This is a genomic window from Aeromonas molluscorum, assembly GCF_051376105.1.
In the GTDB taxonomy this organism is placed as follows: domain Bacteria; phylum Pseudomonadota; class Gammaproteobacteria; order Enterobacterales; family Aeromonadaceae; genus Aeromonas; species Aeromonas molluscorum.
This window is the reverse complement of record NZ_JBPQCY010000001.1, coordinates 966,033-1,023,703: the sequence shown is the minus strand read 5'-3', so window position 1 is coordinate 1,023,703 and position 57,671 is coordinate 966,033. Positions and strand designations below refer to the sequence as shown.

The window sequence follows — 57,671 nt, the reverse complement described above, 5'->3', positions numbered from 1 at the left end:
GCCGGGGGGAGAATCTCTCCATCGCCTTCATGCATGAGCTGCTGCGGGTACGCGGACTCGAGTTGGACGTGATCGTGCCTGAGCAGCTGCTGGTGACCGATGGTGGTCATCTGGAGGCTCACGTCGATATCGAAGCCTCGCGGGTGCGTTTTGCCGCCAAGGGGCTTCGTTCGGATTGCCTCTACCTGATGCCGGGTTTCACCGGTGGCAGCGACAAGGGTGAAACCGTGCTGCTGGGCCGCAACGGCTCCGATTACTCGGCAGCCGTGCTGGCCGCCTGCGTGGACGCCGAGTGCTGCGAGATCTGGACAGACGTGGAAGGCTGTTACAACTGCGACCCCCGTCTGGTGCCGGACGCCTATCTGCTGAAAACCCTCTCCTATAAAGAGGCGATGGAGCTCTCCTATTTCGGCGCCAAGGTGCTGCACCCGAAAACCATCGCCCCTGTGGCCCAGTTCCATATTCCCTGCCTCATCAAGAACAGCTTCAACCCCCAAGGGCCCGGCACCCTGATCGGTGCCGAGCAGGGGGATGATGACCTGAAAGTGAAGGCCATCTCCGACTTGTCCGGCATGTGCATGGTCAACGTCTCCGGCCCCGGCATGAAGGGCATGGTCGGCATGGCTGGCCGCATCTTCTCCGCCGTCTCCCGCGCCGGGGTCAGCATAGTGCTCATCACCCAGTCATCAAGCGAGTACAGCGTCAGCTTCTGTATCCACAGTTACGATCTGGACAAGACCCGCAAGGTGCTGGAGCGTGAATTCGAGCTGGAGTTCAAGAATCAGCTGCTTGAGCCGCTGGAGATAGTGCGCGATCTGGCCATCATCTCGCTGATCGGTGACGGCATGCGCACCAGCAAGGGCATGGCGGCCCGCTTCTTCACCTCCCTGGCGCAGGCTTCCATCAATATCGTCGCCATCGCGCAGGGATCGAGCGAGCGCTCCATCTCGGCGGTGGTGCGGGATCGCAAGGTGGCGGAAGCCATCAAGGCGTGTCATCAGAACTTCTTCGGCAGCCAGCAGTTCATCGACTTGTTCGTGGTCGGCATCGGCGGCGTCGGCGCGGCCCTGGTGGATCAGATTGCCCGCCAGCAACCTGTGCTCGCCGAGCAGGGCACTGGCCTGCGGGTGGTGGGCATCGCCAACAGCCGCCAGATGGCGGTCAACAAGGATGGCCTGGCGCTGGCCAACTGGCGTGAACAGCTGGTGGAAGCCCGTGACAGTTTCAGCCTGGAGGCGGTGAAAAAACTGGTAGAAGAGAGCCACCTCATCAACCCCGTGATCGTCGATTGCACCTCAAGCGAGGCCATCGCCGTCCAGTATGCCGACTTCCTGGCCGCCGGTTTCCACGTGGTCACCCCGAACAAGAAGGCCAATACAGGGTCGCTCGATTACTACAAGGCGCTGCGCCGCACCGCCCGCCAGACTCGTCGCAAGTTCCTGTACGAGACCAACGTGGGCGCCGGTCTGCCGGTCATCGAGAACCTGCAAAACCTCATCAAGGCCGGTGACAAGCTGCGCGCCTTCGACGGCGTTCTGTCCGGGTCGCTCTCCTTTATCTTCGGCAAGCTGGATGAGGGCATGAGTTTTAGCGAGGCCACCAAGATAGCGCGCGGCAACGGCTTCACCGAGCCGGATCCCCGCGATGACCTCAATGGCATGGACGTGGCTCGCAAGTTGCTCATTCTGGCCCGTGAGGCCGGCATGGCACTGGAGCTGTCCGATGTCGATGTCGAGCAGGCCCTGCCGCCCGGCTTTGATGTCAGCGGCGATGTGGAGTCCTTCATGGCCCGCCTGCCCGATGCCGATGCCTGGTTCCGCGATCAGTTCGAGAGTGCACAGCAGCAGGGTAAAGTGCTGCGCTACGTCGGCTCCATCGAAGAGGGCCAGTGCAAGGTCGCCATCAAGGCGGTCGGCGCCGATGAGCCGCTGTTCAAGGTGAAAGACGGGGAAAACGCCCTTGCCTTCTTCTCCACCTATTACCAGCCCATCCCGCTGGTGCTGCGCGGCTATGGCGCCGGTACCGAAGTGACTGCCGCCGGTGTCTTCGCCGATGTGTTGCGCACCCAGAACTGGAAGCAGGAGCTATAAGCATGAGTTCAGATATGAACCCCTATTTGGAAAATAAAGAAAGTGTGGTGGCCTATGCGCCAGCCTCCAGTGCCAACCTGAGTGTGGGATTCGATGTCCTGGGGGCGGCGCTCGCCCCCGTGGATGGCTCCCTGCTTGGGGATCGCGTCCAGGTCAAATCGGCAGAGGTGCCTTTTGCCCTCTCCAGTGTGGGCCGTTATGCCCACAAGCTGCCCGACGATCCGAAAAAGAACATCCTTTATGACTGCTGGCTCGCCTATGGCGAAGCGTTGGCCAAGATAGGCCGCGAGATGCAGCCGCTGGAGATGGTGCTGGAGAAGAACCTGCCGGTCGGCTCGGGTCTGGGTTCCAGCGCCTGCAGCGTTGTGGCGGCGCTCGAGGGGCTCAACGCCTTCCACGGCGCACCGCTCGATGAACACGCCATGCTGCTGTTGATGGGGGAGATGGAAGGGCGCATCTCCGGCTCCGTTCACTATGACAACGTGGCGCCCTGCTACCTTGGTGGCCTGCAACTTGTGCTGGAGGAAGGGGGCGTTATCAGCCAGGGTATTCCGGTGTTCGAGCAGTGGTACTGGGTAGTCTGCTACCCGGGCACAGTAGTATCCACCGCCGCCGCCCGCGCCATACTGCCTGCCCAGTATCGCCGTCAGGATTGCCTCACCTATGGCCGCCGGCTGGCGGCCTTCGTCCATGCCAGTTACACCCAGCAGGAGGGATTGGCGGCGAGCGTGCTCAAAGACGTGATCGCCGAACCTTACCGCGCGGCGCTTATCGAAGGTTTCAACGAGGTGCGGGCTCAGGCGGCCCAGAACGGGGCCCTGGCCACCGGCATCTCCGGCTCAGGCCCCAGCGTCTTCGTGGTGATGAAGGATCTGGCCCAGGCCGAGCGGATGAAGGATTGGATGGACGCACATTTCGTGCAGAACGAAGATGGATTTGCCCGGGTCTGCAAACTGGACATGGCCGGGGCACGGGTAACAGGAAGCGAGCTATGAATCTTTACAATATCAAGGACAAGAGTGAACAGGTCAGCTTCGCCCAGGCCGTGCGCCAGGGTCTGGGCCGCGAGCAGGGGCTCTTCTTCCCCGAAACCATCGCCCCCCTGGCTGACGTGGATGGTCTGCTGGACTTGCCGCTCGCCGAGCGCTCGGCTCGCATAATCAGCCACCTGCTGGGGGACGAAGTGCCCTTGCCTAAGGTCAGCGAGCTTATCGACGCGGCTTTCACCTTCCCGGCGCCCCTGGTCAAATTGAAAGACGGCACCTATGCCCTGGAGTTGTTCCATGGCCCGACCCTGGCGTTTAAGGACTTCGGCGGCCGCTTTATGGCCCAGTGCCTGGCGACTTTCAGGACCAACGACAAGATCACCATACTCACAGCTACCTCCGGTGACACCGGCGCCGCCGTGGCCCACGCCTTCTATGGCCTGGAGGGGATTGAGGTGGTCATTCTCTATCCCAAGGGCAAGATCAGCCCCCTGCAGGAGGCGCTGTTCTGCACCCTCGGCGGCAACATCCGCACCATCGCCATCGACGGCGACTTCGACGCCTGCCAGGCGCTGGTGAAAGATGCGTTCGACGACGAGGCGCTGAAAAAAGCGATTGGCCTGAACTCCGCCAATTCCATCAATATCAGCCGCTTGTTGGCCCAGGTCTGTTACTACTTCGAGGCCCTGGCCCAGCTGCCCAAGGCCGACCGTGCCAAGGCGGTCATCAGCGTGCCGTCCGGCAACTTTGGCAACCTGACCGCAGGCCTGATTGCCAAGGCGCTGGGGCTGCCGGTGAAGCGCTTTATCGCCGCCACCAACGCCAACGACACAGTGCCGCGCTACCTGAAAACCGGCAGCTGGGAGCCGCACCAGACGGTCGCGACCCTCTCCAACGCCATGGACGTGAGCCGCCCCAACAACTGGCCTAGGGTAGAGGAGCTGTGCCGCCGGGAAGGCTGGGCGCTGGAGACCTTGGGTTCTGGCATGCGCAGCGATGCCCAGACTCGCGATGCGTTGCAGCGTCTGCACCAGCTCGATTACCTGTGCGAGCCTCACGGCGCCATTGCCTGGGATCTGCTGAACGAGCAGCTCGCCGAGGACGAGGTAGGGGTCTTCCTCTGCACCGCCCATCCCGCCAAGTTCAAGGAGTCGGTGGACGAGATCCTGGGGCTGGATGTGCCGCTGCCGGGCCCGCTCGCCAAGCACGCCGCCCTGCCGCTGCTCTCCCACAACCTGATCGCAGACTTTGGCCGCCTCAAGGCCTTTCTGCTCGGTTAAGTCGCCATGAGACACTGAAGATCCCCCGCTTTTATCACGAGAGCGGGGGATTTTTTATTTTCGGCATAGGGCGGGGAATCCAGCCCTGGATGATTCACCCTGAAACAAGGAGCACGACATGAGCCAGCATCCCCTTCGCACATTGATCGAGACCTGCGATGCCGCTATCTCCCGGCGCGACTTCGACGCCCTGATGGCTTTCTACGCCGAGGACGCCGCCCTGGTGGTCAAACCCGGCATGGTGGCGCGCGGTATCCCCGCCATCCGCCGCGCCTTCACCGCCATCTCCGATTACTTTGACGGCCGCCTTGAGGTGACCCAGGGGACCATGGAGGTGATAGAGGGGGCCGACAACGCCCTGGTGATCATGGAGACCCGACTGCGCTACCCGGACGGGCAAGGCGGCCTGGTGGACGAGACTCGCCGCGCCACCTATGTGTTTCGCAAAGAGAGCGATGGCCAGTGGCGCTGCACCATAGATAACTCCTATGGGACTGCGTTGCTGGAGATGGGGGTATAAAAACTCATATTCCATTCTATCAAGATCAAAGAGTCGGTGGACGAGGTCTGGGGGACTGGATATGCCTCTAGTGGAGCTGCTGACCAAGTACGTCAATGTAGTGGTCTAATCATCCCGGACACCATTTTAGGTGGTACAGTCGCCACCATGACTTGAGGTGTTCAATGACAAGATTACGTCGCTCATTTACTGCTGAATTCAAACTGGAAGCCGCATCCCTAGTTCTCGACCAGGGATACTCTGTCCCCGAAGCCAGCCGTTCACTGGATGTCGGTGAAACCATACTTCGCCGCTGGGTTCAGCAGCTTCAATCCGAACGAACCGGCACCACCCCAATCGGCAAAGCGCTGACCCCGGAGCAGCAGAAAATCCAGGAACTGGAAGCCCGCATCAACCGACTTGAACGTGAAAAGGCCATTTTAAAAAAGGCTACGGCTCTCTTGATGGCGGACGAACTCGAACGTTCGCACTGATAGACCGATTAAGGGAGCAAGCCCCTATCACCTTGGTCTGTTGCGCTTTCGGTATCCCAACCTCCTGTTTCTACGACTATCTGGCTCGTACCCGCACCATTGACCGTGAACAGGTGCAGCAAAACAGCGTGCTGCGGCGCCTGTTCAACGAGAGTCGGGGTTCAGCTGGCAGCCGGGCCTTGATGTCGATGATGCGAGAGCGAGGGCATCAGGTTGGCCGATTCAAGGTGCGTCGCCTGATGAAGGACGTGGGGCTGGTGTCCAAGCAACCAGGCGCTCATGCCTACAAGGTCGCCCGGGCTGAACGACCGGATATCCCGAATCTGTTGGCACGTGAATTTGCTGCCTCGCAGCCCAATCAGGTGTGGTGTGGCGATATCACTTACGTGTGGGCCGGTGGCCGTTGGCATTATTTGGCTGCGGTGCTGGACTTCCATACCCGGCGGGTCGTGGGCTGGTCAATGTCTGACAGGCCTGATGCTGATTTGGCAGTGAAAGCACTCGAGATGGCGTATCAGCAGCGAGGTAGTCCGTCTGGTGTGCTGTTTCACTCCGACCAGGGGAGCCAATACGGCAGTCGAGTATTTCGACAACGGCTGTGGCGCTATCGCATGACCCAGAGCATGAGTCGGCGTGGCAACTGCTGGGATAACGCGCCGATGGAGCGGCTGTTCAGGAGCCTCAAGACGGAATGGCTTCCGACCACGGGGTACATGAGCCTGCGGGAAGCAAAGCGGGATATCAGTTACTACCTGATGGATTACTACAACTGGCGGCGCCCACATCAACACAATGACGGGATAGCGCCAGCAGAAGCCGAAAAGCGGCTTAACTATGTGTCCGGATTTAGTTGACCACTACATAAATTACTGCGGCACGCCAACGGGGACTTCTAGAATAAGAGGGTTCTGGTTCATATACAGGATCTTTAGCGGCAACCAATTGAAATAGATATGAAAAAGGCTTCGTTTGTGATCTGATTTTATCGCCAAACAAAACCGCCACGCCCGAAGCCATGACTATTATCCACGCCAATCACTATCTCAATCAACTCCTCGCTCCCGCCGAGCTCGAGCGCATTGCACGCCTCTGCAAGTTTTGCCTGCGTCTGCGCACCATTACCCCCTGGATGCTGGTCACCTCCCTGCTACGCGCCTTCGGTGGGGACACAGTCGCGGCCATTGCCAGTTTGCATCTGCATTTCAATGGCTTGCAGCTCATTGGCGCCCATCAAGTCTCCTACAAACCCTTTCATAACCAGTTGCGCAAACCCGCATTTGCCCAGTTTATGAAGGCCCTGGTTGAGCGAGCCATCGCCCTGCGCATTGGTCAGCAGGTGACTGAGGTTGCCCAGGGCGCTTTCAAGCAGGTGTTGCTTCAGGATGGCACCTCTTTTGCGGTTCATAAACGCTTGGCCACTGTCTTTCCCGGACATTCAAGACCATCAGCCCAGCCGCCATCGAATGCCACATGCTCATGTCACTGCTGGAGCAAAAACCGGTCTGTATGCAGCTCTCTGCCGACACCGCGTCTGAGCGCCAGTTTCTTCCTGATGCCAAAGTGCTGACCGGCAGCCTGCTGCTGGCGGATGCGGGTTACATCAGTCACGCCTATTTTGCCGAGGTGAACAAGGCTGGCGGCTTTTACCTGGTGCGGGGGAGCAAGAACTTGAACCCAGAGATCCTCAATGCGTGGCGCGATGATGGGCGAACAGTCCCCAAGCTGACCGGCATGTCACTCAAGGAGGCAGGACGGCGGCACTGCCGGGCAGAAGTGCTGGATATGAATGTGAGAGCGGGTCAATACGAATATCGATTGCTCCGGCGCTGGTTCGCCGAGGAGAAGCGATTCTGCATCTGGATGACCAACTTGCCACGTGATGCATGGCCAGCAGAGCGCGTAATGCGTCTGTATCGCTGCCGCTGGCAGGTCGAGTTGCTGTTCAAGGAGTGGAAATCGCACAACAACCTCAAGGGTTTTGTGACGGGACAGCAAGCGATCGCCGAGGGTCTGGTGTGGGCCAGCCTGCTGTCGCTGGTGCTGAAACGACGAGTGGCACAGACACTGATGAAAGAGGGTCTATCGACGCTCAAGGCAGCGAAGAGTGGTGTGACATGGTGGCTGCCGATATTGGAAGCGATAGCGCACCGAGCCATCAGCGAAATAAGGGAGCGACTGGAATGGGCCGTTGATTTTCTGTCAAAAAACGCTCGCCGGACAAAGCAACGAAAATCGATACAAAACAGGACCTTGGAAGGTGTTTTAATTGACGTTTTTTCTTAAGGTCCTGTACATGGGTTCTGGTTAGGTTGTAGGTTAGGATAGAGTGTTTTTTTACCTCCCCCAAGGCGGAGGAGGTATTATAACAACAACTATGTTAGGCGAACTAAACCATTCATTATAAAAAGTTTATTTTTATCGTAAAGTTATAAGTAACAATATTCACTCTTGTTTTATAAATACATCCTTGGTTCTTTTTGATACTTGATCTGCAATAAAATCAGATAGCTTTTCGACAGAGTTTAGTCGAGTGGCACCTAGACTAAAATTTTTGACAATAAATTTAAGTTCATCTTTGGTGTATGTCAGGAGTTCATTTTCTATTTCACTTTTCTTTTTATCTTTGAATTCATCAAAAATATTCAAGGTTTTAATTTGATCTCGGACATGCTCTTTTTCTTTCTCAAATTTATTGAGTGAAGTATTCGTGTTTAATAAATCCATGAGGATTGATGGATTTCTTTCAATTGCGATACCGATACCAGCTAGAACTCGCCCAAATGTTTCAATATCATTTTTTGTAAAGTTGGTCATTAAATCTCTCCAGTCCTGAGTAAAAATTCCTTTGTAAGGGATGATATAATTCCTTTGGTCTCATGATAGTCAGGCTTGCGTCGTGCAGTAGGCGAAGTGATGAAAGGCTTGGAATCAACCGGAGCTTCTGCGACTGATATACGTTGTGGGAACTCACATTCAAAGACATCGTCTACATAGTCACCAGAACGCAATTCTCTCATAGTGGATTTATGAAGGTTAGTCCTATAGTCAACTTTAGTGAATATAATTCCTGCCAGCTCTATCTTACAGCTATGCTTTCTTCTTTTAAAGGACCTTATCCTATTAAGAATAAGGCTAATGCCTATTTTAGATAAAATGTCGGGGACGGTTGGGACAATGTAATAATCACTTATGCTAATACCATTGAGCGTAATTGCACCTAAGTTGGGTGGACAATCTATAAGAATAAAATCATATCTTTCTTTTATGCTTTCAATTATGTTGCCAAGTACATCAACGTGACTTACATAAGCTTTGTTGTCCATATCAGGAATATCATCCTGAATTTCAACCAAATGTATGCTGGATGGCAGCAAATCTAATCCTTCCACGTTACCAACGTCTGTTAAAATAGCCTCATTTATATCAAAGTCATCATTCCCTTTAAGCATATCATTGAACAGGTGGTATAGTGTTTGTCCATCATCATGACATTTCTGCCATTCTTCTTGATCTATAAGTGACACGGTTGCATTTGTTTGAGGGTCTAAATCAATAACAAGAACGTTATATCCATCATCAGCAAGAGTTGCTGCAATGTTAACCGTGGTTGTGGTTTTGCCAACACCACCTTTCAAGTTTATAAAGCTTATTATTTTAGTCATTAAGATTACCTTTTTAATAAAGTCTTATTTGTTGGTCTTTACTGATTTAGCGTCAGCCTTATAAAAGTCCACGCTACCGCCCCTGGATTACAGCTTCCAATGCGCTCCATCGACCAGCGGGCGGGGCCCGGATGGTGCTGTAGGCGCCGAATGACCAGCATATCCTCAAGCCTCATACGCAAACCAGTCAGAAAGTGACGCAACCATCAGGAATATCTGCGTTTTATGCGCCCGCTCACCAATTGGTGCCTAAGCCAGATAGAGGGGTAGACCAATAGTCGCTGGCGGCGGGTTGTTATCTCGGCTTTCAAGTAACCAGGTGATTGCCAATAAAAATCCCCCTTGATGGGGGATTTTTATTGCTTGGGTTGGGTGCCTGCTCGGCGAGGGTTCAGAGCCGGAGGCGCTACGCCGTTTGCCCGCCAGCGTCAGCGGGCCATCATGCCCCGGCTTCGGGCTGGGTGTGCTCGGGGGCACCGCTCAGCAAGTCCTGCTTCTCGTCCTGACTCAGCATCAGATAGCGTTCGTACTGGCGCAGCACATCGGCGCTCAGTTCGTCGCGGGTCAGATACTGGATGTCATAACCGGCACGGCCATCGGCAAAGAAGGTGATGGGCTCGAAGATGCGGGCCTCGGGGTCGTGGTTGTGGGTCGCCTCCAGGGGGTTGAAGGCGGGGGCTGGCCTGGCCTCGATGCGCACCCCGTAACAGAAGTCGCGCCGTCCTTCCTGAGGAACCAGCAGGTGGCACTGCTCAGGATCATCCTGCACGACCCGGCTGGTGAGCCCGCGGGCATTGAACTCGCTGCACAGAGTGGTCAGGGCGGGCAGGGCGACTTCGCCGAGGAAGTTGCGGGCCTCCTTCTCGCTGGAGGGGCGCAGCAGGTGATCCATGCGGGTGCGCCACTGTTTGCCGTTCCAAAAATCGGTGGCAGGGGAGAGGCGCCTGGCCGAGTGCTCTTTATCCGCGATGAGACCGCGCACCAGGCCAAGGCAGAGCAGCACTATGATGAAGGCAAACGGCAGGGCGGCGATCAGCGTCATGGATTGCAGCGCCGCCAGCCCCCCGGTTGCCATCAGGGTACCGGCCGTGACCCCAAGCAGCAGGGCCCAGAACAGGCGTTGCCAGATGGGGGAGCGCTCCTTGCCCTGGGTGGCGATGTTGTCGATGACGAAAGCCCCCGAGTCGGCGGAGGTGACGAAGAAGACGCTGATGAGGATCACCGCCAGGGCGGAGGTGATGTCGGCGCCCGGCAGCAGATCGAAGAAGTTGAACAGCAGGGTATCGACGTTGCCTACCGAGTCGATGAGGGCCTGGCCCCCTTCCTGCTGGCTGGCCCAGATGGCTGCGTTGCCGAATATCGTCATCCACAACAGGTTGAAGGCGGTGGGCACGAACAGCACGCCGAGGATGAACTCACGCAGGGTGCGCCCGCGGGAGATGCGCGCGATGAAGAGGCCGACGAAGGGAGACCAGGATATCCACCAGGCCCAGTAGAGCAGGGTCCAGTTGCCAAACCAGCCGGCCTGGTTGGGCTCGCTGTAGGTGAAGGTGCGGAAGGTGAGCTGGGTCAGGGAGGAGACATAGTTGCCTATGTTCTCGGACAGGGCCCCCAGCAGGTACTGGGTGGGCCCCGCCACCAGCACGAACAGCAGCAGCACGATGGCGAGAAACAGGTTCAGTTCGGAGAGGCGCTTGACCCCCTTGTCGAGGCCAGTAACCGCAGACAGACCGGCCAGGGCGATGACGACCCCGATAAGGCCAAAGCGGAACAGGTCCCCCGAGGTGTCCATCCCGGTGAGGCGGGCTATCCCCGCCGACAGTTGCAGTACCCCGTAACCGAGGGTGGTGGCGATACCGAAGATGGTGCCCACCAGGGCGAAGACGTCTACCGTATGGCCCAGCGGCCCATAGATCTTCTCCTTGAAGATGGGGTAGAGGCCGGAGCGGATGGTCAACGGCAAATTGTAACGAAAGCCGAAGTAGGCCAGTACCAGGCCGACGATAGCGTAGATGGCCCAGGCGTGGAAACCCCAGTGGAAGAAGGTGGTGACCATGGCCTCGCGGGCGGCGCCCGGCGTGAGGGAGGTCGCCTGGGGCGGGGAGACGAAGTGGGTCATGGGCTCGCCCACCCCGAAGTACATGAGCCCTATCCCCATACCGGCGGCAAACAGCATGGCGAGCCAGGAGGTGAAGCTGAACTCGGGGCGCGCGTCATCCGGTCCGAGCCGGATGCTGCCGTAGCTGCTAAATGCCAGCACCAGCAGCAGGATCAGGAACATGCCGACCACCAGCACGTAGAACCAGCTGAAGTGCTCGGCTATCCAGCTCTGGCCGCTGCCGAAGAAGCGGGCGGCGGACTCGGGGGCCAGGGAGCAGACCGCCAGCAGCGCCACGATAAACAGCAGGCTGGGGACGAAAATAGGCAACGACAGGGTACAACGGGGTGGGCGGGGGGCGGTCATGGGACACCTTGGGGTAGTGGGACTCAAGACACTATAAAGCCATTGTCCACTAAAGAGATAAAAGAGTTAACACCTTGGTCGTAATCATGCAACACCGCCCAGGGCTCCCTTGCGGCCATGTGGCGACTTGGCGACAGGGGAGGTAGCCCTACGCCAGTACCCGGTGCAACCTTGTCATGGCAAACATGGGGCCAGAGGCGAACACTTTGGTTGTCCAGGAGTTGGGCGACTATAGTGCAACCTGACAGGCGAGGGCTGAGTCTTGCGCGCTTGTCGTCAGCACCACAATCAAATCAATAATGAGGGTTTGTCATATGAAAGGTATTGCCATCCTGATGACGGTATTTTTGATGGGAATGGGGGGTGCTCAGAGTGCGACCATGACGGCGCAGCAGTTGTGCGAGGCGCAGGCTGCGGTGAAGAAGCTGGCGGGCGCCGCCAAGACCAGCTTTGTGGGCAAGTGCGTCAAGGATGCCCCGGTCAACGACAAGGCAAGCCAATGCGAGCAGGCGGCGGTTGACAAGAAGCTGGCCGGTGCGGCCAAGAACAGCTTTATCCAGAAATGCGTGAAGACAGATGCCACGGCCGACAAGGCCAGCCAATGCGAGAAAGCGGCGGCCGACAAGAAGCTGGCCGGGGCGGCCAAGAACAGCTTTGTTCAGAAGTGCGTCAAGACAAGCTAGGACAAATCGGATCTGGTTACCCGCCATGGTAGGGCGCGGCTGATGCTGAACGGTAAGGTGTCGGGTAAGGGGGGCGGCGCGCCGGTGATGCCTCATACTGGCAAGTGATGTTCAGGGGGCGCATGGCCCCCTGTTTTATGCGTGCTTAAGCCATTCAGTGGCTGGCACAAGGCGCCCTCTCATGTGCTGGCGTCCGCCGTGAGCCTGGCTTAGAAGCTGGCCCCCAGGCTGATAAATTGGCGCCACTCCCGGCCATCTAGGGTGATGTGGCCATCCGGGCCATTGATCCAGGCATCATCCCAATCCAGCTCGCTTGACCAGGAGAGGCGCACGTTGTCGTTGAAGTAGTAACGCATGCCGATGCTGCCATTGACGCTCTGGTTGAGGGTGAACAGTGGCGAGTCCTGATCCAGATACTTGATATAGGTCCCCTTGCTAAACAGCTCTATCCGCTCCTCCCAGACTGGCTGGCGGTAGTCCCAGCCGAGGTTGGCGAAGGGATAGGAAGCATGCAACTTGCCAAACAGTTCCATGATGGCGTCATTGCCATCACGCCAATAGGCATGACGCACACCCCCCTGGGCGATGAGTTCGAGGCGGCGCTTCTTGTCGTTCCAGAAGCGGTAACCGGGCCCTGAACCGAGATCGAGGGAGAGATAGTTGGTCTCTACCATGTCGTACTCATAGTCGACCGAGGTTCGCCAGAACCAGCTTTGGTCAAAGAAGATATCCATGATGGGTTTGAGCTGGTAGTCGTGGCTGTCTGTTTTGCCATCGGTGGTTTCGTAGTTGTATTCACCCTCCAGGGTGTAGCGCCAATCCATGTTAGCCACTTCGAATGCGCCCTTGAGGTTGACGTCATTGCTCTGACTGGTATTGCTCTTGAGCTTGATGTTGACGTCGCCGTTGCCCGTCATGTGCCAGGCGTTTTCAGCAATGCCCAGCGGGCTGAAGTCGAATCCCCCCTTGGCGGTTGGCTTGGGTTTGTAGGGCTTGTCGAGGCGCCAGCGCATGATGGCACTGCGGGCTATGGTCAGTGGCTCGCCATAGGGCAGCTTGATGCGCACCATCTTGTCGGTCATCTCCTCTATCTTGCCGCTCAGCCGATCGCCGTTGTGCATCCAGAGGATATCGGCGGCCCAGAGTGGCGCCGCGCCCAACAGGGCGCAGAGGCAGAGCAAGGTACCCAGGGGAAAGAAGGGATTCATTATGTGTCCTATCAGGCGTTTAGCCGCCAACGAGCAGGGGCATGCCGTTCTTGCGCTCCAGCGCCAGGCTGGCTTGACCCGCATCCACTTCGGGAGCATCGATAAAGCCTTTGACCGCCGGGCTCAGCACCAGAGGGGCCCCTTGCTCAAGCTCTTGTTCGGTGCGGGACAGCGGCGAGTGCACTTCCAGCCAGCGGCTGCCATCTGGCTCTATGGCGGTCTTGACCGGCTGATTGATGACCCTGACCTGGGTGCCCAGCGGGACCTGTTTGAACAGGGATTCGATGTCAGCGGGACGCAGCCGGATGCAACCGGCACTGACCCTCAAGCCCACGCCGAAATCCTTGTTGGTGCCGTGAATGAGGTAATCCTGCTTGCCATAACCCAGACGCATGGCGAACTTGCCCAGCGGATTGTCCGGGCCCGGAGGCACCACGGCGGGCAAGTCTATGCCCTTGTTCTCTAGCCAGGATTTGCGCACCATGGGCCCAGGCGTCCAGGTCGGATTGGGGTTCTTGGCGATGACGGTCGTGGTCATCTCCGGGGTCTCGCGGCCTATGTCGCCTATGCCGATGGGCAGCACCACCACTTCATCCGCGCCTTTGGGGAAGTAGTAGAGACGCAGCTCAGGCAAATTGATGACGATGCCCTCCCGTGGCACATCCGGCAGCAGTATCTGCGTTGGCAGGAGCAAACGGGTGCCCGGTTTGGGCAGATAGGGATCGACCCCGGGATTGGCCTCAAGCAGCGCGAGGAAGCCGATCTGGGTATGAGCACCGATCAGTTCCAGGTGTTCGCCCTGCTGCACTATGTAGTCTTCGGGAGCGCCGATGAGGCGGCTGTTGGCCGCAGGCAGTGGATAGCTGGTGGCCAGCGCCGAGCCCGCCCAGCAGGCGGTCAGAAGAGTTAGCAGAATACGCAAGTTGAGCATGAGCAGTCCAGGTCGTCGAAACGGATCCCCTCAGGGAGGGCGAAAGAGGCGAAATTGTTAACCAATCGGCAGGGGAATGCCAGCCCGGCGGCAGTGACTGACCGATCTTCATCCTCCTGAACAGATAAGAGGGAGCCAGGCGGAGCAAGGAGGCGACCAGGGGGGGCAGCCACGCGGTGGCCCGCCATGATGCTTGACGGATTTATATACAGTTAGTTGATATTTAAAGAGATTGAGATTGATTTCCTGCGTGGGAGTGAGTCAGAATAGCCGCCACGGAGAGATGCCGGAGTGGCCGAACGGGATTGACTCGAAATCAATTGTGGTAGTAATACCACCCAGGGTTCGAATCCCTGTTTCTCCGCCATATATTGACCCCAGGTAAGCAATTGCCTGGGGTTTTTTGCATGTTGGCTCTCGCCCGCTTCCATTCAGTTCCTCACCATAGCTGCGATGATATGGCGCCCTCCTGCCTCCTGGCACAGCCATGCGCTGTCATCACCCAGCGACCGCTACCCAGAGAACATGGGGAGGCGCCGGTGCTGCCTGCGTTTTAGCAAAATTAATTCACCATTCAGGTTAATCATTGGCGCCCATGGCCCCCGCCGGGCAAGAATGCGGGCACCATCTTGGTCGGGCAATCTGCGCAGCCAAACATCATCAGCAGCCCCTGGAACCAATGGCGCGCTTTTCGAGCCGATACCCAGGCCTGACAATCCCTCATCACCGGAGAATTTATGCCCCCTGTCGCCCCTTGCATCGATCCCAGAATTGCCGAAATAGCGCCGGGGTTTCGCCTCCTCAGTATCACTGTGGAGGCGGGTCCCATACGTCATCCCGAGGTGGCCAGCGCCATGCTGGCCCAGGCATGTGTTGCCGTCACTGCCGGATTGCCGGTGTGGGCAGAGGCCCATATGGCCGGGTGGGCGGAGATCTTCAAGCGCTTTGGCGCCAAGCCCCAGCGCACTCCCTGCTCTGCGGATGCCCTGCGCAAGCGTGTCCTGCGCGATGGCAGCCTGCCGAGCATCGATCCCGTCGTCGATCTCTACAACGCGGTCAGCATCCAGTATGCGGTGCCGGTTGGCGGGGAAAACTATGGTGCCTATGCGGGTGTACCTCACCTGACCATAGCCGATGGCAGCGAGCGCTTCGATACCCTCAAGGACGGCGCGTTGACCGATGAATCACCCGATCAGGGCGAAGTGATCTGGCGCGATGAGGAAGGGGTGACGTGCCGACGCTGGAACTGGCGTCAGGGGGTCAGAACGCGCCTCGATGCCGAGGCGCAGCAGATGTGGTTCATTCTGGAGGGGCTGCCATCCATGCCCCTTGAGGCGCTGGAGGCAGCCGGTAGTGCGCTGATCCGGGGGCTACAGGAGATTATGCCGGATGCCCGCATCGAGCAGCAGTTGCTGGAGAGCCAGGCATAGCTGGTGGCAGCGCCGAGGCGGATTCACTGCAGGAAGAGGCTTGGCACCCAGCCCCTTCCTGCAAGGTAAAGGACATTTCGTTTCGAACCCTGGTCGATGATGACAGGACGCCTGCCGTGAGCGGGGGCAAGCGATGATCGCCCCCAAGCATCAGTTTGCGTATTAGCGTAACCCGGCGATGGTGAAGCCGCCGTCGACCAGCAGACTCTGGCCCGTGACAAAGCGCGCTTCGTCGCTGCACAGCCAAGCGACGACATCCCCCACATCATCTGCTTCACCGACGCGCCCTGCCGGCGTCAGGCGCACGAAGGGGGCGAGCGTTTCCTCATTGGCCCCCATCCGCTGCGCCATCGGCGTGTCGATAATGCCGGGGTTGACGTTATTGATGCGGATGTTGTGCGGACCCGTTTCCAGCGCAAGGGCGCGGATCATGGCATCCAGCCCGCCTTTGCTGGCGGAGTAGGCTGCCGAACCAACACTCGCCCCGTGCGTCAGCCAGGAGGAGGTATTGACGATTGCGCCACCGTGACCGGCGCGGGTCATCGCTGCCAGCTCATATTTCATCGACAACCAGGCACCCTTCAAATTGGTGGCGACTACACGATCAAATTCGGCCTCGCTCATCTCGCTGATGGGGGAAAAACCCTCCACCCCCGCGTTATTGAAGGCCGCATCCAGGCGCCCGAAATGGGTCAGCGTCGCAGTGATCAGTGCCTGCACCTGACCGCCGTCCGAGACATCCGTGGGCACGGCAAGCGCCTCGCCGCCCTGTTCGTGGATCAAGCGAACCGTGTCCAGCAGCGCGGCCTTTCGTCGCCCGGCGACCACCACGCTTGCGCCGTCCCGGGCAAATGCCAGCGCCGCGGCCTGACCGATGCCGCTTCCCCCACCCGTGACCAGCGCGACACGACCTTGCAGACGTAATGATTGAGACATGTTTTTACCCCGTTAAATGAAAATATTGAATCGAGGTCAGACTATAGGTCGATTTATTGCTGTGAATAAGCCGGGTTATATCTCATGATTTGCTGGCTCATATTCATCAATGGGGGATCGATGCGAACGAATGAATTTGGCGAACTGACGGCATTTGTGGCCGTTGCAGAGGAGAAGAGCTTTCGTAAGGCTGCTGCCCGTTTGAATCTAACTGCGTCCACACTCAGTCACGCTTTACGAGCGCTGGAAGATAGGCTCGGTGTGAGGCTGTTGAACCGTACCACTCGCACTGTGTCACCGACGCAGGCGGGCCTGGCTTTGCTGGCGGAGATCGTCCCGGCATTCAGCACCATTGCGAATGCCGTCGAGAGCGTGAATGCATTCAGAGAGAGTCCTCGGGGGAGGGTGCGGATCAACATGCCCCGGATAGCCGCCGACATGGTATTTCTACCGCAGTTGCCGGCATTTTTTGGCCAGTATCCGGATGTCCAGCTGGAGCTGACCACCAATGATGGCTTCGTAGATATCATCGGGGAAGGCTTCGATGCGGGTGTGCGGATCCGGGATGACATTCAGCAAGATATGAGCGCAGTGCGTCTGACCGAGGATTTCCATGTCGCCGTGTACGGCTCCCCTGGGTACTTCGAGCAGCATGCCATCCCTCAGACCCCTGCCGACTTGCCACACCATGCCTGCATCGGTCTTCGGGAAATCAGTGGAGGGTCTCTATACCGCTGGGAGTTTGAGAAAGATGGCCGGCGTCTGGCGGTGCCGGTAAGCGGCCCGCTGACGGTCGACAATATTGGCATGATGACCCGCATAGCAGTGGATGGCATCGGACTGGTTTACACGGCGCACAGCCGCGAGCACGACGAACTGGTGGCAAACGGCCGCCTGATAAGGGTGCTGGCCGACTGGTCCATAAGCTATCCCGGTTTCTTTCTCTATTATCCCGGCCACAGGCAGTTGCCTGCGGCGCTGCGGGCCGTGATCGACGTGTTCCGTTTACCGAGCAAGGGCACGGATACTTTGTGAGCCACCTCTGTTTGCACACTCTGTAGAGCAATATGCGGAACTGGTGGGCCATTCCCCATATGCCTTGCCGCTGTGCCCCGCCGACCTTGGCTAGGGGCGGGGGCCCGGCTCAGGGGAGAGTGGGGCCGCCTGGCCTTGGGGGTTGCCTGCGCCGCCCAGAGCCAGATAGAGGCTGGCCATGGTGTTGAGCTGAGTCTGCTGCTGAGCGAGCAGGGCAAGCTCGGCCTCCGAGCGACGATTCTGTTCATCGAGCCAATCCTGCACCGGGCTGCTGCCCGCCTCGAAACGCACCCGGGCTAGCCGGTCCGCCTCGATGGCGTAGCTTTGCTGCAAGGCAAGATCGGCCAGTTGCTGCTCGCCGAAGCGGCGGGCGGCGAGGGCGTTTTCCACCTCGAACAGGGCATCGAACAGCCGTTGGCGAAACTCGGCCTGGGCTATCTGGTAGTCGTTGGCACTGCTGGCGACGGCGAGCCGGTTGTTGTTGTACTCGAGGAAAGGCAGGGTCAGGGCGGCGCCCAGGCTGCCCACCGGGTTTTCCAGCACCTGAGCCAGCCTGTCCGAGGCGGTGCTGGCGCTGCCGGTCAAGGTGAGCGCTGGGTAGAAGCTGGAGCGCACCTCGTCGCTGCGTGCCAGGGTTTTGCGCAGGCGCAGCTCGGCAGCCCTCACATCCGGACGCCGTGCCAGCAGGTCGGCCGGCAGGCCCGCGGCTATCTCGGGGATGGGGGCGAGGGTGAGACTATCCGGCTCAAAGGGGACTGGCCCCCGGCTGCGTCCCAGCAGTTGCAGCAGGGCATTGCTGGCCGCCACGCGCTGGCTGCGCAGGCTGGCCTGGGCGGCGCGCTTGCCGGCAAGCTGCTGGTTGGCCTGCACCAGGTCGAGGCGGGGCACGGCGCCCGCCTCATATTTGACGCGGGTCAGGCGCAGAGTCTCGGTGAGATTGGCGAGCTGACGATCTCCCAGAGTGATGGCGCTATTGAGATAGCCGAGCTGCCAATACTGCTGCAGGGTCTGGCTGATCAGGGTCTGACGGGTGGCGGCGAGATCCTCGGCGCTGGCGGCCGCCTCCCAGCTCGCCTGATCCCGCACCGCCGCCAGCTTGCCCCAGAGATCCACCTCATAGTTGAGGGTGAGACCGGGCCCCAGACTGTGGGTACTGATGCCGCTCTTGAGCTGTTTGTTGGTATTGGCATCCAGGCTGGCCGCGACCCCTGGAGTCTGGTTGGTATCGGCCTGGTCCGCGGCAAGGCGCGCTCCCTTGAGCCTGAGTCCGGCCACATAGAGATTGGTATTGGCGGCCAGCACGGCATCGACCAGGGCATTGAGTCTGGCATCCCCAAATCCCTGCCACCAAGGGCCGGATGACAGGGGGGCGGAGGCGCGGCCATCTGCTTGCTGCCATTGGGCGGGGATCGCGAGATCCGCCCTCTGATAGCTGCTCTGCTGGGAGCAGGCACCAAGGGCAAGGCAGATCCCCAGCCAGTATATCTTCATGTTTTTCATCTTTATTCCCTGGCCAGCGCGACCACGGGGTCGAGCCGGGCGGCATTGCGGGCGGGCAGATAACCAAACAGCACCCCGATCAGGGTGGAGCAGGCAAACGCCATCAAAATGGAGAAAAGGGAGAACTGCATCTGCATCGCATCGACCAGGGAGGAGAAGAGCAGGCCGATCAGCAAGGCAATGCCGACGCCGAGCACGCCGCCGAGCAGGCTGACCATCACGGCTTCAATCAAGAACTGCTGCAAGATGTCGGACTGACGGGCGCCAACCGCGATGCGAATGCCAATCTCCCTGGTGCGCTCCACCACGGACACCAGCATGATGTTCATGACTCCCACCCCGCCGACGATGAGTGAAATGACTGCGATGGCAGAGACCAGCAGCGTTAGAGTCGCGGTAGTTTTCTCGACAGATTTCAATATTTTGTCGCTACTGAAGGTGAAAAAATCCTTGCTGCCGTGCCGTTGGCGCAGCAGGGCAATCACCTCGCGCTCTGCCAGGGCTGGCTGGATGCCGTCCCGGACTCTGAGGGTTATCTGGTTGAAATGGTTCTGGGAGATGAGGCGGCTCATCACGGCGCGGTATGGCAGCCAGACGCTCACCGACTGGCTCGGCTGACGAAAGCCGGTCTCCTCCTTGATGAGGCCGATGATCCGCACCGGCAGGGTGCCAATGAGCAGCACCTTGCCGATGGGGTCTTCCTCACCGAGCAAGCCCTTGATGCTGTCGGCATCGACCACGGCGAGGGGGGCCCTGTCCAGACTGTCACGTTCGCTGAACAGGCGGCCACTGATGAGCGTCATGCCCTTGACCCGGAAGAAGTCGCTGCTCACGCCGTTGACGGTGCCGCTCTTGGTCTGGTTGCGATAGCGCAGTTGCACCGAGGTGGAGAGCTGAGGGCTGGCCCCTTCCAGATAGGGCTGTCCTTGCAGTGCGCGCAAGTCGCCCTCGTTCAGAGTGCGTATGCTGGCAGCCTGTTCATCTCCCCAGTCCTTGCCGGGGAAGACGTCTATGGTGTTGGTGCCCATGGCGTTGATCTCGCCTATCACCTTGGCACGGGCCCCCTGGCCCAGGGCCACCACGCTCACCACGGCGGCAATGCCGATGATGATGCCGAGCATGGTGAGAAAGGTTCGCATTCGGTGAGCCATCATGGCATGCAGCGCCATGCGGGCGGCCTCGCGATAACGATCCAGTCCCCGGTTGCCCAAGGCCTGGGGCACGGCTTTCAGAGACGAAGCGGTATGCTGCGGGCTGCCGCTGTCGCTCTGTACCCGGCCATCCTTGAGGGTGATGATGCGATCCGCATGATCCGCCACCGCCATGTCATGGGTCACCAGTATGATGGTGTGCCCCAGTGCGTGCAGCTCCTTGAGAATGGCCATCACCTCCTTGCCGCTCTGACTATCCAGCGCCCCAGTCGGTTCGTCGGCCAGTATCACCTCGCCGCCATTGGCCAGCGCGCGGGCGATACTGACCCGTTGCTGCTGACCGCCGGAGAGTTGACCCGGCGTGTGATGACTGCGATCGGCCAGACCCAGCCGGGTGAGCAGCGCCTTGGAGCGGGCATGGCGATCCGCCTTGGCCATGCCGGCATAGACGGCGGGGATCTCGACGTTGGCGGCCGCGTCCAGGTGGGGCAGCAGGTGATAGCGCTGGAAGATAAAGCCAAAGTGGTGGCAACGCAGCCGGGCCAGGGCCAGGGCGTCGAGATCCGCGGTCTCTTGTCCGCGAAACAGGTAGTGCCCCTCGCTGGGCCTGTCGAGACAGCCGAGCAAGTTCATCAGGGTTGACTTGCCAGAGCCCGAGGCGCCGACGATGGCCACCATCTCTCCGGCCTGGATGGACAAGTCCAGCGGGTGCAGCACAGTCACCTCCTGCTCCCCGCTCAGGTAGCGACGACTGACACCTCTTAGCTCGATGAGCGGCGTTTCGTCAGCAGGAGCACCATTGAGGGGGGAGATCATGACATCTCATCCTCTTTCTCTCGGCCCTCATCCCCGGTCGCCTGGCCAATTACCACCTTGTCATGTTCGGCGAGCCCCTCAAGCACTTCGACCTTGATGTCATCCTTGAGCCCGGTCTGGATGGTACGGGTCTCGGGCGTCTCTCCATTCAGGACCTGCACCTGATACTCTCCCGGTCCCAGCTGTTTGCCGAGGGCGGTTCTGGGAATGGTCAACACCCCCTGACGCTGGCCGAGCACTATGGTGACTTGCGTGGTCATGGCGACCCGCAGGGCGTGATCGGGATTGGGCACATCGAACAGGGCATAGTAATAGACGGCGACATTGGTGCTGCTGGTGCTGGTGGTCTGATCGTTGACATTGATGGGTGCCAGCTCGACGGTGCGCAGCTTGGCCCGGTAGCGGGTATCAGGATCGCCAATCAGGGTGAAGTAGACCGGCATGCCGGCGCGCACCTTGCTGACATCGGCCTCGGAGATCTGGGCCTTGACCGTCATGATATCCAGATTGGCGAGCTTGAGCAGGGTGGGCACCGTCTGGGTGGCCGCCAATGTCTGCCCCTGGCGGGTGACGATGGAGACGACGGTGCCATCCATGGGGGCCTGGATCCGGGTATAGCCAAGCTGGGTGCGGGAGCGCTCGACCTTGATGGCGGCACTGTCGATATTGGCCTGGGCATTTTGCAGCTCGGCCCGGGTGACGGCGAGCTGGGCTTCTGCGTTTTCGAGATCGGCCTTTGAACTGGCCTGCTGGCCAAACATCTGCTGCTGGCGGCGATAGGCGAGCTCATATTGCTTGAGCTGAGCCTGCTTGATCCTGAGCTGCGCCTGGCTACTGGCGAGCTCGGCTTGGGCCGTCTTGAGATCGTTCTGAGCGATCAGCGGGTCTATCTCGGCCAACAGCTCCCCCTGCTTGACTTGCTGACCATTCTCGACCAGCAGCCGGGTAACCTGGCCCGAGACCTGGGCACCCACGTCGACCTGTTCCACCGCCTCCAGTGCGCCACTGGCCAACACGGCATCTTCTATGTCCTGGCGGGTCACCGAGGCGCTCAACAAGGGGGCGGCCGCTTTGTTCGGCCATAGCAGCCAGATGGAGAGAGCGACCAGCAAGGCGGCAATGAGCCAGCGCAGCATAGGGGGGAGGGACATCTTCATCGTGAATCTGGCATCCATGAACGCGAGGGGGGAGATAAGAGGAAACATCCTGCCGTAAAAGGCGGCTAAAAGACAACGGAGATCCTGTAACAAAGCTTGTCAACGCCGGACGCCTGGGGAGAAGCCTCTTGCGGGAGATGGTAGCCAGGGCCAACGACACCGGGATGACCCTGTTTATGTGGCCAGGGCTTGGCAGGGCGCTCAGCCAGGAGAAATAGTGCACCGCCTATTGCCACTGGCTGAGCTCTGCAAGTCAGCCCTGACTGAGTTGAGCGGTCAGCCAAGGGAGCCCCTGCTTCTTGCGGCTCACCATACCGGGCAGGGTGATGGCTTGCTTGGGCAGCTGTGGCAGCGACCTTTCCGGGTGATGGCAGGCGCAGATCCGGCTCGCCCCTTCGCCAAGATCCGTCACCATCAGCACGTAGGCATCCAGGTCATCGGTGTGCACTCGTTGCGCCATTTCGCGTTCGAGTTCCGCCATCATGGGTGTTATCTGGGCCAGGCTGCCGACTTCAATCTGACTCATCACCAGGTTGACCCCTGCCACCTGATAGCCCTTCTCGTCCTGGCGCAGCAACTGAGCGGCACTGAGTCCACTGAGATCGGTCTTGGCTGCCAGCAACTGCTGGCCAAATTCGGCAAGGCTCAACTCGGCCAGAGGCGCTAGCCGCTGACAGGCAGCCTCATCCAAGGGAGTGGTCGTCGGGGAGGTGAGGCAGAGGGTGTCGCTCATGATGGCACCAAGCAAGAGGCGGGCCTGGGGGCGAGTCAGCTCGTCGAGCAGACTGAGCACTATGGTGGCCGAGCAACCTACTGCGCGGATCCAGGCATCGAAGGGCGCCTCGGTACGCAAGGAACCGAGTCTGTGGTGATCCACCAGACCTACGATGTTGGCGCGGGCCAGGCTCTCTGGTCCTTGCTCGAAATCGCTGAAGTCCACCAGCCAGACATCCAGCCCATCCAGCGGCTGGGTCAGCAGGGCCGGGGACTCCCTGCCGGCGCACTCCAGAATAAAGCGGGTTTCGGTGCGCAGCTCTCCCAGGCGCCAAGGAGTGGCGGGCCGCCCCTGACCGTTGAGCCAGTCTGCCAGTACCAGAGCACTGCAGATGCTGTCGCTGTCGGGATTGCGATGGCCGAATACGTGGATCATGAAAACCTCGGGCTGGATGACCTTATGCAAGATAGGTCGTCAGCATATCATCCCGGCACTGTGGCGGGGATTGATCCTGACGCCGGATGATGTCTGCAGGAGCGGGGGGAGATTAACGAGGCCTCATGTGCAAAGAGATAAGCCAAGCCCGCTTCACCCGGGCCGCCCAAGGAGAACGAGAGATAGATTCTCTTGCGGCTGGAGCTGTTGGTGCTCAGCCCCTCTGGAGGGGGTGAGGCAGGCCTGTTTCACCAAAGGTGAAAAGGCCTGCCAGCAGAAGATGGCTCTCTCTGGCGTCATGCCCGAGGAGTAGGTCACTATTCCACCCGCAGACTGGCTGCAGGATCAGGCCTGCAGCAGCTCACGGGCATTGGCCAGGGTATTGTCGGTGATCTGATCGCCGCCAAGCAGACGGGCGAGTTCGTTGAGGCGGGCCTTGCTGTCGAGGGCACTCATCCGTGTCTCTGTGGTCTTGCCGTCGGTGTGCTTGCTCACCACCATGTGCTGATGACCATTGCCTGCCACCTGGGGCAAGTGAGTGACCACTATCACTTGGGTCGACTCGCCGAGCTGGCGTAGCAGACGGCCCACCACGGCGGCGGTGGGGCCACTGATCCCCACGTCCACCTCATCAAAGATCAGAGTCGGAGTGGCAACCTTGCGGGCACTGATCACCACAATGGCGAGACTGATGCGCGACAGTTCTCCCCCCGAAGCCACCTTGCCGAGCGGCTGCATGGGTTGGCCCGGGTTGGTGCTTACCACGAATTCGACCCTGTCTATCCCCAAGGGAGAGAGGCTGGCGTTGGCATCCGGCTTGATGTCGATGGCGAAACGGCCATCGGTCATGGAGAGTTCCTGCATGCTGGCCGTGACCAGGGTAGCCAGCTCGGCGCCATAGCGCTGGCGGCTCTGGCTCAGGGCATCGGCAGCTTGCAAGAAGGCGTTGCGAGCGTCGGCCAGTTCGGTTTCCATCCCCTCGAGGCGCTGCTCATCGGAGTTGAGCTGCGCCAGGTCACTGGCCAGTTCCTGATGGTAATGAGCCAGTTCGGCGGGTTTGACATGATGCTTGCGGGCCAGATTGATCGCCCGGGAGAGGCGGGCCTCGAGTTCGTTGAAGCGCTCGGGATCCAGCTCCAGCTTGTCCAGATAACCACGCAGCTCGCTGTGGCTCTCCTGCACACCGATCAGCGCCTCATTGAGCATGCCCAGTACCGGGGCAAGCCGGGCATCCATGTTGACCAGTCCCTCTGCTCTGTCCACCGCGATCTGCAGTAGGCCGGCGATGGTGGTCTCTTCGTTGTCATAGAGCAGATCCAGACAGAAGCCACACTCTTGCATCAGCTCGGTACCGTTGGCCAGCCGCTGGTGTTCCTCCTCGATCACCTCGAACTCCGCGGGTTGCAGGGCGAATTCGTCGAGCTCCTGCACCTGGTATTCGATGAGTTGGCGGCGAGCTTCCCGCTGTTGCTGTTCGGCCTTGAGACGGTTCAGTTCGTTTTGCAGCTGACGCCAATGCTGGTAGTGGTGGCGAACGTCCGCCAGCAGCAGATGGTGGCCAGCGTAGCCGTCGAGCAGGGCGAGCTGGTAGTCGGGTTTGATCAGCAACTGGTGGGCATGCTGGCCGTGTACGTTGACCAGCAGTTGACCCAGGCTGCGCAATTGGGTCAGGGGCACTGGCACGCCATTGACATAGCTGCGTGAACGTCCCTCGGCCGAGACCACCCGTCGAACTATGCACTCCCCCTCGCTCTCAAGCTCATTGCCAGCCAGCCAGGCCCGGGCCTGGGGATTGTCTTCGAGCAGGAAGCGGGCGCTGACTTCCGTCTTGTCATTGCCGGGGCGCACCATGGCCGCTTCGGCCCGTTCACCGAGACAGAGTCCAAGGGCATCGATGGCGATGGATTTGCCAGCACCCGTCTCCCCGGTGATACAGGTCATGCCGGGTTGCAGATCGAGCTCGAGAAACTTGACGATGGCGAAGTTGTTGACGGTCAGTTGGGTCAGCATGGTCTCATCCTGTCTGGGCCAAGATTACTGTGTATGCATCCAGTATATACTGGTCTTATATACAGTAAAGAGGGCGCGCGGATTTTTAGCGCCACGAGCTGAACTGGACCAGAGGGTGGCCATGCCAAGAGGGGCTTTCTTCCCTTGCCTGATGTCGTTACAACTTATTGATAGAATACGCTTGTAGCGCAAGGGTGGCTCGGACACACTCATTAACATGCTTGGTCCTTGTGGGGCCCGGGCGCGCCAGGACGGCTGACCAAGGATTGGCAGCGATCCTCATCAAGGATGACTCATGACGATCCATACCCCGACGCTATTGCTCATCTCCCTGGCAATCAACCTGATGTCGGCTCTGCTCATGCTGTTCATTCATCGCCTCAAGCCGGGGCGGGGTAACTTCCTGCTCTGGTCCCTGTCGGCGTTCGTGTTCTCCTTTTCAATACTGCTGCTCTGCCTGGGGGTCATGACGGATCACGTGGCTCCTGGGCTGTTTTGGGGCGGTTTTACGTCTCTGATTTGTGTGTTGCTGCTGCTTGCAGGTTTCTATGCCCTTTATGACAAACCCTTGAATACGTGGCCTGTCCGGTGTTCTGTTAGCCTCTTTCTACTCAGCTATCTGGTATTGGCCAGCCTGTTTGATGTGTGCTTGGTGCTGGCGCTTATCGAATCAGTCATCTATCTGTGGTGTGCCTGCCTGATCTTCTCCTTGAGCCAGACCCAGAAGCGGGTGCTGCATACCGTCTCTCTTATCTATCTGGTCCATTTCGTGATCCTGTTGAGTCAGGGCATCGCTCTGCTCGTGCAGGCATTGGGCCCGGATCAGCAAGCCAAGCAGTGGTTGCTGGATGTGATTTTCTTCATGCATATGACCCTGACCATAGGGTCCGTGCTTCTGCTGCCGTTGGTCGCATACACGGAGAGCGAGCAGACGCTGCTCATGCTCTCGGAGCGGGACCCCCTCACCGGGGTACTCAATCGACGTGGGCTGTTCAAGTCGGGCGATGGCCAGGCGGATGGGCTGTTAAGCGTGGTCGTACTCGACATTGATCACTTCAAGCAGGTCAATGACCGATTTGGACATGGGTGTGGCGACGAGGTGATCCGCTTCGTTGCCCAGACGTTGATATCCGAGGTGCGTAAAGATGATCTGGTCGGGCGGATCGGGGGTGAGGAGTTCGCCATCATCATGCGGGGGGTCAGCGATCAGGATGCATTCTCCATCTGCGATCGCATTCGCAGCCAGATAGAGACGCGCTCCCACCAAGGGGCCTGCCTGCCCTGTGAGGGGATCACCGTCAGCGTGGGGGGGATCTGCTCTTGCGGCCAAGGCGATCTGGCGCAGTTGCTGCTGCGCGCCGACGAGGCCATGTACAGGGTCAAGGGGGAGGGGCGCAATGGCGTGCGTTTCTTGACCGAGCTGGAGCGCCACCATCTACTGGTGGAGAAGTAGCATCAGCTGGGCCAGAGTCCCTGCCCGATCCGTACTGTGCGGGTCTGGATGGAGCAAATAGAGGGAGAGGCCAGCCTCCCCCTCGATGAGCTGACTTAGAACAGCTTGCTGCCCCAGCCTAGCTTGTTGCGCAGCACGTGGAAGTAGCTGTAATCGAGCGGGTGTACCAGATGCAACTTGTGGCTGCTCTTCTTGATGAGGATCTCGTCCCCCGGTTGCACCGCGAGCGTCACCTGGCCGTCACAGCTCACCTGCATGGCGTCATCCTGATTCTCGGGGGAGACCAGCAGCCGTACCTCGCTGTCGGCATCGAGCACTATGGGGCGACTGCTCAGGGTATGGGGGAACATGGGGACCAGCGTCATGGCATTGAGCTTGGGGGTAAGGATGGGGCCGCCCGCCGACAGGGAATAGGCGGTCGAGCCGGTCGGCGTTGCGATGATGATGCCGTCCGCCCGCTGGCTATACATGAAGCTGCCATCGATGTAGACCTCGAACTCTATCATATGGGCTATCTTGCCCGGGTGCAGCACCACCTCGTTCACCGCCAGATTGGCCGATTTGCGCTCCCCATGGCGGTAGACGGCGGCTTCCAGCAAGAAGCGGTGCTCGCTCTTGAAGTGGCCCGATAGCACCTGCTCCAGGGGCAGCAGGTAATCTTGCGGTGAGAGATCGGTCAAGAAGCCGAGGTTGCCCCGATTCACCCCGATCACCGCCACGTCGAACCGTGACAAGACACGCGCCGCGCCCAGCATGTTGCCGTCTCCGCCCACGACGATGGCGAGATCCGCCTGCTCGCCAAGCTGGACCAGATCCATGACGCTGTCGTCCACTATGCCGAGAGTCTGGGCGACCCGGCTCTCGATCAGCACCCGAAAACCCCGAGTGCTGAGATACTGATGCAGGCCGCTCAGCGTCTGGTTGGCGCCTTCGTGGTGAGGCTTGCCGATGAGGGCGATGGTTTTGAAAGGGGAGTCCATCATGGGTTCGAATGCTAGGTGAATGTGGCTGCAGTATACCTTGATTTGCTTCTCTTTTGTCTGCCTGCGCGCAAGATGTCCCCCCGTTTGTCATGGATAAAGCCGAGCCATCAACAGACCCGCATGGGGAAAGCGTCACGTCATCTCCCGCCAGAGTGCATCCGTTGCCAGCCAGTCAGACTGCGCATGGTGGAGAACGCCGCTGCCCCGCCTTGACCAGGGCAAAGGGCAGATGATCACCTTTTCCCCTTGAAAGCGGGGGATGCATCCCCATAATAAGCGGCAATGAACGAAGTAACCCCTAATTGGAGATGTCATGAACCACGAAGAACAAAAGGTTGAAGCGATGGAGCAAGTCGAAACCCAGCCAGTCGAGCCGACCGATGTAGACAGTGAAGTGACAGCCGAGCTGGTGCGTATCGCCGAGCTGGAGGCCCAGGTGGCCACTCTCGAAGCGGCTGCCGCCGAAGAGCGTGAACGCGCCATTCGTGCCGTCGCCGAGATGGAAAACCTGCGTCGCCGTGCCGCACTGGACGTCGAAAAGGCCCATAAATTCGCCCTGGAGAAATTCGCCACCGAGCTGCTGCCGGTGCTCGACAACCTGGAGCGTGCCATCGATCTTGCTGACAAAGAGAACGAGGCGCTGGCGCCGATGATCGAAGGTGTCGACCTGACCCTGAAATCCATGCAGAGCTCGGTGGCCAAATTTGGCCTGGTGGCACTGGATCCCACCAACCAGCCGTTCGATCCCAATGCCCATCAGGCGATGAGCATGATCGAGAATGGCGAGCTGGCGCCAAACACCGTGATGGCGGTGATGCAAAAAGGCTACGAGCTCAATGGCCGCGTCATTCGTCCGGCCATGGTCATGGTATCCAAGGCCCCTGCCTGATCCCCGCGCCATTGCCGAGCCCGTCGCGAGGCGGGCTTTTTGTTGGCTGGCGGTCAGCCAGCGGGGTCGGTCCCATGAGAAAAGCCCCTGGTTTTTTACGGTCAGCCCTTGAAGCTGAACGACCAGACCCCATATAGGTGACAAGGTACGGCGGTAGCAAGAATTTGCTACCGGGAGCTTGAAAGCACATTGCTTAGCCCCCACCTAGCCGTTAACGCATTAAGGCGAGCGATTCGTCTGTTTAATCTAAGTATTTGGAGATTCGTCAAATGGGTAAAATCATCGGTATTGACCTGGGTACTACCAACTCCTGCGTCGCCATTCTGGATGGCGACACTGCTCGCGTGATCGAGAACGCAGAAGGCGATCGTACTACTCCGTCCATCATTGCCTATGCCGATGATGGCGAGATCCTGGTTGGTCAGCCGGCCAAGCGTCAGGCCATCACCAACCCGAAGAACACCCTGTTCGCCATCAAGCGTCTGATCGGTCGCCGTTTCGAAGATGAAGAAGTGCAGCGTGACCTGAAAATCATGCCGTACGCCATCGCCAAGGCTGACAACGGTGATGCCTGGGTTGAAGTGAAAGGCAAGAAAATGGCACCGCCGCAGATCTCTGCCGAAGTGCTGAAGAAAATGAAGAAAACTGCCGAGGATTATCTGGGCGAGCCAGTGACCGAAGCCGTTATCACAGTACCGGCCTACTTCAACGATGCCCAGCGCCAGGCTACCAAAGATGCCGGTCGCATCGCCGGTCTGGATGTAAAACGCATCATCAACGAACCGACCGCTGCGGCATTTGCCTACGGCGTGAACAAGGTCAAGGGTGAGCGCAAGGTTGCCGTCTATGACCTGGGTGGTGGTACTTTCGATATCTCCATCATCGAGATCGACGAAGTCGAAGGGGAAACCACCTTCGAAGTACTGGCGACCAATGGTAACACCCACCTGGGTGGTGAAGATTTCGACAACCGCGTCATCAACTATCTGGTTGACGAGTTCAAGCGTGAGCAGGGCATCGACCTGCGCAACGACCAGCTGGCCCTGCAGCGTCTGAAAGATGCCGCCGAGAAAGCCAAGATTGAGCTCTCTTCCGCTCAGCAGACCGACGTGAATCTGCCGTACATCACCGCAGATGCCACCGGTCCCAAGCACATGAACATCAAGGTGACCCGCGCCAAGCTGGAGTCCCTGGTGGAAGACATGGTGAAAGACTCGCTCGAACCGGTCCGTACCGCACTGAAAGACTCCGGTCTGGCAGTTGGCGAAATCGACGACGTCATCCTGGTGGGTGGTCAGACCCGCATGCCAATGGTGCAGAAGACTGTGGCTGACTTCTTCGGCAAAGAGCCGCGCAAAGATGTCAACCCGGACGAAGCCGTGGCCATGGGTGCTGCCATCCAGGGTGCCGTACTGTCCGGTGAGAAGACCGACGTACTGCTGCTGGACGTCACTCCGCTCTCCCTGGGAATCGAAACCATGGGCAGCGTGATGACGGCGCTGATTGAGAAGAACACCACCATACCGACCAAGAAGTCCCAGGTGTTCTCTACCGCCGAAGACAACCAGTCTGCCGTGACCATTCACGTGCTGCAGGGTGAGCGCAAACGTGCCAGCGACAACAAGTCCCTGGGCCAGTTCAACCTGGAAGGTATTCGTCCGGCTCAGCGCGGTCTGCCGCAGATCGAAGTGACCTTCGACATCGATGCCAACGGTATCCTGCACGTCTCTGCCAAAGACAAAGAGACCAACAAGGAGCAGAAGATCACTATTCAGGCTTCTTCCGGTCTGTCTGATGAAGAGATTGAACGCATGGTACGCGAGGCCGAAGCCAACGCGGCCGAAGACAAGAAGTTTGAAGAGCTGGTGCAGACTCGCAACCAGGCTGACGGTCTGGTCCACTCGGTCCGCAAGCAGATTGCCGAAGCCGGTGATGCGCTGCCAAGCGATGACAAGACCAAGATCGAGACTGCCCTCTCCGAACTGGAAGCTGTCATCAAGGGTGACGACAAGGCCGTCATCGAAGCCAAACAACAGGCTCTGATGGAAGCGTCCCAGAAGTTGATGGAAATTGCCCAGCAGCAGGCTCAGGCGCAAGGCGCCGGTGCCGATGCAGGCCAGTCCTCCGCTTCTGCCAAGGCCGACGACGACGTGGTCGATGCCGAGTTCGAAGAAGTGAAAGACGACAAGAAATAAGCCACACCCAGATGGGCAGAGCCCGCTCTGCCCATCGGCTTGATCAATGAATTTACGGGCGTTGGGTGACCAACGCCCGTCTGCTTAACTGCTGACAACGCAATAGGATGAGTATGTCGAAGCGCGATTTCTATGAAGTGCTCGGGGTGGCCAAGGGTGCCGACGAGCGCGAGATCAAGAAGGCGTACAAGCGTCTGGCGATGAAGTATCACCCGGATCGTAACCAGGGCGATGCCGCATCCGAAGAGAAGTTCAAAGAGGTCAAGGAAGCTTACGAGGTCCTGACCGACGAAAATCTGCGGGCCCGCTATGACCAGTACGGTCATGCCGGCGTGGATCAGAGCCAGGGTGGCGGTGGCCACGGTGGCTTTGGCGGCGGCGCCGATTTTGGTGATGCGTTCGGCGACATCTTTGGCGACATCTTCGGTGGTCGCAGCGGCGGTGGTCGTCGTGGCCCGGCCCGGGGTTCTGACCTGCGTTATACCATGGAACTGACCCTGGAAGAGGCCGTTCGTGGCGTCTCCAAGGAGATCAAGGTCCCGACTCAGGTGCACTGCGAGGTCTGCAACGGCTCGGGTGCCCACACCGGCAGCCATGCCCAGACCTGTCCGACCTGCCACGGTGCCGGTCAAGTACAGATGCGTCAAGGTTTCTTCGCCGTGCAGCAGGCCTGTCCTCACTGTCATGGCCGCGGCAAGATCATCAAGGATCCGTGCCGCAAGTGCCATGGCGAGGGTCGCTACCAGAAGACCAAGACACTGTCGGTCAAGATCCCGGCGGGCGTCGATACCGGCGATCGCATCCGTCTCTCCGGTGAAGGGGAGGCGGGAGAAGCCGGCGCACCGGCCGGGGATCTGTACGTACAGGTGCATGTCAAAGAGCACGGCATCTTCGTGCGCGATGGCAACGACCTCTACTGCGAAGTGCCCATCAGCTTCACCGCCGCCGCCCTGGGTGGCGAGATCGAAGTGCCGACCCTGGATGGCCGGGTCAAGCTGAAGGTGACCTCCGAGACCCAGACCGGCAAGATGTTCCGTCTGCGGGGCAAGGGCGTCAAGTCCGTGCGCTCCGGTCAGGTCGGCGATCTGATGTGCAAGGTGGTGGTCGAGACCCCGGTCAAGCTGACCGAGTCCCAGAAAGAGCTGTTGCGTCAACTGGACGAGTCGTTCAGCGGTGCCGCCGCCAAGACCCACAAGCCGAGATCGGAAGGCTTCTTCGAAGGGGTGAAACGCTTCTTCGACGATCTGACCCGCTGATCGTCGCCAACCGTGATAGCAAGCCGGCCTCTGTGCCGGCTTTCTTTTTGCCCAACGTTTAGCCGGAACCTTTGCTATTGAGTGGATCCTGATGAGGGATCCACCTCACAACTCCCACCCATTCCCCCTGTGCAAATGTTATTCCGCTCACAGACTGGCTGAAACGGTTTAGCTTGCGTATTGAGTTAGCTAAAGCGGTTTAGCTATGCTCTCTTCGCCGATAAAAACAGAGCCCGACCGGGCAACACACGACAGGTGAGGAAGATGACCATGTTCAAGAGCAGATTGGCGTTGGCAGTGGCGCTGGGATTGGGGATGAGCAGCCCGCTGTGGGCGGCGCAGAGCGGTATCGAAGCCAGGCTGGCGGCGCTGGAAGCGCGGGTACAGGCGGCCGAAGCGAGAGCCGAGGCGGCAGAGAGCCGTGCCAGTCAGGCCGAGACAAAGGCGAGTGCGGCCAGTGAGCAGGCCCAGGTCGCCAACAGCCGCAGCCAGCAGGTGGATGAGAAGACGGCGGGGGCACAGGGCTTCGAGTTTCACGGCTATGCCCGCTCTGGCCTCCTGGTCAACGGCAATGGCAACGGTGGGCGGGGCGGTCCCTACATCACGCCAGCAGGGTCAGTGGGGGGCGCAGTGGGCCGGCTTGGCAACGAAGACGACACCTACATGGAAGCGAATCTGCAGAAGACCCAGACGTTTGATGACGGCAGCTGGGCCCGCTACAAGCTGATGCTGGCAGATGGCGTGGAGACCAGCAACGACTGGACCGCCAGCGATTCGAGCCTCAACACCCGTCAGGTGTTTGCCGAAATAGGCAATCTGGCGAGCTTCGATGGCGCCTTCAAGCATGCGGTGCTGTGGGCGGGCAAGCGCTTTGATCGGGACAACTTCGACATCCACTGGCTCGATTCTGACGTGGTGTTCCTGGCCGGTACCGGTGGCGGCGTCTATGACGTGCAACTGGCCGACAGCTGGAAGGCGAACTTCTCCCTCTATGGCCGCGACTATGGCGACATCAGCGCCAGCGGCTTGTCGGACATAGAGAGCCATATCCTCACCATGAACAACCGCGTCGGCAACTGGCAGTGGATGATCAACGGCCTCTCGGCCAAGGACAACGAGGCGCGCATCAACGATGGTGGCAAGGGGAGCGAGGCGGCTGACAAGGGGGCGCACACTCTGCTGGCCTATCACGCCGACAGCTTCTTTGGCATCAACCCCGGCTTCTCCAAGGCGGCAATCCTCTACGGTCATGGCCTGGGGGCCGAGCTCAAGGGCTTGGGCTCCGACAGCGAGCTGCTGCCCGATGCCGACGCGGTACGCATCGCCGTATTCGGTGCCACCGATATTGCTCCGCGCTGGCGTTTCGCACCGGCATTGCTGGCCGAGCAGAGCCAGGATCGTTATGCGAAGGGGGACGAGTATCAATGGCTGACCCTCAACACCCGGGTGGCCCAGGTGCTGAGCCAGAACCTCGAGCTGGTCTATGAGGCGGCCTGGCAGTACATGGATCTGGATCCCAAGGGCTACCAGGGTCGCCAGGCGGTGAACGGCAACTTCACCAAGCTCACCTTTGCTCCCACTTTCAAGGCCCAGACCGTCGGCTTCTTCGAGCGCCCCGAGCTGCGGCTGTTTGCGACCTGGATGGACTGGTCCTCCGAGCTCGACAACTACGCCAGCGACGATGCTATGGGCCAGAGCAACTTCACCGCCGGGGGCGAGTGGAACTTCGGCGTGCAGATGGAAACCTGGTTCTAGTTCGTTATCCCGATCACAAAAATGGCAGATGGCGCCGGGATCTGTTGGTTAGCTAAAACGGTTTAGCTGATAATGCCGACCAAGAGAACAGAGCCCGGCTCTGGCAGTGGATCCGATGCAGCAGTGGAGTAGCAAGGTGGGGAATCGTGTGTGGGTAATGGGGGATGCGGTGGTGGACTTGATCCCGGAAGGGGAGCTGCACTACCTCAAGTGTCCGGGTGGCGCACCCGCCAATGTGGCGGTCGGGGTGGCGCGACTCGGCGGCGAAGCGGCCTTCATCGGTCGGGTTGGTGCCGATCCCTTTGGCCGTTTTATGGCCGATACCCTGGCAAGGGAGGGGGTGGATATCGCCGCGCTGCGGCTCGATCCTGACCATCGCACCAGCACAGTGCTGGTGGCGCTCGATGAAGAGGGGGAGCGCAGCTTCACCTTTATGGTGCGCCCCAGTGCCGACCAGTTCCTCGAACCGGCGGATTTGCCCGGCTTTGGCGCAGGTCAGTGGCTGCTGACCTGCTCCATCGCGCTCGCCAACGAACCGGTACGCGCCAGTTGCCTGCAAGCCATGGCCGCCATCAAGGCGGTCGGGGGCCGGGTCTGTTTTGACCCCAACCTGAGGCCCGAGGTGTGGGGCAACCCCGCCGAGATGCTGCCGCAGGTAAGCGCGGCCATGGCCCTGGCGGATGTGGTCAAGCTCTCGATTGACGAGCTGCAACTGCTGAGCGGCGAGGATGATCTGGCCGCGGGTCTCGCTACCATCACGGGGCCAGCCCTGGTGTTGGTGACCCGGGGCGCGGCGGGAGTGGTGGCCCGCCTCGAGGGCGAGCTGCTGGAGTGGGTGGGGCCGAAAGTGACCCCGCTCGACACCACGGGGGCGGGGGATGCCTTCGTCGCCGGTCTGCTGGCGGCGCTGGCACAGGGCGAGCGGTTGCCCACGCTGGCCGAGCTGGCCGCCATCCTGGCTCAGGCTCACGGCTGCGGGGCGCTCGCCACCACCGCCAAGGGGGCCATGACGGCACTGCCGACCCGCACAGAACTGGATGCCTTTTTGCGATCAGCCTCAAGCGGCTGTTGAGCTGCGGCTAGAAGCCCGGGTCAGCAGCCCCTACTCTCATGTGACAAGGGCCCGCCAGCGTGGCGGGTCATAAGAGGAAGAATATGAATATCAGTGCGATAGCCAAGGATCTGGTGCCCCTGCTCGGGGGCAAGGAGAATATCGTCAGCGCTGCCCACTGCGCCACCCGGCTGCGGCTGGTGCTGGCCGATGACAGCAAGGTGAACAAGGCCGCCATCGACAAGCTGGATGGGGTCAAGGGGTGCTTCAGCAACGCGGGTCAAATTCAGGTGATCTTCGGCACCGGCCTGGTCAACAAGGTCTATGCCGAGTTCGTCACCCTGACCGGCACCGGCACGGCCAGCAAGGCGGAGCTGACCGACATCGCCAGTGCCAAGCTCAACCTGGCCCAGCGCCTGGCGCGGACGCTCTCCAACATCTTCGTGCCCATCATTCCGGCCATAGTCGCGTCGGGTCTGCTGATGGGGCTGCTCGGCATGGTGCGCACCTATGGCTGGGTCAATGCCGATAGCGCTCTGTTCGTCATGCTCGACATGTTCAGCTCGGCGGCTTTTATCATACTGCCCATCCTGATCGGGTTCACGGCGGCGCGTGAGTTTGGCGGCAACCCCTATCTGGGGGCCACCATGGGGGGGATCCTCACCCACCCGGCCTTGACCAACGCCTGGGGTGTGGCCGGTGGCTTCAAGACCATGGATTTCTTCGGTCTCGATGTCGCCATGATCGGCTATCAGGGCACCGTCTTCCCTGTGCTGCTGGCGGTCTGGTTCATGTCCCATCTGGAGAAACAGCTGAGAAGGCGCATCCCCGATGCCCTGGATCTCATCCTCACGCCGTTTCTCACCGTCATCATCACCGGCTTCGTGGCACTGCTATTTATCGGTCCGGCGGGTCGGGTGCTGGGAGATGGCATCTCCTTTGGTCTGAGCGCGCTTTATGAGCAGGCAGGCTGGCTGGCGGGGCTGGTGTTTGGCGGCACCTATTCGCTTATCGTCATCACCGGTATCCATCACAGCTTCCATGCCATCGAGGCGGGGCTGCTCACAAATCCGGCCATAGGCGTCAACTTCCTGCTGCCCATCTGGGCCATGGCCAACGTGGCCCAGGGCGGTGCCTGTCTGGCGGTCTACTTCAAGACCCGGGATCCGAAGATCAAGGCCATTACCGTGCCGGCGGCCATGTCCTGCCTGCTCGGCATCACCGAGGCGGCCATCTTCGGAGTCAACCTGCGCTACATCAAGCCCTTCCTGGCGGGTCTGCTTGGCGGCGCCTGTGGCGGTGCCTACGTGGTGGCGGCCAAGGTGGGCATGACGGCGGTGGGGCTGACTGGCATTCCGGGCATGGCCATCGTCCAGCCCATGAGCCTCATCCACTACGTCATCGGGCTGGTGATCGCCTTTGGCACCGCGTTTGTCGCCTCCTGGCTGCTGAAATACAAGGTGGAGTGATGACCGAGAATCAGTTTCTGCGACAGATTGCCCGCCAGTTATTGGCGGGCCAGCTCAAAGCGGCGGCCGATCCCCATCGGCCCCGCTGGCACCTGGCAGCCTCGGTGGGGCTGCTCAATGACCCGAACGGCTTCATCGAGCACGACGGGCGCTACCACCTTTTCTACCAGTGGAATCCGCTCGGTTGCGAGCACCGCAACAAGGGGTGGGGGCACGTCACCTCCACCGATCTGCTGCACTGGCAGCACGAGCCGGTGGCGCTGCTGCCCACCGAAGCCTATGAGAGCCACGGCTGCTACTCGGGCTCGGCGGTGAGCGATGAGCAGGGGCGCCTGACCCTCATCTATACCGGCAACGTCAAATACCCGGATGGCGGCCGCACCGCCTATCAGTGTCTGGCCCGCGCCGACGCTGAGGGTGGTTTTGACAAGCTGGGGCCCGTGCTTGATCTGCCCCAAGGCTACAGCGGCCATGTGCGCGACCCCAAGGTGTGGCATGATGGCCAGCAGTGGCTGATGGTGCTGGGGGCCCGTACCCAGGACGACAAGGGGGAGGTGCTGCTCTATCGTGGCGAGACACTGCAGGATTGGCAGCTGCTCGGTCCCATCGCCGGCAGCGGGCGCGGTGGGCTGGGGGAGTTTGGCTATATGTGGGAGTGCCCTGACCTTTTCCCGCTGGCCGATCGCCATGTGTTGATAAGTTGCCCGCAGGGGATTGCCCCGCAAGGGGAGGATTACCGCAACCTCTACCAGTGCGGCTGGCTGGCGGGCAGCTTCGATGGCAAGCAGTTTGCCCACGGGGCTTTTCACGAGCTGGACAGGGGCTTCGAGTTCTATGCACCGCAGACCACCCTGGATGGCCAGTGCCGTCGCCTGTTGTTTGGCTGGCTGGGGCTGCCGGAGGAGAACGAGATGAGTCAGCCGACCATCCCCTATGGCTGGATCCACCAGATGAGCTGCCCGCGGGAGCTGTTCTGGCAGGATGAGTGGCTCTGCCAGCGGCCGGTGGCGGAGCTGGCCGCCCTCAAGGGCGAACTGACCCGTTTCGAGGGGGCGCTCGGTGAATTTCCGGGGCTTGCCATCGACTCGGCCTGGCTCGATCTGGCGCTTTGCGGCGAGGGCAGTCTCTGGCTCGGGACAGTGGCCGAGCTGGTCTGGCAGCCGGGGCGCATCTTATTGCGTCGCCAAAACTGGCAGAGTGGTGAGTGGGAAGAGAGGTCAGCGCCCTGGCTGGGTGGCCGGATAACCGTATTGTGCGACTGCTCCAGCCTCGAATGTTTTGTGGATGATGGTCGTCAGACCCTGTCGGCGCGCTATTTTCCCGGCGAAAAGCCGCAACTATCGGCAGGGGATGCGGGCGAGGGCGGCAAAATTTGCCTCAATCACTGGCCGCTGGCGGCATGCCTAGTACAATAGCCCGGTGCTAGTCAGCCGGGAGGCCAGGTGGAGAAGAAGAAACGGATCACGATTGCCCAGATAGCCGAATTGGCGGGAGTATCCAAGGCGACCGCCAGCCTGGTGCTCAACGGCAAGAGTGTGGAGTACCGCATCGCCGACGACACCCGCAAGCGGATCCAGGCGGTGGCGGACGAGTGCCACTACCAGCCGAGCATCCATGCCCGCTCTTTGCGCGAGAGCCGCAGCTACACCTGGGGGCTGGTGATCCCCGATCTCACCAACTTCGGCTTTGCCAGCATCGCCCGTGCCCTGGAGGCACACTGCCGGGAGGCGGGGATCCAGCTGCTGATCGCCTGCTCCGAGGATGATCCGACCCTTGAGAAGAAGGTGGTGGACAATCTCATCAGCCGTCAGGTGGATGGCCTTATCGTCGCCTCCAGCGGCCACAGCGACGACATCTATGCCCGGATCCACGACCGCTTGCCGGTGGTGCAGCTGGATCGCCACATCGGCGAGTCGCGCCTGCCCATGGTGATCTCGGACGCCTGCAAGGCCACCGCCGAGCTGGTGCAGGACATGGCCCGCGAGTGCGGGGCAGAGATCTACTACTTCGGCGGCCTGCTGGATCTCTCCCCCAGCCGTCACCGGCTGGCGGGTTACGAGCTCGGGCTGCACAGAGCCGGGCTGGAGGCGCCACAGAGTCAGGTACGCCATCGCGACTATCAGCCCAGCTCCGGCTATCAGCTGATGGCCGAGCTGGTGGCCGAGCTGGGGGCACCGCCCCGCGGGCTCTTCACCGCCTCTTTCACCCTGCTGGAAGGGGTGCTGCGCTACCTCAACGAGGCGGGCCTGATGGAGACCGGCATGCGGCTGTGTACCTTCGACGATCACGATCTGCTCGACTGCATCCCTATGCGCATCGATTCGGTGGCCCAGGATTGTCCGGCCCTGGCCCGCGCCGCCTTCGAGCTGATGCAGCAACTGATTGCTGGCAATCCGCCCGGTCAGACCGCCCAGGTCATCCCCCCCAGGGTGCGCTGGCGAAGTCGCCACTAGTCGCGCACCGAGTGCCATTGCAATAGAAAAAGCCCCGGATTGACGGGGCTTTTTGCTGTCCGGGTTATGGTGGGCAGCGAGCACTATCTAGTGCAGGGCGCGATGGTCCTGGATCAGCAGACCCGGTTATGTCAGGCCCATCCGCTTGAGGATCATGGCGGCGGGGCAGAAGCCGGTGAATGCACTCTGGATCAAGTTGACCCCGACAAAGACACTCAGCCAGACGAAGCCCGGGTGTACCCAGGCGGTGAGCAGCAGCGAGAGCAGCAAAATGCAGCCTGCGACTACTCTGACTCCGTTATCTACTGTCATTTATGTTCCACCTTCCATTTTTTAGAATTTGCTAATTTAGAGTTTATTTATACAATAGAGCAAATATCAGGAATTGCTAATTTAATTCTATGAGCCAATTCGACGAGATGAACAGACATGCGACAGCCGCCGCCTCCCTGCTCAAGGCGTTGGCTCATCCTGAACGCCTGATGGTGCTCTGCCAGCTGGTGGAGGGGGAGAAGGGGGTCGGGGAGCTGCTGGCCCACAGTCAACTCGGGCAGTCGGCCTTCTCCCAGCAACTTTCGGTATTGAAGCGCTACGGCCTTATCCGTTCGCGCAAGGTCTCCCAGCAGATCTACTACTCGCTGGTGAGCGAGGCGGCCGCCGATGTGCTGGGGGTATTGCAAACCCATTTTTGTCACTCAGAAAATAAGGAATCTTGATGATGGAAAGCCAATGGCTGCTCTCTTTGGGCGGTGGCATGCTGGCGGGGCTGTCGGCCCTGATCCTGATGTTGTTCAACGGCCGGGTTGCCGGGATCAGCGGCATTCTGGCCGGTGCCTTGCAACACAAGGCGCCGTGGCGGCTGCTGTTTCTGCTGGGACTGGGGGCTGGCGCCTGGTTGGCACTGACGCTGGGTTGGGCCAGCATGCCCACATTTACCAGTCTGCCGGGCTGGCCGGTGGTGCTGCTGGCCGGGTTATTGGTAGGGATAGGCACTCGCTTTGGCAATGGCTGCACCAGCGGTCACGGCATCTGCGGCATGGGGCGGCTCTCGATGCGCTCCATCGTGGCGACTCTTACCTTTATGGCGGTGGGCTTCCTGACCGTATTTTTGACTCACCATCTTCTTTAAGAGGCTGATTACAATGAAGTTGCTGACAAGTGTGTTTGCGGGATTGTTGTTTGGTCTGGGCATGGCCATCTCCGGCATGATGGATCCGGCCCGTGTTATCGGCTTTCTCGATCTGGCGGGGGAGTGGGATCCCAGCCTCGCCTTCGTGATGGGTGGTGCCCTGCTGGTGTTCATGCCGGGTTATTTCCTGTTGGTGAAACCCCGTCGCCGCAGCCTGCTGGGGGAGCCCATCGTCGCCGTACCGGCCTCAGAGCTGGATCGCCGGTTGATCGGCGGGGCCGCCCTGTTTGGCCTGGGGTGGGGTCTGGTGGGTATCTGTCCAGGGCCCGCCTTGAGCCTCATTTCCAGCGGACAGCCCATGATAATGTTGTTCATTGCGGCCATGGTGACCGGGATCTTGCTGGTTGACAGGGTGCTGGTGCGCGCACAGAACAAGGCTCGCCAGTCCCATACCGCCTGAGCTCGTGAAGTGACTGATTACGCTAGGGAAGGAGAGTGATGATGGAAAACATCCGGTTGCTGGGTATCACCTTGCTGGTGATGACATCGCAGGCCATGACATCCACTCAGGCCCTGGCCGCAGAAGGGGGGCCGGCGGCCCCGCTGGCAGAGCCTTTGCTAACAGTATCACCACTGCCGGTGACCGACTGGCTGACCCTGTACGGCACCGTCAGCGCCATCAATCAGGGTACTGTGGCGTCCCAGACCAGTGGCCGGGTCTCCCGCATGCTGGTGGATGTGAACGATCAGGTGCAGGCAGGGCAACCGCTGCTCGAAATCAGCAGCAAGGAGCAGTTTGCCGCTGTCACCGGCGCCGAGGCCAGAGTCGCCCGAGCCCAGGCCCAGCAGGTGGAGGCAGAGCGTCAACTTGGCCGCTTTCAGGCGCTGATTGCCAAGGGGGTGATCACTCGCGCTCAACTTGATAATGCCGAGGCCTCCGATCGCGCCGCCCGCGCCGAAGTCAATGGGGCCGAGGCCGCCCTCAGCCAGGCCCGCGAGGCTTACGGTTATACCCGCATCCTCGCCCCTTACGCCGGTGTGGTCACCAGGCGACTGGTGGAGCTGGGGGAGACTGTCTCCCCCGGCACGCCGCTGCTTTCGGGCTTTTCCCTCGACGCCCTGCGGGTGGAGGTGGAGCTGCCCCAATCCGCCCTGACGCTCGCTGGCCAACCTTCGGATGCGCAAGTGCTGCTGCCCGATGGCAAGACGGTTACCCCGGTCAAAGTGACCCGCTTCAACTATGCCGACAGCCAGAGCCACAGCTTCCGGCTGCGCCTCGACTTGCCGCCGCACACCGCCGGGGTGTTGCCCGGCATGTGGCTCAAGGTGCAGTTCAAACAGGGTGAGCGTCAGGTGTTACAGGTGCCGGACCGCGTCCTGCTGCGGCAAGGGGAGTTCAACGGTGTCTACCTCAAGTTAGCCGATGGCTGGGCCCTGACGCCGGTACGGGTCGGCCATTGCTTTGAAGGGCAGTGCGAGATCCTGGCCGGGCTGCATGCCGGTGACACCCTGGCTCCCGATGCTTGGGCGCAGCAGCAGGAGGTGGCCCATGAGTAGCGAGCTGAACGGCAACAGGGAGAGGCTGGGGCCTGCCGGTCGGCTGGCTGCGCTGTTTCAGGGCTCGGCCATCACCCCGCTGCTGGCGCTGGTGGGGCTGTTGCTCGGCCTGTTTGCTGTGTTGGTGACCCCCAAGGAGGAGGAGCCGCAGATCGATGTCACCTTCGCCGATGTCTATATCCCCTTTCCGGGGGCCAGCCCGGCTGAAGTTGAATCTCTCGTCACCACCCCTGCCGAGCAGGTGGTCTCCCAGATAAAGGGAATTGATACCCTCTACTCCTTCTCCCAACCCGATGGCGCCCTGCTGGTGGTGGTGTTCAAGGTGGGGGTGAGTCGCGAGCAAGCTATTGTCGATCTCAACAACCAACTCGACTCGAACCGTGACTGGTTGCCACAGGGGATTGGAGTCGGTCAGCCACTGGTAAAACCCCGGGGGATCGACGATGTCCCCATCGTCAGCCTGACGCTCTGGGACAAACAGTGGGGTAAATTGGGGAGCAAGGGGCTGGGCGCCGCCGAGCTGACCCGGGTCGCCCATGAGCTGGAGACCGAACTCAAGCGCATTCCCGGTACCCGCGATATCTACAGTCTGGGCAGCCAGAGCGCCGTGCTGCGGGTGATGCCGGATCCGGCGGCCCTGAGTGCCCACGGCATCAGCTGGGGTGAGCTGAGTCAGCGACTGGCTGCCGCCAATCAGGTGGGCCCGACACAGGCCACCTGGCAGGATAACAGTGAGATCAAGGTGCAGGTGGGGCAGTTCCTGCAAAGCGAGCAGGAGGCCCGCGAGCTGGTAGTGGGGGTGCACGACGGCAAGCCGGTTTATCTGGGGGAGGTGGCCAGGGTCTCTCTGGGTCAGGAGACTCCGACCAGACGTAGCTGGATGGGGCAGGGGCAAGCCAGTTATCCGGCGGTGACCCTGGCCATCGGCAAGCAGCCGGGCCAGAACGCGGTCGATGTGGCCAAGCGGGTGGAGGCGCGGGTCGAGAGTTTGCAGAACCGGCTGATTCCGGCTGGGGTCGAGGTGACGGTGACCCGTGACTACGGCGTCACCGCCGAGACCAAATCCAACACCCTCATCGGCAAGCTCATTTTTGCCACCACGGCGGTGGTGTTGCTGGTGCTGGTGAGCATGGGCTGGCGCGAGGCGCTGGTGGTGGGCGTTGCCATCGTCATCACCCTGGCGCTGACCCTGTTTGCCAGCTGGGCCTGGGGCTTTACCCTCAACCGGGTGTCGCTGTTTGCGCTTATCTTCTCCATCGGCATTCTGGTGGATGACGCCATCGTGGTGGTGGAGAACATTCACCGCCATCGCGGCTTGGGCAAGGGGGCGCTCAAGGATCTTATTCCGGGGGCGGTGGACGAGGTGGGGGGGCCGACCATACTGGCGACCCTGACCGTCATCGCGGCCCTGCTGCCGATGGCCTTTGTCAGTGGCCTGATGGGCCCCTACATGAGCCCCATCCCCATCAATGCCAGCATGGGAATGCTTATCTCCCTGCTGGTGGCCTTTATCTTCTCCCCCTGGCTGGCGAACCATTTGCTCAAGGGGGACGTGCATGCTGCTCACGGCGAGGCCAAGGCTGGCCTTTTTCACCGGCTGATGACCCCTTTCCTGATCGGTGATGGCGCCAAGCGTGCCAGACGCAAGCTCTGGCTGGCCATCCTGCTGCTGGTAGCGGGCGCCGCCGCCATGCCGGTGGTGCAGTGGGTGGTGCTCAAGATGCTCCCCTTTGACAACAAGTCGGAATTCCAGCTGGTGCTCGATATGCCGGAGGGGGCGACCCTGGAGCAGACCGAGCGCACCCTGCTGGCGGTCGGGCGGGAACTGGCCAGGGTGCCCGAGGTGAAGGATTACCAGATCTACGCCGGCACCGCCGCCCCCATCAACTTCAATGGCCTGGTGCGTCACTATTTCATCCGCAGCGGCGCCAACGTGGGGGATATTCAGGTCAATCTGGTAGACAAGCATGAGCGCCATCGCAGCAGCCACCAGATTGCCCAATCGGTCCGAGCACCGTTGCAGGCCATTGCCAGTGCGGCGGGGGGCAACCTGAAAGTCGTTGAGGTGCCGCCCGGCCCGCCGGTCTGGTCCCCCATAGTCGCGGAAGTGTATGGCCCGACACCGGCCGCCCGCGAAGCGGCTGCGCGCGCCGTACAGGCCCGTTTTGTGGCCACGGCCGATCTGGTTGATGTGGATATCTATCTGACCGACCCGCAGCCCAAGTGGCGGCTGGTGGTGGATCGCAGCAAGGCTGCCCTGCTCGGGGTCGATCTCGGGGATCTGGTGAACACCCTCAATGGCGGGGTGGGTTATCAGGATGCCAGCTGGCTGCAGGGGCACGGCGCCAAGTATCCGGTGCCGATCCGCATCGAACTCGCTCCCGGTGACAAACGGGATCTGGCGGGCGTGCTGGCCCTCAAGGTGCGCAGCCAGAGCGGCCAGCTGGTGCGGCTCTCCGAGCTGGTGAGTCGCAAAGACGAGGTGGCCCCCAGCTATATCATGCACAAGAACATGCAGCCCATGGTGATGGTGGTGGCCGATATGGGCGGTCATACCGACAGCCCGCTCTACGGCATGTTTGCCGCCGGTGCCGACATCGACCTGCCCCAGTATTACGTGCAGCAGCCCGACAAGCTGGGGGAGGTGGCGCTGTTGTGGGACGGGGAGTGGAAGATCACCTACGAGACCTTCCGCGACATGGGGCTAGCCTACGGGGTGGGGATGATACTCATCTACCTGCTGGTGGTGGCCCAGTTCCGCTCCTATCTGGTGCCGCTCATCATCATGGCTCCCATTCCGCTCACCCTCATCGGGGTGATGCCGGGGCACGCCCTGCTGGGGGCTCAGTTCACCGCCACCTCGATGATAGGGATGATTGCGCTGGCCGGGATCATAGTGCGCAACAGCATCCTGCTGGTGGACTTTATCGAGCAGCAGCGCAGAGCCGGCATGGCGTTCGAGCAGGCGGTGATCGAAGCGGCCCAGGTGCGGGCCAAACCCATCATATTGACGGCATTGGCCGCCATGATAGGCGCCCTGTTCATCCTCGATGATCCCATCTTCAACGGACTGGCCATCAGCCTCATCTTCGGGATCCTGGTCTCCACCCTGCTCACCCTGGTGGTGATCCCGCTGCTCTATTACAGCCTGCTCTCTCATCGCCGCTGATATGGTCAGAGGTGATCGGTAGCTGACCATCGATTGGCAAGCGCCTGCGTTCGATGGCCGCCACCATGCCAGTAAGGTGGTAATATCGCCCGGTATTGACTCGATTAAGGACTGCCCATGACTGCTCTGCGTTTACTCATATCCGACTCCCATGACCCCTGGTTCAACCTCGCAGTGGAGGAGTGCATCTTCCGCCAGATGGATGCGGGCCAGCGGGTGCTCTTCCTGTGGCGCAACAATGATACCGTGGTCATTGGCCGCGGGCAGAATCCCTGGAAGGAGTGCAACACCCGCCGCATGGAGCGAGACGACATCAAGCTGGCCCGGCGCAGCAGCGGGGGCGGCGCCGTCTTTCATGATCTTGGCAACAGCTGCTTCACCTTCATGGCGGGCAAGCCCGAGTACGATAAGAGCGTCTCCACCGCCATCGTGCTGGCTGGCCTGGCGTCCCTGGGCATAGATGCGTTCGCCTCGGGGCGCAACGATCTGCTGGTCTCGACCCCGGACGGGGAGCGCAAGATCTCGGGCTCCGCCTATCGGGAGACCCAGGATCGCGGCTTTCACCATGGCACTGTGCTGCGCAGCGCCGATCTGGGCCGCCTTGCCGATTACCTCAACCCCGATCCCAAGAAGCTGGCAGCCAAGGGGATAAGTTCGGTGCGGGGCAGGGTCGCCAACCTGAGTGAGCTGGGCGCCGATATCAGCCATGCAGCGCTGGTCGATGCCCTGAGCGAGGCCTTCTTCGCCCATTATGGGGCCCGGGTCCTGCCCGAGCATATCTCCCCGGATAGCCTGCCGGACTTGCCAGGCTTTGCACCGCAGTTTGCGCACCAGGCCAGCTGGGAGTGGAATTTCGGCAAGGCACCCGCCTTCAGTCATTCCCTGAGCGAGCGCTTCATCTGGGGTGGGGTCGAGCTGCACTTCGATGTGGCACAGGGGCAGATCAGTGCGGTGCAGCTGTTCAGCGACAGCCTGGATCTGGCACCCCTGGAAGCCCTGGCGCAGCGCCTGCATGGCATCGCCTACCGGCCGGAGGCCATCGAACCTCTCGGCCAGAAGGTGGTCGCTGAGTATCCTGATGCAGAGCCAATGCTCAAGGAGCTGATGGTCTGGTTGATGCAACAACTGCGCTAACCTGTGTGGCAGGCTCACAGGCCCATGAACAGGCCGAGAGGGGGATAGGGCGAGTTCGGATAATAAAATCTAGGGGACATCATTAGATATTGTCTGTGTCACGGCGCAGAGTGTGGGCGTATAACAGGGCCACCCAAGTTGATTGGAATATTATAAAAATGAACCACTTGCTCTATCTGAAAGATGAAAACGTCAACGCCGTCCACCCCGAGTTTGCCGCCCGTTTCGCCACCGTCAAAGCCAACTTCTTCTCGCGTAATCCCGATCTCTGGCCTGTGTTCCGCGAGCCCGGGTTTGCCGCGATCAGTGCATTTCGGGCCCGGGGTCTGGCCCCGGCCGATCGCCTGGACGCCTGGCCAGAGGGGCGCGAGCGTCTCGCCGATCTTTGCGAGACCATGCCGGTGCCCCAAGCCATGCGCTCCCCGGGCGAGCCCATGGCCGAGCTGCTGTTTGCTGGCGCGTTTTCCAAAGACTGGGAGAACCCCTCCAGCGTCGAGAATGTCATCACCATGCCGGCGGATCCCGCCATCTACGGAGCCCAGCTTGGCATCTTGGCCAACCCCAATCTGGTCTACTCCGAATATGCCGGGGTGGCCGAGGAGCTGGAGCGCAAGGTGGTGCGCCAGATAGCGCTGTTGGCAGGTTATGATCCGGCCCGCGCCACCGGCATCTTCACCCAGGGGGGGACCTTCTGTAACCTCTACGGCTACCTGCTCGGCATTCGCAAGAGTCTGCCCGAGGCCAAGCACAAGGGGCTGGGCCACTATCAGGATTACCGCATCATCAACTCCCAGGGCGGCCACTACTCCAACATCACCAACCTCTCCCTGCTCGGGGTGGACATAGAGCACAAGACCATTCGCATCCAGGTCGGGGAGAACAACGACATCGATCTCGCCGATCTCGAGCGCACCCTGACCGCCTGCTTCGCCCTCAAGCACGTGGTACCCACCATCATGCTCACCATGGGCACCACGGATACCTTCGGGGTGGATCAGGTGAAACCCGTGGTCGAGCTGCGGGACCGGTTGTGCGAGCGGTTCGAGGTGGTCGTCAAGCCGCACATCCACGTGGATGCGGCCATCGGCTGGTCGATGATCTTCTTCCTGGACTATGACTTTGCCGCCAACCCGCTGGCCATCAACGGCGCCACCCTGGCGGGGATAGAGCGCAACGTGAGCCGCTTCGCCGAGCTGAAATACGCAGATTCGTTCACCGTGGACTTCCAGAAGTGGGGCTACGTGCCCTACACCTCCAGCCTGGTGATGATAAAAGAGCAGGATGACCTCAAGGCGATGGAGAATGATCCGGAGAACTTTTCCTATTTTGAGCGGGACATCCAGGGGCAGACCCACCTGCAGTCCACCATCGAATGTTCACGGGGGGCGAGCGGGCTGTTTGGCGCCTATGCGGCGTTAAATTACATGGGGGTGGAGGGGTATCGCACCGTGCTGGCCCACTGCCTGCAAAATGCCAACTACTTCCGCTACCAGTTGAGTCAGCTTGGCAACGTCAAGCTGGTGGCCCAGGAGAACCAGGGGCCGAGCGTGGGCTTCAAGATTTACAACCCCGAGTGGGTGGCGGATCCTGAGGCCGAGTTTGCCTTCGAGCTGGCCCGCTCATCTGATCCTGCCTACAAGGCACGCTTGCAGCGCAACACCGAATATCACCGCGGCCTCTTTACCGGCCGAGGCAAGGTGGGACTCTATACCAACTGGGTGGAGGCCATCGCGCGTTCCGACTACGATGCCCGCGGCAAGTACTCCTATATCGCCGGGGAGAAGGCGGTCTTCATGAACCCGGCCTGTGGCCGAGCACAGATAGACGCCTTTATCGCCCACATTCGCGGTTGAACGGGAACCGGCCAGGATGGCCTGACGAAAAGCAAAACGGCGGGAATATCCCGCCGTTTTGCTGGGTGCCAGCCGGCTTACTGCCTTTGCAGCCGAGTCAGGGTCAGCTTGCCTCCTTGTTGTTCGGCGTGGAAGCGGACCGCGTCATTGACGCGGAATCCCTGAAGCTGCGCCGGATCGGCCAGGATGAACACCATGGTCATGGGCGGCATCTTGAGGTTAGTGATGGCCTCATGCTTTATCCCCACCTTGTGATTGGCTTCATCAATGCGGGTGATGACCCCCTTGGTCATCACCTTCTCCGCCATGTCGTTCATGCCCTGCATGTCAGTCATCTGGCTCATGTCATGACCCTCATGGTTCATCATCTCCTCGGCCTGGAGCTGGGTGCTGACGGCGATGCCGAGCAGCAGTGCAAGCGTCTTGTAGTTCATCATCTCTCCTTCTCGTTGTTTATTCGCGACATTCGGTATTGGCAGGTGCAGATGGCGCAGGCCGGTCAAGGCCGCGGCTGCGCCAGAGGTAGTAGGCGGCAGGCAGCACCAGCAGGGTCAACACCAGTGCGCTAACCATGCCACCGATCATGGGGGCGGCGATGCGCTGCATCACCTCCGAGCCGGTACCCTGGCTCCACATGATGGGCAGGAGGCCGGCGATGATGGTGACCACCGTCATCATCTTGGGACGCAGGCGCAGGGCCGCGCCCTGGATGACGGCCTTGTGCAGCCCGGCTCTGTCCGGCTTGCCTTGGGCGATCAGGTCATCCCAGGCGTGGTTGAGGTAGACCAGCATCAGTACCCCGGTCTCTACCGCCACCCCGGCCAGGGCAATGAAACCGACCCCGACCGCCACCGAGAGGTTGAAATCGAGCAGCCAGACGGTCCAGATACCGCCCACCACCGCCAGCGGCAGGGTGATGAGGATGAGCAGCACCTCCTGGATGCGGCGAAATGCCAGATAGAGCAGCAGCACAATGATGGCGACCGTGAGCGGCACCACGTAGGCGAGGCGTGCCTTGGCCCGCTCCATGTACTCATATTGCCCGGACCAGTTCAGGGAGTAGCCGGGAGGCAACACCAGTGCCTCGGCGACTTGCGCCTTGGCATCCGCCACGAAGGAGCCGATATCCCGCTGTCTGATGTCGATATAGACCCAGCCACCGAGTCGGGCATTTTCGCTGCGCAGCATGGGAGCCTCGTCACTGATATGGACCCGGGCCAGATCAGCCAGGGCGATACGCTCCCCCTTGGGGGTCACCAGAGGCAGCAACGACAGGCTTGCCACCGAATCCCGGTAGCTCTGGGGGTAGCGCAGGTTGATGGGATAGCGCTCGCGCCCCTCGATGGTTTCACCCACCTCCATGCCCCCCACCGCGGTGGCGAGAGCCCCTTGCACGTCGGCGATGCTCAGGCCATAGCGAGCGGCCTTGAGCCGGTCGATGTCGACCTTGACGTAACGGCCTCCCGCCACCCGCTCGGCATAGACGGACGCGGCCCCTTCGACCTTGCCGACTATCTGCTCGAGCTGCTGGCCTATCTGCTGGATCACCTTGAGATCGGGCCCGGCTATCTTGATGCCGACCGGGGTCTTGATACCGGTGGCCAGCATGTCGATGCGGGTCTTGATGGGGGGAACCCAGGCGTTGGTGAGACCGGGGAAGCGGATGAGCGCATCAAGCTCTTCCTTGAGCTTCTCCGGCGTCATGCCGGGGCGCCACTGGTCGCGGGGTTTGAGCTGGACGCTGGTCTCCATCATCACCAGATCGGCGGGGTCGGTGGCCGTGTCGGCGCGCCCCGCCTTGCCAAACACATTCTGCACTTCGGGCACGGTGCGAATGAGCTTGTCGGTCTGCTGCAGGATCTCCCGCGCCTTGCCCACCGAGATGTTGGCCGCGGTGGTGGGCATGTACATGATGTCCCCCTCATCCAGGGGCGGTATGAACTCTGAGCCAAGATAGTGCAGCGGCCAGAAGCCGATGACGGTCACCGCCAGCGCCAGCGCCAGGGTGCGCTTGGGGCGATTGAGTACGGCATTGAGCAGTGGAATGTAGCCCCGGGTCAGAGTGCGGTTGAGGGGGTTTGCCTGCTCGCTCAGCACCTTGCCGCGGATAAAGTAGCCCATCATGACTGGAACGAGTGTGATGGCCAGCGCCGCCGCCGCCGCCATGGCGTAGGTCTTGGTGTAAGCGAGGGGATGGAACATGCGTCCCTCCTGGGCCTCCAGGGCAAACACCGGCAGGAAGCTCATGGTGATGATGAGCAGGGAGAAGAAGATGGCGGGTCCCACTTCTATGCTGGCCTGGGCTATCACCTGCCAGCGGTTCTGGTCGGTGAGCCGGGTCTTCTCCAGGTGTTTGTGGACATTCTCTATCATGACGATGGCACCATCCACCATGGCGCCGATGGCGATGGCGATGCCCCCAAGGGACATGATATTGGCGTTGATCCCCTGCAAGTGCATGATGATGAAGGCCACCAGAATGGCGATGGGCAGGGTGATCACCACCACCAGCGAGGATCTCAGGTGGAACAGGAAGGCGAAGCAGACCAGCACTACCACCGCGAACTCCTCCAGCAGCTTGCCGGAGAGGTTGTCGATGGCACGCGCGATAAGATCGGATCTGTCATAGACGGTGACCACCTCCACCCCGGCTGGCAGGCTCTTTTTCAGATCGGCGAGCCTCGCCTTGACCCCATCGATGGTGTGCTGGGCATTCTCGCCGTAGCGCATCACGACGATGCCCCCCACGACTTCACCTTCGCCGTTGAGTTCGGCAATGCCGCGTCGCATCTGCGGACCGATGACCACGTCCGCCACATCCCCCAGCAGCAGCGGGGCGCCGCGCACCAGGGTGCCGAGCGGGATCTGCTTGAGATCGGCCACACCCTGGATGTAACCACTGGCGCGAACCATGTATTCGGCTTCCGCCATCTCGATGACGGAGGCTCCCGTCTCCTGGTTACCCTGCTCAATAGCGGTCTTGATGAGAGAGAGGGGAATGCCGTAGGCGCGCAGCTTGTCCGGGTCGACCCGCACCTGATACTGGCGCACCATGCCGCCGACTGTGGCTATCTCGGCAACGCCGGGCACCGTTTGCAACTCGTACTTGAGAAACCAGTTCTGCAAGGAAGTGAGCTGGGCCAGGTCATGCTGGCCGCTCTTGTCCTGCAGGGCGTACTGATAGACCCAGCCCACCCCGGTGGCATCCGGGCCTAGCTGTGGTTTGGCCGAGGGGGGCAGCTTGGCTGTCACCTGACTCAAGTACTCCAGCACCCGGGCGCGGGCCCAGTAGAGATCCGTCTTGTCATCGAACAGCACATAGACAAAGGAGTCGCCGAAGAAGGAGTAGCCCCGCACCGTGGTGGCCCCCGGTACCGAGAGCAGGGCCGTGGTGAGCGGATAGGTGACCTGATCCTCCACCACCTGCGGCGCCTGGCCCGGGTAGGGGGTCTTGATGATCACCTGGACGTCGGAGAGATCCGGCAAGGCATCGACCGGGGTCTGCTTGACCGACCAGAGTCCCCAGGCGGTGAGCATGGCGGTCAGCAGCAGCACCAGGAAGCGGTTGCCGATGGACCAGCGAATAATGGCAGGGATCATGGCTTGGCTCCCATATCGTGCTGGCTGTGATCCATCCCTTCCATCTCATCCCGGGGCGCCTTGTCGGCCTCTTTATCTGCCTGGTCGGTCGAGGGGGACGTGCTGGATTTCTCCAGATGTATGGTGGTGATGCGGTACTCGTCCCCCTCCTGCTCCACTTGCAGATGCAGGGTCTGACCCTTGCCAAGCTGGCTCATGTCGACTCCCTCCGCCACGCTGAAATCCATCTCCATGGCGGGCCATTGCCACTCGGGGATAGGGTGATGGGAGACCCCCAGGGTGCGGTTGGCAAGATCGATGCTCTGTACCTCGCCCTGGGTCCAGACCTGGGAGGGACGCAGCGCCGTCATGCGCTGGAAGTCTGAATCGATGCTCGATTCCGAGTCGAGCAAGAACTGGGCCGAGCGGACTATGTTGTCCCCGGCTTCGACCCCGTCGATGATGGCCAGCTGGTCGCCAAACTGGGCCCCCAGGGTGACCGCTACCGACTTGAAGCGTCCTTCGCCCAGCGCCAATACCAGTCGGTCCTGGCTGCCGGTGCGGATCACCGCTTCGCTTGGCACTAAAAGACGGGGCTTACCATGGCCGCTGCGAATGCGCACCTTGGCAAACATGTTCGGCTTGAGAAACTCGTCTTTATTGTCAAAACGCAGCCGCGCCTTGAGGGTTCGGCTGCTCGCATCCAGGGTGGGATAGAGGTAATCCACCTGACCCTGCCAGCGGCGGCCCGGGGCGTAATCCAGGCTCATGGTGACGGGATCGCCGACCTTGAGCTGGCCCGCCTGGCGCTCGAATACCTCGGCGCTGACCCAGACCTGACTCAGGGTGCCCAGGTTGAACAGGGCGGCGGCGGGCTCCACGTATTGGCCCTCGCGCACCTTGAGATCCGAGACATAGCCACTGCTCGGGGCATAGATGCGGATGGTCTCGCTGACCTTGCGGCTGCGCTTGAGCTGCTCAATCTGCACAAGGGGGACCTGCAGGGCCTTGAGTTTGCCGGTGGCGGCACGCAGCAGCAGTGGGTTGTTGCTGCCCATGGCCAGCAGGTACTCATGTTGGGCATTGACCAGATCCGGGGCATAGATCTCGTAGAGCAGACTGCCCTTGGCGACCTTCTGCCCCTCGCTCTTGATGGCCAGAGTGCGGATCCAGCCCGCCATGCGGGCGTTGATGGCTTCGAGTTTGTCCTCGTCATATCCCACATAACCCACGGTGTCTATCTGCTGATAGGCGGGGGCCAGTTCGACCTTGGCCATCCTGACCCCCAGATTTTGCTGGATCTCCGGGCTGATGGTGAGGGTGCCCGGAGAGCCATCTTGGCGCTCCTCATACACCGGCAGGAAATCCATGCCCATGTTGTCCTTGGCGGGGCCATCGCGCTTATCACGGGGATCCATGGGGTTGACCCAGTAGAGCGGTGCCTTCTCTTTGGCCCCGCTGTCCGTGGTCTGCTTGGCAGCCCAGTATCCCCCACCGGCGCCGAGGGCGAGCAGGAGCATGGATAGCGGCAATGTCCTGGTCATGACACACCTCCGGCGCAGGAGGCGGGGGTGCAGGGATGCACGGCAATGTTGGCTGGTGACATGATACATCTTCTCTCTTGTCGAGCCGCGCGCGGCTGGGTCATCCAGGCCTGCAAACCGCAGGGCAGGTTTGCTTGAGTCAGGGATGCAGCGATAGCGTTGGGCGGCAAAGGGGCGTCTGACCGGGGTCTGAGACGCTCAGCTCGTCATGCAAAGTCGGCCGAGGGCGCGCCTTGCACAAAATAGGCAGGGAGAAGATCTGGCTAGTGGCGCAGCACCGACAGCATCAGGTGGCGGCGAGGCCAGGAGGGAGGGTGGCAGCGTCGCTCCCAGAGGAAGGGATTGCGCAGCCAGAGACCGAGGCACCGGGGCAACGCTCTTTGACCAAACCAGAGCAACAACGGCAGGGCCAGCAAGGGCAACAGAGCCAGCAACAGCGAAAGGGTGGCACCCACCACGGATTGCAGCTGACACTCATCATGCTTGTTCTGATCGCCATTGACGGCATGGCAGCCGAGGGGGGAGGCCATGTTGTCGGTGTCAGCTAGCTGGGCATTTGACTGGGGGGAGACGCCATGTTCGGCCCCCATGAACGCATGGTTCATGCCTTCATGGCTCAGCTGGGCTGCGACCGGCTGCGCGAGGGCAGCTTGAGTGTGCCAGCTGATGCACAGGGTCAGATTGCAGACGAGCAAGAGCCCCAGCAACAGCCGGGCAATGCGCTCAGTAGGCAATATCGATGACAGCATGGGACTTTCCTGACGATGTATGACCTTACTGTAAAGCTTGCCGTGAGAGTAAGGTCAAGCCGGAACCTTGAGTTTGGTGACAAGCATCATGGTGGCAAAGAGAGAGGGGGCATCACGCAGGCAGGGAGAAGGCATGGGCCCCGGGTCGAGCCCGGGGCCAGACAAGCGGCAGAGACGGGCCCTGCCGCTTGGACATCAGGCGAAGCAGGTCCAGATGGGTGCATGATCCGAGGGCTTCTCGATACCGCGCAGCTCATAGTCGATCCCCGTCTCCGTCACCCTGTCCTTGAGCGCATTGGAGGCCAGGATGAGGTCGATGCGCAGGCCACGGTTCTCGTCAAATCCCTTGGAGCGGTAATCAAACCAGGAAAAACGCTCGCACTCGGTCGGGTTGGCGGCACGGAAGGTATCGGTCAGGCCGAAGCTTTGCAGACGCGCCAGCCATTCGCGCTCTACCGGCAGGAAGGAGCACTTGCCATCGCGCAGCCAGCGTTTGCGGTTTGCCTCGCCGATGCCGATGTCGAGATCCGTGGGGGAGATGTTCACATCCCCGATCAGCACCAGCTGATCGTCCGGGGTGTGGTGGGTCTCGAGATAGTGCTGCAAATCCTCATAGAACTTCTGCTTGGCCGGGAACTTGGTCTCGTGGTCCTGGCTCTCCCCTTGGGGGAAGTAGCCGTTCATGACGGTGATGACGGAGCCATCCTCGCGCTGGAAGTTTGCCATTATCATGCGGCGCTGGGCATCTTCGGGATCGGTCGGAAAGCCCTTTTGCACAGAGAGGGGTTTCTGCTTGCTCATGATGGCCACCCCGTAGTGACCCTTCTGGCCATGAAACTCCACGTGATAGCCCATGGCTTCCACATCGGCAACGGGGAAGGCATCGTCGTGGACCTTGATCTCCTGCAGGCCGATCACATCCGGCTGGTGCTTGTCGATGATGGCTTGCAACTGATGAAGACGGGCGCGAAGGCCGTTGATATTGAAAGAGATGATCTTCATGTCGATGTGCTCATGTCGTTTTTATAGGTGACTATTGGACTAGGAATCCAGAGCCGATGCAAGTCCGGCGCCTTGCCCCTCATTGGCTCTGGGTGAACTCCTGGCGCAGCTTGCGGAATCTCTCCTGCTGGGCGGGATTGAGGGGGATGCCATCCAGCATCGCCAGGGTCTCCTTGCACTCGTTCGGAAAATCAGGGCTCTTGCGGTGCTTCTCGATGAGTTTGAGCAACACCTGTATCTTGTTGAGCGCAGCTCCGGTATTGGCGGGGGCGCGGCGCAGCGCCTCACGAAAGTGAGTCAGTGCCTGCTCGAATTCTCCCCCTTGATAAGCCTTGATGCCGAGTTCGTTGAGCTGTTGGTAACGCTGACGCCGCTCCTGCACCGTCTTGTCGTTGCGAGTGGCCTGGATGCAGATGGTGAGCAGCCGGTCCTCGTCCTTGGCCAGGTGGTCTTGCAGGCTTTCGGCGTACTCGAACTCGCCGAGCTGATAGAGCGCCAGCACCGTCTCACCGAGCAGGGCGACCGGCATGTTGGCCGGTTGGTCCAGCCAATGCTGGTTGGCGCGATAGAGCATCTTCTTGCCCTTGATGAGCTGGCCGAGGGCCACCTGCACCCGGGCTTGGCAGATCTGCTCGAACACGGGGTAGTTGAACTCGCTCACCATCAGGGAGTCACGGATGCGTGACAGCGCCGAGTTGACCTGTTTTTGCAGATTGGCGATGTGATAGCCGTCATTGCTGTTGAGGGCATAGAGGGTCAGACACTGGATGTAGGCCCCCAGGTAGTGAGGGGTTCTGTGAATAGAGTTGCGAGACAGGTCGATGAGGGTGAGCAGCACATCCCGGGCCTGGGCATAGTCATGGCGCTGCAGGCAGATTTCGGCCAGGCGGCGCGACAGCAGCACGGACTGGGGGGATATCTCCACCGCCCGTTTCAGCTCGCGCTGGGCGCTCTCCTCCTCGCCGAGGGCAAGCTGCGCCTCGGCCAGCCAGAGATAGGCTTCCACCATCAGGGGATTGTGTTTGAGGGTCGCCTGCAGATGGCTCACCGCCTCTTCATTGAGCCCCAGAGTGTGGCATGCCTTGCCCAGGGTGAGCCGGGCCCAGCCGTTCTCCTGGCCAGCCAGCAGCTGGCGCATCAGGCTGCGAGCCTCCCTGGCCTGACCAAGCCTTAGCTGGGTATCGGCCTGCAGGCAGCGGCAGAAGTTGGCAAACCGCGGGATGGCATCGGCACGCTCGGCGCAGGCCCGGATCAACTGCTCGGGTTTGTCCTCGGCCAGCGCCCGGAACACACTCTCCAGGGCCTGACGACGGGCCAGTGCCCGGCGCAGCCGAAACTTGAACTGCTCCTGGGAGAAGGGCTTCATGAGGTACTCATCTGGCTCGACTTCGAGGGCGCTCAGCACCATGGCCCGGGAGCTGTCGCTGCTGACCATGATCACCACGCTCTGGGGCGGGATCAGCCCCTTGTCGCGCAGGCTCTCCAGTAGTTGGCGGCCATTCTCACCGCCACCGAGATCGTAATCGAACAGATAGATGTCGAAACTCTCTTTCAGGCAGCGGCGGCGCGCCTCTTCGGCACTGTTGGCAAAATTGATGCGATTGATGCCGATGTTCTGCAGCATGGCCTTCATCATCACCTGAAAGGCGCGCTGATCGTCCACCAACAGCAGCCGCAGGGGCTTGACGGGGGCAGGCTTGGGCGGCGCATCGCCAGCGGAGAGGTCGGGATCCTGGGTCGGCATGGCTCTGGGTCTTTAGGCTGGGATATGCCAGTGTGCCACCAAAGTTCGGGATCAGGCAATTGGCAAAGGTGGGGGAGTTGCCAGGCCCGTGACGGGCCCGGCAGCTTGATTAAGCGACGGGTTATTTTACCAGGTAGGGGGCAAACTGCGGGCTGTAATCGGCCTTGAAGCCCTCATCCGTCTTGATGATGAGGTAGACCGCCAGCTGGTGCGCCTTGGCAAATACCATGGCTTGCTCCGGGCCCATCACCACCAGGGCGGTATCCAGGGCATCTGCCTCGAGGGCATCTTTGGTGATGACGCTGGCCGATACCAGCCGGTGGGTCACGGGCCGGCCGGTGGCGGGATCTATGATGTGGGAGTAGCGCACACCATCCTGCTCGTAGTAGTTGCGGTAGCTGCCGGCCGTACTCACCGCCATCCCCTTGGGCATGACGATGTCAGAGAAGGCCCCAGGCTTGTCGGAGGGCTCGACGATGGCAATGCGCCAGGGATTGCCCTTGTCATTGACCCCCTTGCTGCGCACCGCACCCGCTACCTCGACCAGGTAATCCTCGATGCCCTTGTCATCGAACAGCTGGGCGATGGCATCGGCGGCGGCCCCTTCCCCCAGGGTGGAGAGATCCAGATAAAGGTCCGGTATCGCCTTGTGGAGCAGATAGGTCTCCCCTTGCCGGGTCAGGCTCAGCTTGTCGATACCGACGCGCTCGCGGGCGGCGGCAATCTGGGCCTCGCCCGGCCTCTTGACCGGTCGCTTGTCCGGACCAAAGCCCCACAGATTGACCAGGGGGCCTATGGTCACATCCAGCTTGCCCTGAGTGAGGTGGCCTGCGTCTATGCCTTGCTGGACGATGCGGGCCATCTCGGCCGGTATCTCCATGGCCGGTTCAACCGGCCCTTGATTGAAGCGGGAGATGAGGGCGTCAGGATCGTAGGTGGAGATCTCCTTGTTCATGCGACCGAGCAAGGTGTCTATCTCCCGCTTGAGTGCGGGATCGCCGCCTGGGTAGCCCCCGGGCAGCGTCAGGCTGTAGTAGGTCCCCATGGTCTTGCCTTGCAGACGAGTGGTCGTGGGGGGCCGGGGCTGGCACCCAGTCAGCAGCACAGCGAGCAAAGAGACCAATAGCAGGCCGAGACCGGGCCGCAAGGCAGGAGCTAACATCAAAACCTCTCTCATCTGGGCCCGGCAACGGAGCCGGGAGCTTGAGGGGCAGAGCTTAAGGCA

The 57,671-nt window shown here is 60.7% G+C and carries 44 protein-coding genes, 1 tRNA gene and 1 pseudogene (1 of these 46 only partly in view); 26 read left to right on the top strand and 20 right to left on the bottom strand.

All coding sequences use genetic code 11. The features are described 5' to 3' along the window. The 6 genes and pseudogenes from thrA to ACSMDR_RS04830 all read left to right on the top strand — a co-directional run. Positions 1-2,090: the 3' portion of a bifunctional aspartate kinase/homoserine dehydrogenase I gene (gene thrA, locus ACSMDR_RS04855; RefSeq protein ID WP_436467358.1), read on the top strand. 370 nt of this gene lie to the left of the window's left edge; only the last 2,090 of its 2,460 coding nucleotides appear in the window; its start codon lies beyond the left edge, outside the window; it ends in the stop codon at positions 2,088-2,090. Positions 2,091-2,092: 2 nt separating this feature from the next. Beyond that, the gene (gene thrB, locus ACSMDR_RS04850) at positions 2,093-3,085 is read left to right on the top strand and encodes a homoserine kinase (protein WP_436467356.1); all 993 of its coding nucleotides are present in this window, start codon (positions 2,093-2,095) and stop codon (positions 3,083-3,085) included. Then, a complete protein-coding gene (gene thrC, locus ACSMDR_RS04845) occupies positions 3,082-4,356 on the top strand; it encodes a threonine synthase (RefSeq protein WP_436467354.1) in 1,275 nt (424 codons plus the stop codon). The genes thrB and thrC overlap by 4 nt, the downstream gene beginning before the upstream one ends. Before the next feature lie 118 nt (positions 4,357-4,474). Continuing rightward, positions 4,475-4,876 carry a YybH family protein gene (locus ACSMDR_RS04840; RefSeq protein WP_436467352.1) on the top strand — a complete coding sequence of 134 codons (402 nt, stop codon included), beginning with the start codon at positions 4,475-4,477 and terminating at the stop codon, positions 4,874-4,876. 164 nt (positions 4,877-5,040) lie between these two features. Beyond that, positions 5,041-6,203 (top strand): IS3 family transposase gene (locus ACSMDR_RS04835; RefSeq protein ID WP_436467350.1). Its coding sequence is split into 2 segments (ribosomal slippage): positions 5,041-5,296 and positions 5,296-6,203, totalling 1,164 coding nucleotides; the frame shifts between segments, so codons are not numbered across the junction. 161 nt (positions 6,204-6,364) lie between these two features. Further along, positions 6,365-7,632: pseudogene (locus ACSMDR_RS04830) on the top strand (IS4 family transposase). A gap of 159 nt (positions 7,633-7,791) precedes the next feature. On the opposite strand, the gene ACSMDR_RS04825 reads toward ACSMDR_RS04830, so the two are convergent. From ACSMDR_RS04825 to ACSMDR_RS04815, 3 genes are all read right to left on the bottom strand, one after another. Beyond that, complete coding sequence (locus ACSMDR_RS04825) at positions 7,792-8,163, bottom strand: hypothetical protein (protein WP_436467348.1); 372 nt, start codon at positions 8,161-8,163, stop codon at positions 7,792-7,794. After that, complete coding sequence (locus ACSMDR_RS04820; RefSeq protein ID WP_436467346.1) at positions 8,163-9,011, bottom strand: ParA family protein; 849 nt, start codon at positions 9,009-9,011, stop codon at positions 8,163-8,165. Before ACSMDR_RS04820 ends, ACSMDR_RS04825 begins: the two co-directional genes overlap by 1 nt. Positions 9,012-9,450: 439 nt before the next feature. Next, positions 9,451-11,475: a BCCT family transporter gene (locus ACSMDR_RS04815; protein ID WP_436467344.1), complete on the bottom strand. Its 2,025-nt coding sequence runs from the start codon at positions 11,473-11,475 to the stop codon at positions 9,451-9,453. Between the two features lie 314 nt (positions 11,476-11,789). Here ACSMDR_RS04815 and ACSMDR_RS04810 point away from each other — a divergent pair, with 314 nt between their 5' ends. Then, positions 11,790-12,158 carry a hypothetical protein gene (locus ACSMDR_RS04810; protein WP_436467342.1) on the top strand — a complete coding sequence of 123 codons (369 nt, stop codon included), beginning with the start codon at positions 11,790-11,792 and terminating at the stop codon, positions 12,156-12,158. 209 nt (positions 12,159-12,367) lie between these two features. On the opposite strand, the gene ACSMDR_RS04805 is transcribed toward ACSMDR_RS04810, so the two are convergent. Together ACSMDR_RS04805 and ACSMDR_RS04800 are read right to left on the bottom strand one after the other, a co-directional pair. Beyond that, the gene (locus ACSMDR_RS04805) at positions 12,368-13,366 is read right to left on the bottom strand and encodes a DUF481 domain-containing protein (RefSeq protein ID WP_436467340.1); all 999 of its coding nucleotides are present in this window, start codon (positions 13,364-13,366) and stop codon (positions 12,368-12,370) included. A gap of 19 nt (positions 13,367-13,385) precedes the next feature. Beyond that, on the bottom strand, positions 13,386-14,297 hold the full coding sequence (locus ACSMDR_RS04800; protein WP_005904052.1) for a L,D-transpeptidase family protein: 912 nt from the start codon (positions 14,295-14,297) through the stop codon (positions 13,386-13,388). A 277-nt stretch (positions 14,298-14,574) separates the two neighbouring features. Here ACSMDR_RS04800 and ACSMDR_RS04795 point away from each other — a divergent pair. Both ACSMDR_RS04795 and ACSMDR_RS04790 read left to right on the top strand, forming a co-directional pair. After that, a tRNA-Ser gene (locus ACSMDR_RS04795) sits at positions 14,575-14,664 on the top strand. Positions 14,665-15,034: 370 nt separating this feature from the next. Continuing rightward, a complete protein-coding gene (locus tag ACSMDR_RS04790; protein WP_436467337.1) occupies positions 15,035-15,727 on the top strand; it encodes a B3/B4 domain-containing protein in 693 nt (230 codons plus the stop codon). Positions 15,728-15,889: 162 nt separating this feature from the next. Here ACSMDR_RS04790 and ACSMDR_RS04785 read toward each other — a convergent pair whose 3' ends face one another. Then, the gene (locus tag ACSMDR_RS04785) at positions 15,890-16,663 is read right to left on the bottom strand and encodes an SDR family NAD(P)-dependent oxidoreductase (protein WP_436467335.1); all 774 of its coding nucleotides are present in this window, start codon (positions 16,661-16,663) and stop codon (positions 15,890-15,892) included. 120 nt (positions 16,664-16,783) lie between these two features. On the opposite strand from ACSMDR_RS04785, the gene ACSMDR_RS04780 reads away from it, so the two are divergent. Beyond that, on the top strand, positions 16,784-17,698 hold the full coding sequence (locus ACSMDR_RS04780) for a LysR family transcriptional regulator (RefSeq protein ID WP_040319225.1): 915 nt from the start codon (positions 16,784-16,786) through the stop codon (positions 17,696-17,698). Between the two features lie 90 nt (positions 17,699-17,788). Here the strand turns inward: ACSMDR_RS04780 and ACSMDR_RS04775 are convergent, their stop codons facing one another. From ACSMDR_RS04775 to recN, 5 genes are all read right to left on the bottom strand, one after another. Then, positions 17,789-19,189: an efflux transporter outer membrane subunit gene (locus ACSMDR_RS04775; RefSeq protein WP_436467332.1), complete on the bottom strand. Its 1,401-nt coding sequence runs from the start codon at positions 19,187-19,189 to the stop codon at positions 17,789-17,791. A gap of 11 nt (positions 19,190-19,200) precedes the next feature. After that, positions 19,201-21,165: a MacB family efflux pump subunit gene (locus ACSMDR_RS04770; RefSeq protein ID WP_436467330.1), complete on the bottom strand. Its 1,965-nt coding sequence runs from the start codon at positions 21,163-21,165 to the stop codon at positions 19,201-19,203. Beyond that, positions 21,162-22,322, bottom strand: a complete 1,161-nt coding sequence (locus ACSMDR_RS04765) for an efflux RND transporter periplasmic adaptor subunit (RefSeq protein WP_495549119.1) — start codon at positions 22,320-22,322, stop codon at positions 21,162-21,164. Before ACSMDR_RS04765 ends, ACSMDR_RS04770 begins: the two co-directional genes overlap by 4 nt. A gap of 253 nt (positions 22,323-22,575) precedes the next feature. Further along, entirely contained in the window at positions 22,576-23,472 is an 897-nt protein-coding gene (locus ACSMDR_RS04760) for a DHHA2 domain-containing protein (protein WP_436467328.1), read from the bottom strand. A gap of 345 nt (positions 23,473-23,817) precedes the next feature. Then, positions 23,818-25,482: a DNA repair protein RecN gene (recN, locus tag ACSMDR_RS04755; protein ID WP_436467326.1), complete on the bottom strand. Its 1,665-nt coding sequence runs from the start codon at positions 25,480-25,482 to the stop codon at positions 23,818-23,820. A gap of 295 nt (positions 25,483-25,777) precedes the next feature. On the opposite strand from recN, the gene ACSMDR_RS04750 reads away from it, so the two are divergent. After that, a complete protein-coding gene (locus ACSMDR_RS04750; protein WP_436467324.1) occupies positions 25,778-26,935 on the top strand; it encodes a GGDEF domain-containing protein in 1,158 nt (385 codons plus the stop codon). Positions 26,936-27,030: 95 nt separating this feature from the next. Here the strand turns inward: ACSMDR_RS04750 and nadK are convergent, their stop codons facing one another. After that, positions 27,031-27,915 carry an NAD(+) kinase gene (nadK, locus tag ACSMDR_RS04745; protein WP_005898227.1) on the bottom strand — a complete coding sequence of 295 codons (885 nt, stop codon included), beginning with the start codon at positions 27,913-27,915 and terminating at the stop codon, positions 27,031-27,033. Between the two features lie 316 nt (positions 27,916-28,231). Here nadK and grpE point away from each other — a divergent pair, with 316 nt between their 5' ends. From grpE to ACSMDR_RS04705, 8 genes are all read left to right on the top strand, one after another. After that, positions 28,232-28,807, top strand: coding sequence for a nucleotide exchange factor GrpE (gene grpE / locus ACSMDR_RS04740; protein WP_436467322.1), 576 nt, complete (start codon positions 28,232-28,234; stop codon positions 28,805-28,807). A 269-nt stretch (positions 28,808-29,076) separates the two neighbouring features. Next, complete coding sequence (gene dnaK / locus ACSMDR_RS04735) at positions 29,077-31,002, top strand: molecular chaperone DnaK (protein WP_005898231.1); 1,926 nt, start codon at positions 29,077-29,079, stop codon at positions 31,000-31,002. A gap of 113 nt (positions 31,003-31,115) precedes the next feature. Next, complete coding sequence (gene dnaJ, locus ACSMDR_RS04730) at positions 31,116-32,258, top strand: molecular chaperone DnaJ (RefSeq protein ID WP_436467320.1); 1,143 nt, start codon at positions 31,116-31,118, stop codon at positions 32,256-32,258. 264 nt (positions 32,259-32,522) lie between these two features. After that, positions 32,523-34,013 (top strand): carbohydrate porin, encoded by a 1,491-nt coding sequence (locus ACSMDR_RS04725; RefSeq protein ID WP_436467318.1) that lies wholly within the window; start codon positions 32,523-32,525, stop codon positions 34,011-34,013. 136 nt (positions 34,014-34,149) lie between these two features. Then, positions 34,150-35,085: a carbohydrate kinase family protein gene (locus ACSMDR_RS04720; RefSeq protein WP_495549118.1), complete on the top strand. Its 936-nt coding sequence runs from the start codon at positions 34,150-34,152 to the stop codon at positions 35,083-35,085. An 83-nt stretch (positions 35,086-35,168) separates the two neighbouring features. Further along, positions 35,169-36,533, top strand: coding sequence for a sucrose-specific PTS transporter subunit IIBC (locus ACSMDR_RS04715; RefSeq protein WP_436467314.1), 1,365 nt, complete (start codon positions 35,169-35,171; stop codon positions 36,531-36,533). Continuing rightward, a complete protein-coding gene (locus tag ACSMDR_RS04710) occupies positions 36,533-37,948 on the top strand; it encodes a glycoside hydrolase family 32 protein (protein ID WP_436467312.1) in 1,416 nt (471 codons plus the stop codon). Before ACSMDR_RS04715 ends, ACSMDR_RS04710 begins: the two co-directional genes overlap by 1 nt. Before the next feature lie 27 nt (positions 37,949-37,975). Next, the gene (locus ACSMDR_RS04705) at positions 37,976-38,986 is read left to right on the top strand and encodes a substrate-binding domain-containing protein (protein ID WP_436467310.1); all 1,011 of its coding nucleotides are present in this window, start codon (positions 37,976-37,978) and stop codon (positions 38,984-38,986) included. Positions 38,987-39,112: 126 nt separating this feature from the next. Here the strand turns inward: ACSMDR_RS04705 and ACSMDR_RS04700 are convergent, their stop codons facing one another. Then, the gene (locus ACSMDR_RS04700; RefSeq protein WP_005898247.1) at positions 39,113-39,298 is read right to left on the bottom strand and encodes a YgaP family membrane protein; all 186 of its coding nucleotides are present in this window, start codon (positions 39,296-39,298) and stop codon (positions 39,113-39,115) included. Positions 39,299-39,387: 89 nt separating this feature from the next. Here ACSMDR_RS04700 and ACSMDR_RS04695 point away from each other — a divergent pair, with 89 nt between their 5' ends. The 7 genes from ACSMDR_RS04695 to ACSMDR_RS04665 all read left to right on the top strand — a co-directional run bounded on the left by ACSMDR_RS04695 (position 39,388) and on the right by ACSMDR_RS04665 (position 47,828). Further along, positions 39,388-39,702, top strand: coding sequence for an ArsR/SmtB family transcription factor (locus ACSMDR_RS04695; RefSeq protein WP_279489419.1), 315 nt, complete (start codon positions 39,388-39,390; stop codon positions 39,700-39,702). Next, positions 39,702-40,115 carry a YeeE/YedE family protein gene (locus ACSMDR_RS04690; protein ID WP_436467306.1) on the top strand — a complete coding sequence of 138 codons (414 nt, stop codon included), beginning with the start codon at positions 39,702-39,704 and terminating at the stop codon, positions 40,113-40,115. Before ACSMDR_RS04695 ends, ACSMDR_RS04690 begins: the two co-directional genes overlap by 1 nt. Positions 40,116-40,128: 13 nt before the next feature. Beyond that, positions 40,129-40,575, top strand: coding sequence for a DUF6691 family protein (locus tag ACSMDR_RS04685; protein ID WP_436467304.1), 447 nt, complete (start codon positions 40,129-40,131; stop codon positions 40,573-40,575). Between the two features lie 41 nt (positions 40,576-40,616). Beyond that, entirely contained in the window at positions 40,617-41,672 is a 1,056-nt protein-coding gene (locus ACSMDR_RS04680) for an efflux RND transporter periplasmic adaptor subunit (protein ID WP_436468197.1), read from the top strand. Next, on the top strand, positions 41,665-44,841 hold the full coding sequence (locus tag ACSMDR_RS04675) for an efflux RND transporter permease subunit (protein ID WP_436467302.1): 3,177 nt from the start codon (positions 41,665-41,667) through the stop codon (positions 44,839-44,841). The genes ACSMDR_RS04680 and ACSMDR_RS04675 overlap by 8 nt, the downstream gene beginning before the upstream one ends. A 117-nt stretch (positions 44,842-44,958) precedes the next feature. Continuing rightward, entirely contained in the window at positions 44,959-45,975 is a 1,017-nt protein-coding gene (lplA, locus tag ACSMDR_RS04670) for a lipoate--protein ligase (RefSeq protein ID WP_436467300.1), read from the top strand. Between the two features lie 158 nt (positions 45,976-46,133). Continuing rightward, complete coding sequence (locus tag ACSMDR_RS04665) at positions 46,134-47,828, top strand: pyridoxal phosphate-dependent decarboxylase family protein (RefSeq protein ID WP_436467298.1); 1,695 nt, start codon at positions 46,134-46,136, stop codon at positions 47,826-47,828. Between the two features lie 77 nt (positions 47,829-47,905). Here the strand turns inward: ACSMDR_RS04665 and ACSMDR_RS04660 are convergent, their stop codons facing one another. The 7 genes from ACSMDR_RS04660 to ACSMDR_RS04630 all read right to left on the bottom strand — a co-directional run bounded on the left by ACSMDR_RS04660 (position 47,906) and on the right by ACSMDR_RS04630 (position 57,608). Continuing rightward, complete coding sequence (locus tag ACSMDR_RS04660) at positions 47,906-48,262, bottom strand: copper-binding protein (protein WP_436467296.1); 357 nt, start codon at positions 48,260-48,262, stop codon at positions 47,906-47,908. A gap of 19 nt (positions 48,263-48,281) precedes the next feature. Beyond that, on the bottom strand, positions 48,282-51,428 hold the full coding sequence (locus ACSMDR_RS04655; protein WP_436467294.1) for an efflux RND transporter permease subunit: 3,147 nt from the start codon (positions 51,426-51,428) through the stop codon (positions 48,282-48,284). Further along, complete coding sequence (locus ACSMDR_RS04650; protein WP_436467292.1) at positions 51,425-52,951, bottom strand: efflux RND transporter periplasmic adaptor subunit; 1,527 nt, start codon at positions 52,949-52,951, stop codon at positions 51,425-51,427. The genes ACSMDR_RS04655 and ACSMDR_RS04650 overlap by 4 nt, the downstream gene beginning before the upstream one ends. Before the next feature lie 263 nt (positions 52,952-53,214). Further along, on the bottom strand, positions 53,215-53,700 hold the full coding sequence (locus tag ACSMDR_RS04645) for a hypothetical protein (protein ID WP_436467290.1): 486 nt from the start codon (positions 53,698-53,700) through the stop codon (positions 53,215-53,217). A gap of 195 nt (positions 53,701-53,895) precedes the next feature. Further along, positions 53,896-54,702, bottom strand: coding sequence for an exodeoxyribonuclease III (gene xthA / locus ACSMDR_RS04640; protein ID WP_005905416.1), 807 nt, complete (start codon positions 54,700-54,702; stop codon positions 53,896-53,898). Between the two features lie 79 nt (positions 54,703-54,781). Beyond that, entirely contained in the window at positions 54,782-56,446 is a 1,665-nt protein-coding gene (locus ACSMDR_RS04635) for a response regulator (RefSeq protein WP_436467288.1), read from the bottom strand. A gap of 121 nt (positions 56,447-56,567) precedes the next feature. After that, positions 56,568-57,608 (bottom strand): FAD:protein FMN transferase, encoded by a 1,041-nt coding sequence (locus ACSMDR_RS04630; RefSeq protein ID WP_436467286.1) that lies wholly within the window; start codon positions 57,606-57,608, stop codon positions 56,568-56,570. Between the last annotated feature and the right edge of the window lie 63 nt (positions 57,609-57,671).

Excerpts from the sequence above, each read along its gene's own strand:
- thrB (WP_436467356.1), top strand. The coding sequence starts at position 2,093 with ATGAGTTCAGATATGAACCCCTATTTGGAAAATAAAGAAAGTGTGGTG.
- thrC (WP_436467354.1), top strand. The coding sequence starts at position 3,082 with ATGAATCTTTACAATATCAAGGACAAGAGTGAACAGGTCAGCTTCGCC.
- ACSMDR_RS04840 (WP_436467352.1), top strand. The coding sequence starts at position 4,475 with ATGAGCCAGCATCCCCTTCGCACATTGATCGAGACCTGCGATGCCGCT.
- ACSMDR_RS04825 (WP_436467348.1), bottom strand. The coding sequence starts at position 8,163 with ATGACCAACTTTACAAAAAATGATATTGAAACATTTGGGCGAGTTCTA.
- ACSMDR_RS04820 (WP_436467346.1), bottom strand. The coding sequence starts at position 9,011 with ATGACTAAAATAATAAGCTTTATAAACTTGAAAGGTGGTGTTGGCAAA.
- ACSMDR_RS04815 (WP_436467344.1), bottom strand. The coding sequence starts at position 11,475 with ATGACCGCCCCCCGCCCACCCCGTTGTACCCTGTCGTTGCCTATTTTC.
- ACSMDR_RS04810 (WP_436467342.1), top strand. The coding sequence starts at position 11,790 with ATGAAAGGTATTGCCATCCTGATGACGGTATTTTTGATGGGAATGGGG.
- ACSMDR_RS04805 (WP_436467340.1), bottom strand. The coding sequence starts at position 13,366 with ATGAATCCCTTCTTTCCCCTGGGTACCTTGCTCTGCCTCTGCGCCCTG.
- ACSMDR_RS04800 (WP_005904052.1), bottom strand. The coding sequence starts at position 14,297 with ATGCTCAACTTGCGTATTCTGCTAACTCTTCTGACCGCCTGCTGGGCG.
- ACSMDR_RS04790 (WP_436467337.1), top strand. The coding sequence starts at position 15,035 with ATGCCCCCTGTCGCCCCTTGCATCGATCCCAGAATTGCCGAAATAGCG.
- ACSMDR_RS04785 (WP_436467335.1), bottom strand. The coding sequence starts at position 16,663 with ATGTCTCAATCATTACGTCTGCAAGGTCGTGTCGCGCTGGTCACGGGT.
- ACSMDR_RS04780 (WP_040319225.1), top strand. The coding sequence starts at position 16,784 with ATGCGAACGAATGAATTTGGCGAACTGACGGCATTTGTGGCCGTTGCA.
- ACSMDR_RS04775 (WP_436467332.1), bottom strand. The coding sequence starts at position 19,189 with ATGAAGATATACTGGCTGGGGATCTGCCTTGCCCTTGGTGCCTGCTCC.
- ACSMDR_RS04770 (WP_436467330.1), bottom strand. The coding sequence starts at position 21,165 with ATGATCTCCCCCCTCAATGGTGCTCCTGCTGACGAAACGCCGCTCATC.
- ACSMDR_RS04765 (WP_495549119.1), bottom strand. The coding sequence starts at position 22,322 with ATGAAGATGTCCCTCCCCCCTATGCTGCGCTGGCTCATTGCCGCCTTG.
- ACSMDR_RS04760 (WP_436467328.1), bottom strand. The coding sequence starts at position 23,472 with ATGATCCACGTATTCGGCCATCGCAATCCCGACAGCGACAGCATCTGC.
- recN (WP_436467326.1), bottom strand. The coding sequence starts at position 25,482 with ATGCTGACCCAACTGACCGTCAACAACTTCGCCATCGTCAAGTTTCTC.
- ACSMDR_RS04750 (WP_436467324.1), top strand. The coding sequence starts at position 25,778 with ATGACGATCCATACCCCGACGCTATTGCTCATCTCCCTGGCAATCAAC.
- nadK (WP_005898227.1), bottom strand. The coding sequence starts at position 27,915 with ATGGACTCCCCTTTCAAAACCATCGCCCTCATCGGCAAGCCTCACCAC.
- grpE (WP_436467322.1), top strand. The coding sequence starts at position 28,232 with ATGAACCACGAAGAACAAAAGGTTGAAGCGATGGAGCAAGTCGAAACC.
- dnaK (WP_005898231.1), top strand. The coding sequence starts at position 29,077 with ATGGGTAAAATCATCGGTATTGACCTGGGTACTACCAACTCCTGCGTC.
- dnaJ (WP_436467320.1), top strand. The coding sequence starts at position 31,116 with ATGTCGAAGCGCGATTTCTATGAAGTGCTCGGGGTGGCCAAGGGTGCC.
- ACSMDR_RS04725 (WP_436467318.1), top strand. The coding sequence starts at position 32,523 with ATGACCATGTTCAAGAGCAGATTGGCGTTGGCAGTGGCGCTGGGATTG.
- ACSMDR_RS04715 (WP_436467314.1), top strand. The coding sequence starts at position 35,169 with ATGAATATCAGTGCGATAGCCAAGGATCTGGTGCCCCTGCTCGGGGGC.
- ACSMDR_RS04710 (WP_436467312.1), top strand. The coding sequence starts at position 36,533 with ATGACCGAGAATCAGTTTCTGCGACAGATTGCCCGCCAGTTATTGGCG.
- ACSMDR_RS04700 (WP_005898247.1), bottom strand. The coding sequence starts at position 39,298 with ATGACAGTAGATAACGGAGTCAGAGTAGTCGCAGGCTGCATTTTGCTG.
- ACSMDR_RS04695 (WP_279489419.1), top strand. The coding sequence starts at position 39,388 with ATGAGCCAATTCGACGAGATGAACAGACATGCGACAGCCGCCGCCTCC.
- ACSMDR_RS04690 (WP_436467306.1), top strand. The coding sequence starts at position 39,702 with ATGATGGAAAGCCAATGGCTGCTCTCTTTGGGCGGTGGCATGCTGGCG.
- ACSMDR_RS04685 (WP_436467304.1), top strand. The coding sequence starts at position 40,129 with ATGAAGTTGCTGACAAGTGTGTTTGCGGGATTGTTGTTTGGTCTGGGC.
- ACSMDR_RS04680 (WP_436468197.1), top strand. The coding sequence starts at position 40,617 with ATGGAAAACATCCGGTTGCTGGGTATCACCTTGCTGGTGATGACATCG.
- ACSMDR_RS04675 (WP_436467302.1), top strand. The coding sequence starts at position 41,665 with ATGAGTAGCGAGCTGAACGGCAACAGGGAGAGGCTGGGGCCTGCCGGT.
- lplA (WP_436467300.1), top strand. The coding sequence starts at position 44,959 with ATGACTGCTCTGCGTTTACTCATATCCGACTCCCATGACCCCTGGTTC.
- ACSMDR_RS04665 (WP_436467298.1), top strand. The coding sequence starts at position 46,134 with ATGAACCACTTGCTCTATCTGAAAGATGAAAACGTCAACGCCGTCCAC.
- ACSMDR_RS04660 (WP_436467296.1), bottom strand. The coding sequence starts at position 48,262 with ATGAACTACAAGACGCTTGCACTGCTGCTCGGCATCGCCGTCAGCACC.
- ACSMDR_RS04655 (WP_436467294.1), bottom strand. The coding sequence starts at position 51,428 with ATGATCCCTGCCATTATTCGCTGGTCCATCGGCAACCGCTTCCTGGTG.
- ACSMDR_RS04650 (WP_436467292.1), bottom strand. The coding sequence starts at position 52,951 with ATGACCAGGACATTGCCGCTATCCATGCTCCTGCTCGCCCTCGGCGCC.
- ACSMDR_RS04645 (WP_436467290.1), bottom strand. The coding sequence starts at position 53,700 with ATGCTGTCATCGATATTGCCTACTGAGCGCATTGCCCGGCTGTTGCTG.
- xthA (WP_005905416.1), bottom strand. The coding sequence starts at position 54,702 with ATGAAGATCATCTCTTTCAATATCAACGGCCTTCGCGCCCGTCTTCAT.
- ACSMDR_RS04635 (WP_436467288.1), bottom strand. The coding sequence starts at position 56,446 with ATGCCGACCCAGGATCCCGACCTCTCCGCTGGCGATGCGCCGCCCAAG.
- ACSMDR_RS04630 (WP_436467286.1), bottom strand. The coding sequence starts at position 57,608 with ATGTTAGCTCCTGCCTTGCGGCCCGGTCTCGGCCTGCTATTGGTCTCT.